Origin of the sequence: Microvirga lenta (assembly GCF_020532555.1) — a bacterium.
In the GTDB taxonomy this organism is placed as follows: Bacteria; Pseudomonadota; Alphaproteobacteria; order Rhizobiales; family Beijerinckiaceae; genus Microvirga; species Microvirga lenta.
Genome location: NZ_JAJBBR010000018.1, coordinates 1 through 41533 on the forward strand (window position 1 = coordinate 1; position 41533 = coordinate 41533).

38 protein-coding genes, 1 tRNA gene, 1 pseudogene and 2 riboswitches are annotated in these 41533 nt (G+C 62.5%); of the genes and pseudogenes, 24 read left to right on the forward strand and 16 right to left on the reverse strand.

Going from position 1 to position 41533, the window contains the following annotated elements; translation table 11 throughout:
• Positions 1-506 precede the first annotated feature (506 nt).
• Positions 507-1745, reverse strand: coding sequence for an MFS transporter (locus tag LGR44_RS20935; protein ID WP_226742662.1), 1239 nt, complete (start codon positions 1743-1745; stop codon positions 507-509).
• A gap of 61 nt (positions 1746-1806) precedes the next feature.
• Positions 1807-3786 (reverse strand): BCCT family transporter, encoded by a 1980-nt coding sequence (locus LGR44_RS20940; protein WP_226742663.1) that lies wholly within the window; start codon positions 3784-3786, stop codon positions 1807-1809.
• Between the two features lie 395 nt (positions 3787-4181).
• Between LGR44_RS20940 and proV the strand changes: the two genes are divergently transcribed.
• The 4 genes from proV (at position 4182) to LGR44_RS20960 (ending at position 9184) form a co-directional block, all read left to right on the forward strand.
• Positions 4182-5423 (forward strand): glycine betaine/L-proline ABC transporter ATP-binding protein ProV, encoded by a 1242-nt coding sequence (gene proV, locus LGR44_RS20945; protein ID WP_226742664.1) that lies wholly within the window; start codon positions 4182-4184, stop codon positions 5421-5423.
• Positions 5424-5449: 26 nt separating this feature from the next.
• Positions 5450-6364, forward strand: coding sequence for an ABC transporter permease (locus LGR44_RS20950; protein WP_319004875.1), 915 nt, complete (start codon positions 5450-5452; stop codon positions 6362-6364).
• A 67-nt stretch (positions 6365-6431) separates the two neighbouring features.
• On the forward strand, positions 6432-7319 hold the full coding sequence (locus LGR44_RS20955) for a glycine betaine ABC transporter substrate-binding protein (RefSeq protein ID WP_226742665.1): 888 nt from the start codon (positions 6432-6434) through the stop codon (positions 7317-7319).
• Positions 7320-7495: 176 nt separating this feature from the next.
• Positions 7496-9184: a mechanosensitive ion channel family protein gene (locus tag LGR44_RS20960; protein ID WP_226742666.1), complete on the forward strand. Its 1689-nt coding sequence runs from the start codon at positions 7496-7498 to the stop codon at positions 9182-9184.
• A gap of 258 nt (positions 9185-9442) precedes the next feature.
• On the opposite strand, the gene LGR44_RS20965 is transcribed toward LGR44_RS20960, so the two are convergent.
• The 6 genes from LGR44_RS20965 to LGR44_RS20990 all read right to left on the reverse strand — a co-directional run bounded on the left by LGR44_RS20965 (position 9443) and on the right by LGR44_RS20990 (position 15677).
• Positions 9443-10618 carry a Gfo/Idh/MocA family protein gene (locus LGR44_RS20965; RefSeq protein ID WP_226742667.1) on the reverse strand — a complete coding sequence of 392 codons (1176 nt, stop codon included), beginning with the start codon at positions 10616-10618 and terminating at the stop codon, positions 9443-9445.
• Between the two features lie 5 nt (positions 10619-10623).
• A complete protein-coding gene (locus LGR44_RS20970; protein WP_226742668.1) occupies positions 10624-11391 on the reverse strand; it encodes a sugar phosphate isomerase/epimerase family protein in 768 nt (255 codons plus the stop codon).
• A 73-nt stretch (positions 11392-11464) separates the two neighbouring features.
• Positions 11465-12544, reverse strand: coding sequence for an ABC transporter ATP-binding protein (locus LGR44_RS20975; protein ID WP_226742669.1), 1080 nt, complete (start codon positions 12542-12544; stop codon positions 11465-11467).
• Positions 12545-12546: 2 nt separating this feature from the next.
• Entirely contained in the window at positions 12547-13431 is an 885-nt protein-coding gene (locus LGR44_RS20980) for a carbohydrate ABC transporter permease (protein WP_226742670.1), read from the reverse strand.
• Positions 13428-14294, reverse strand: coding sequence for a carbohydrate ABC transporter permease (locus LGR44_RS20985; RefSeq protein ID WP_226742694.1), 867 nt, complete (start codon positions 14292-14294; stop codon positions 13428-13430). The genes LGR44_RS20980 and LGR44_RS20985 overlap by 4 nt, the downstream gene beginning before the upstream one ends.
• Positions 14295-14441: 147 nt before the next feature.
• Positions 14442-15677: an ABC transporter substrate-binding protein gene (locus tag LGR44_RS20990; protein ID WP_226742671.1), complete on the reverse strand. Its 1236-nt coding sequence runs from the start codon at positions 15675-15677 to the stop codon at positions 14442-14444.
• 159 nt (positions 15678-15836) lie between these two features.
• Between LGR44_RS20990 and LGR44_RS20995 the strand changes: the two genes are divergently transcribed.
• The 4 genes from LGR44_RS20995 (at position 15837) to LGR44_RS21010 (ending at position 20635) form a co-directional block, all read left to right on the forward strand.
• Positions 15837-16892, forward strand: coding sequence for a LacI family DNA-binding transcriptional regulator (locus LGR44_RS20995; protein WP_226742672.1), 1056 nt, complete (start codon positions 15837-15839; stop codon positions 16890-16892).
• Positions 16893-17033: 141 nt separating this feature from the next.
• Positions 17034-18641, forward strand: a complete 1608-nt coding sequence (locus LGR44_RS21000) for a glycoside hydrolase family 43 protein (RefSeq protein WP_226742673.1) — start codon at positions 17034-17036, stop codon at positions 18639-18641.
• 91 nt (positions 18642-18732) lie between these two features.
• Positions 18733-19731, forward strand: coding sequence for a Gfo/Idh/MocA family protein (locus LGR44_RS21005; RefSeq protein ID WP_226742674.1), 999 nt, complete (start codon positions 18733-18735; stop codon positions 19729-19731).
• Positions 19732-19888: 157 nt separating this feature from the next.
• The gene (locus tag LGR44_RS21010; RefSeq protein ID WP_226742675.1) at positions 19889-20635 is read left to right on the forward strand and encodes a hypothetical protein; all 747 of its coding nucleotides are present in this window, start codon (positions 19889-19891) and stop codon (positions 20633-20635) included.
• A gap of 347 nt (positions 20636-20982) precedes the next feature.
• Here LGR44_RS21010 and LGR44_RS21015 read toward each other — a convergent pair whose 3' ends face one another.
• The 5 genes from LGR44_RS21015 to thiM form a co-directional block, all read right to left on the reverse strand.
• Positions 20983-21687 carry an aspartate/glutamate racemase family protein gene (locus LGR44_RS21015; protein WP_226742676.1) on the reverse strand — a complete coding sequence of 235 codons (705 nt, stop codon included), beginning with the start codon at positions 21685-21687 and terminating at the stop codon, positions 20983-20985.
• Positions 21688-21973: 286 nt separating this feature from the next.
• On the reverse strand, positions 21974-23065 hold the full coding sequence (locus LGR44_RS21020) for a TRAP transporter substrate-binding protein (protein ID WP_226742677.1): 1092 nt from the start codon (positions 23063-23065) through the stop codon (positions 21974-21976).
• Positions 23049-23849 carry a bifunctional hydroxymethylpyrimidine kinase/phosphomethylpyrimidine kinase gene (thiD, locus tag LGR44_RS21025; protein ID WP_226742678.1) on the reverse strand — a complete coding sequence of 267 codons (801 nt, stop codon included), beginning with the start codon at positions 23847-23849 and terminating at the stop codon, positions 23049-23051. The genes LGR44_RS21020 and thiD overlap by 17 nt, the downstream gene beginning before the upstream one ends.
• Positions 23846-24511 (reverse strand): thiamine phosphate synthase, encoded by a 666-nt coding sequence (gene thiE, locus LGR44_RS21030; RefSeq protein ID WP_226742679.1) that lies wholly within the window; start codon positions 24509-24511, stop codon positions 23846-23848. Before thiE ends, thiD begins: the two co-directional genes overlap by 4 nt.
• On the reverse strand, positions 24508-25281 hold the full coding sequence (thiM, locus tag LGR44_RS21035) for a hydroxyethylthiazole kinase (protein WP_226742680.1): 774 nt from the start codon (positions 25279-25281) through the stop codon (positions 24508-24510). The genes thiE and thiM overlap by 4 nt, the downstream gene beginning before the upstream one ends.
• Positions 25272-25375: riboswitch (TPP riboswitch) on the reverse strand. It overlaps the preceding gene by 10 nt.
• 91 nt (positions 25376-25466) lie before the next feature.
• Positions 25467-25574: riboswitch (TPP riboswitch) on the forward strand.
• Between the two features lie 57 nt (positions 25575-25631).
• On the opposite strand from thiM, the gene thiC reads away from it, so the two are divergent.
• Positions 25632-27479 carry a phosphomethylpyrimidine synthase ThiC gene (thiC, locus tag LGR44_RS21040; RefSeq protein ID WP_319004876.1) on the forward strand — a complete coding sequence of 616 codons (1848 nt, stop codon included), beginning with the start codon at positions 25632-25634 and terminating at the stop codon, positions 27477-27479.
• A 1037-nt stretch (positions 27480-28516) separates the two neighbouring features.
• Here thiC and LGR44_RS21045 read toward each other — a convergent pair.
• Positions 28517-28606 (reverse strand) — tRNA-Ser (locus LGR44_RS21045).
• Between the two features lie 261 nt (positions 28607-28867).
• Here LGR44_RS21045 and rplU point away from each other — a divergent pair.
• From rplU to proB, 5 genes are all read left to right on the forward strand, one after another.
• Entirely contained in the window at positions 28868-29266 is a 399-nt protein-coding gene (gene rplU / locus LGR44_RS21050) for a 50S ribosomal protein L21 (RefSeq protein ID WP_114772676.1), read from the forward strand.
• A gap of 38 nt (positions 29267-29304) precedes the next feature.
• Entirely contained in the window at positions 29305-29571 is a 267-nt protein-coding gene (gene rpmA, locus LGR44_RS21055; RefSeq protein ID WP_226742681.1) for a 50S ribosomal protein L27, read from the forward strand.
• A 178-nt stretch (positions 29572-29749) separates the two neighbouring features.
• The gene (locus LGR44_RS21060) at positions 29750-30394 is read left to right on the forward strand and encodes a GNAT family N-acetyltransferase (RefSeq protein WP_226742682.1); all 645 of its coding nucleotides are present in this window, start codon (positions 29750-29752) and stop codon (positions 30392-30394) included.
• 86 nt (positions 30395-30480) lie between these two features.
• Positions 30481-31515 carry a GTPase ObgE gene (obgE, locus tag LGR44_RS21065; protein WP_226742683.1) on the forward strand — a complete coding sequence of 345 codons (1035 nt, stop codon included), beginning with the start codon at positions 30481-30483 and terminating at the stop codon, positions 31513-31515.
• Positions 31512-32657 carry a glutamate 5-kinase gene (gene proB / locus LGR44_RS21070; RefSeq protein WP_226742684.1) on the forward strand — a complete coding sequence of 382 codons (1146 nt, stop codon included), beginning with the start codon at positions 31512-31514 and terminating at the stop codon, positions 32655-32657. Before obgE ends, proB begins: the two co-directional genes overlap by 4 nt.
• Here proB and LGR44_RS21075 read toward each other — a convergent pair.
• Positions 32632-33477 (reverse strand): DUF72 domain-containing protein, encoded by an 846-nt coding sequence (locus tag LGR44_RS21075; RefSeq protein ID WP_226742685.1) that lies wholly within the window; start codon positions 33475-33477, stop codon positions 32632-32634. The genes proB and LGR44_RS21075 overlap by 26 nt on opposite strands.
• Before the next feature lie 94 nt (positions 33478-33571).
• On the opposite strand from LGR44_RS21075, the gene LGR44_RS21080 reads away from it, so the two are divergent.
• The 10 genes from LGR44_RS21080 to LGR44_RS21125 all read left to right on the forward strand — a co-directional run bounded on the left by LGR44_RS21080 (position 33572) and on the right by LGR44_RS21125 (position 40698).
• Positions 33572-34813 (forward strand): glutamate-5-semialdehyde dehydrogenase, encoded by a 1242-nt coding sequence (locus LGR44_RS21080; RefSeq protein ID WP_226742696.1) that lies wholly within the window; start codon positions 33572-33574, stop codon positions 34811-34813.
• Positions 34810-35466, forward strand: coding sequence for a nicotinate-nucleotide adenylyltransferase (locus LGR44_RS21085; protein ID WP_226742686.1), 657 nt, complete (start codon positions 34810-34812; stop codon positions 35464-35466). Before LGR44_RS21080 ends, LGR44_RS21085 begins: the two co-directional genes overlap by 4 nt.
• Before the next feature lie 151 nt (positions 35467-35617).
• The gene (rsfS, locus tag LGR44_RS21090; RefSeq protein WP_319004878.1) at positions 35618-35947 is read left to right on the forward strand and encodes a ribosome silencing factor; all 330 of its coding nucleotides are present in this window, start codon (positions 35618-35620) and stop codon (positions 35945-35947) included.
• 17 nt (positions 35948-35964) lie between these two features.
• Positions 35965-36459, forward strand: a complete 495-nt coding sequence (gene rlmH / locus LGR44_RS21095) for a 23S rRNA (pseudouridine(1915)-N(3))-methyltransferase RlmH (protein ID WP_226742687.1) — start codon at positions 35965-35967, stop codon at positions 36457-36459.
• A 3-nt stretch (positions 36460-36462) separates the two neighbouring features.
• The gene (locus tag LGR44_RS21100) at positions 36463-37815 is read left to right on the forward strand and encodes a murein hydrolase activator EnvC family protein (RefSeq protein ID WP_226742688.1); all 1353 of its coding nucleotides are present in this window, start codon (positions 36463-36465) and stop codon (positions 37813-37815) included.
• On the forward strand, positions 37815-39131 hold the full coding sequence (locus LGR44_RS21105) for a S41 family peptidase (RefSeq protein WP_226742689.1): 1317 nt from the start codon (positions 37815-37817) through the stop codon (positions 39129-39131). Before LGR44_RS21100 ends, LGR44_RS21105 begins: the two co-directional genes overlap by 1 nt.
• Before the next feature lie 219 nt (positions 39132-39350).
• A complete protein-coding gene (locus tag LGR44_RS21110) occupies positions 39351-39893 on the forward strand; it encodes an RNA pyrophosphohydrolase (protein WP_226742690.1) in 543 nt (180 codons plus the stop codon).
• A gap of 58 nt (positions 39894-39951) precedes the next feature.
• Entirely contained in the window at positions 39952-40164 is a 213-nt protein-coding gene (locus LGR44_RS21115) for a sugar phosphorylase (RefSeq protein WP_226742691.1), read from the forward strand.
• A gap of 169 nt (positions 40165-40333) precedes the next feature.
• Positions 40334-40480, forward strand: a complete 147-nt coding sequence (locus LGR44_RS21120) for a hypothetical protein (RefSeq protein ID WP_226742692.1) — start codon at positions 40334-40336, stop codon at positions 40478-40480.
• On the forward strand, positions 40477-40698 hold the full coding sequence (locus LGR44_RS21125) for a hypothetical protein (RefSeq protein WP_226742693.1): 222 nt from the start codon (positions 40477-40479) through the stop codon (positions 40696-40698). The genes LGR44_RS21120 and LGR44_RS21125 overlap by 4 nt, the downstream gene beginning before the upstream one ends.
• 110 nt (positions 40699-40808) lie before the next feature.
• Here the strand turns inward: LGR44_RS21125 and LGR44_RS21130 are convergent.
• Positions 40809-41533 (reverse strand): annotated as a pseudogene (locus LGR44_RS21130) (hypothetical protein); the annotation flags it as partial.

Here is a 41533-nt window from a genome sequence, read left to right on the forward strand (position 1 = left end):
AAACGAACCCGCTTCTGCGCTGAACCTCGTCGAACGGCGCGAAACCTTCGACACCTGTGCGGATTGTCCCCAGAGGAGCCCGTAAAAGCCCAGATCACTCCAGACAATACAGGGCTCATGGATGTGGCCGGACACAAAGAGCTTCACCCTTGGATGACGGGCTCGGACCTAGTTGGGTCTGGAGCGATCCATCTTCTGAAGGTTCAACATCGCTCCTCGGCGAGGGCCTGGGAACTGATGATTGCCGTGTCCGGAAATGGCGCTCGCTTGCTGACGCAGCGGCGCGGGGAAAGCACACATAGTCGATATTCTCGCCATTGCAAGGGTGAACATTGGTGCATTCTGTTTGGGCTATGGAATGCCTCCCGAGGGGCCCCTTGCGTCTGCTATAGATGCGTACGCAGCGCCGGGAGGCGAAAGTTCCAGAGGGCGGCTCGGCTGGAGGAAGCGCTCGACGTTTCTTGCTACTCACAGTCCTGGAGGGCTATGGCGGGCCAAGCTGGACGCTATTCTCCGTCTCCCGGCTCCGACCGTGGATCGAGTGGTGCAATCACGGGCGTCGTTCGGGGCAGCATCTGGTACGGTCCCTGCTGTTCGGCTGGAGGGGAGGGGCGGGCGCGCATCCGCCAAAGGCCGAAAACCAGCGCAAAGCTGCTGACCATAGCCGTGAAGGCGAACAGGCCGGGTGCTCCGGTGAGGGTCATCACGCCAGATGAGAGCAGTGGTCCCAGAGTGGCACCTGCCGAGTACGCGAGGATCAGCCCACCGCTGGCCGAGACCCGTGCGGCTGCGCCGAGATGGTCGTTCATATGCGCCACGCAGAGCGGATATAGAGCGAACGAGGCGCCGCCAAAGACGAGGGCGGCCCAATAGAGAAGGGAGCTGCCGGGATAGGCAGCAGCAGCGGTGCCGACGCTGACCAGAACCATGGCTGTAAGGACGCCAATGATCACGAGACGGCGGTCGAAGACGTCCGACAGTCGTCCTACAGGCAACTGGAGCAAGACGCCGCCGAATATGACGGCGCTCATGAACATACCAGTCTGGGAGAGATCAAGGCCGATTTCGCTCGAGAAGGAGGGGCCCAAACTGTAGAATGACCCCAGCACCAGCCCACTTGAGACGGTGCCGACCATTCCTAGCGGTGAAGCTTCGTAGAGGCGGTAGAAGCTGAGGCCTTCCACATGGGGGAGGATCGGCGGGGCGACCCGTGTCAGGGCGACGGGGATCACGGCGAATGAAATAAGAATGGAAACGAGGGCAAAGAGGAGAAAGCCCGATTCATCCTGCAGGTTCAGCATGAACTGGCCGCCGGCTTGGCCTGCATAGAGGCAGACCATGTAGAAGGCGAGGATCTTACCCCTCGTTTCGCTTGTGGTTCTGTCGTTCAGCCAGCTTTCGACGCAGATGAATAAGCCTGCCATGCAGAAGCCTTCGGATAGACGCAGGAGGCTCCATAGCAGCGGGTCAAGATGTAGCGCATAGACAAGGGATATGCCCGAAAGGGCCGAGGCGAACGCGGTGAAAGCCCGAATGTGTCCATAACCGGTCACGATCCGGTAGGCGAAAAGGGATCCGAGGGTGAGGCCCCCGAAATAGGCCGACATCACAGCTCCAATGATGGCGGGAGCGGTTCCGGCAGCTTCCAGCCGAACGCCGATTATCGTGTTGAGGGGACCGTTTCCAGCCATCAGAAGAAGGATGGCCAGGAGAAGAACAAGGACTGAACGCAGGATGCCGACCATGATCACTGCGCCTCGACGTCCGGATCGTATTCTTGCTCCATTTGGTTCCTGACCCGCATGGTTAGACTTGGCCGGTCTGAACGATCTGCATGTATTCCTCGTATCGTGCCAGGAAGTCGTTGATGACTTGCTCGCGGGTGTAGCCGGTCACTTCATAGTGCTGTGGTCCGTCGGAGAGATAGACCTCGGCTCGATAATGGCGGCGCTCCTTGCCCTCCATAGGGGCCAGTTCCGGAAAGGCGAAGGTCGGGATCCGGTGGCTGCGCATGCAGATGCGATAGCGAAACTCGTTCTTGAGGTGGGGCATCACAGTGATCTGGACCTGATCGGAGGTTGGTTCGACCTGGGCTTCGAGGCCGCGCTGTCGGATCTGTGCGGCGACCTCTTCGAGCGCCGGACGGGCCGTGTCGTTCAAAAATCTGACAACCTCCTCGCGGTCATGAAAGTGCATGATCAGGCTGAGACGCCGCTGCCAGCTGCTGCCGACCGCCTGACGTGCGGGCGAGGGAGGCGCTATGTGCAGCCGTTCCAACGGGTGCATGCGCTCGAGCTGAAGGGCCCTTAGCAAACCGTAGCAAACGAGCACCATGATGACGGAGAAGGGTAGTGCGCTGGCGATGGCTGCAGTCTGTAGAGCCTGCAGTCCACCGGCGACAAGAAGCACGGCCGCAACCACTCCTGCCGATATCGCCCAGAAGATGCGCTGCCAGACAGGCGGCTCTTCCGCGCCTCCGGAAGTGATCATGTCGATTACGAGCGCTCCCGAATCCGCGGAGGTTACGAAGAAGGTGACCACAAGGAGCGTCGCAATAACGGAGGTGATGGTCGAAAGGGGCAGGGCCTCCAAAAGCGCGAAGAGGGCAACGGGCATGTTGTCGGCGACCACCTGCCCGATGGGTGCAATTCCGTTCAGCTGCATCCACAGTGCCGTATTTCCAAACACCGTCATCCAGAGGAAGGTGAACAGGACAGGGACGAACAGGACGCCCAGAACGAATTCGCGGATCGTGCGGCCACGCGATATCCGCGCGATGAACATGCCCACGAAAGGCGACCAGGCAATCCACCAGCCCCAGTAGAAAAGCGTCCAGCTCCCGAGCCACTCGTTCGGTTCATAAGCATACATTCGGAATGTGAGCCGCACGACGTCATCGAGATAGGCTCCAGTGTTCTGCATCAGCGCCTGGAGCAGGAACACCGTTGGCCCAGCGGTCAGTACAAAGCCCAGCAGCAGGACGGCCAGGATGATATTGAGTTCGCTCAGCCGCCGGATGCCTGCATCGAGCCCGAGCATGACAGAGACAGTGGCTAGACCCGTGATGACGGCAATAAGGGCAAGCTGAACGCCCACATTCGCGGGTAGGCCAAACAGGTATTCCAATCCTGCATTGACCTGCAGCACTCCCAGGCCCAACGAAGTCGCGACCCCGAACATGGTGCCGAACACGGCAAAGATATCGGCGGCATGTCCGATAGGGCCGTGAATGCGCGCCCCGATCAGAGGATAAAGAGCGGAGCGGATTGTGAGTGGAAGGCCGCGGCGGAAGGCGAAATAGGCCAGGGCGAGGCCGACCACGATATAAATCGCCCAGGCATGCAGGCCCCAGTGAAAGAAAGTGATGATCATCGCCTGCCGCGCGGCGGCGAGGGTGTTGCCCTCGCCAACAGGCGGATCCGTGTAGTGGTAGATCGGCTCCGCGACGCCGAAGAACATCAGGCCGATGCCCATGCCAGCGCTGAAGAGCATGGCAAACCAGGAGAGGTAGCTGTAATCCGGTTCGGCGTCATCTGGCCCGAGCTTCACGTCCCCATAGCGGCTGAGCATGAGGAAAAATGTGAAGATGAGAAAGCCTGCGACCACGGCAATGTAGAACCAGCCGAAGCCCGCGACGATGGAGCCTTGTACGGCAGAGAAGAAGGTTGCGGCCTGTTCCGTGAAGAGAGCGCCGAGACAGACAAAGGCCAAAATCACCCCCGCAGAGATGAAGAAGACGGGAGCATTTATTTGTGCCTGCGGGCGCCTTGCTCTTGACCGTGACATTGCTCTGCCTCTGCTCATTCGCCCGCCCAAGTTAACAATGCCTTGCAGCCTGAACGGATCCAACAGATGCAGGGCGTTCGGCGTCGGCCGCTCGAAGGGTCCAACCTGTTGTTTCTCAAACTGAAGAAGGTTTCTGCGGTTGTTGACGACAGGGCGTGGGTTCACAGTGAATGCAGCCAATTCATGCCCAAGGGGTTGGCTTTTCGAGCTGAGCGGTCTAAACAACCTGCGCTAACGACAACGATGTGCGTTGAACGCTTTGTCGGACGTGAGCAATTTCGTAGCTTTATGCGTGATATGATATTGCCGCGTCCGATCATATGACTACTGCGCAGATCAACAATTACACATTGGAGGCTGCCCCTAATCTTTAGGACAGGGGAAATGGGGTATCGATGATTATCGAAGACGATGCTGTGCGCTGTGGAGACGCTGTTCGCACGGATGCTAATAAAATTGCGTTGCGTAATGTGTTCAAGATTTTCGGCTCGGATGTCGCACATGCGGTCGATTTGATCCGGGCGGGGCAAGGCAAGGATGCCGTTCAGGCGGAGACCCGCTGCACAATTGGCGTCAACGACGCCAGCTTCGGTATCAGAGAGGGCGAAATCTTTGTGGTGATGGGGCTCTCGGGCTCCGGCAAATCGACCCTGCTGCGCCTACTCAATCGCCTGATCGAGCCGACGCTCGGATCCGTCTCGGTGGACGGTCAGGATGTGACGCGCATGAGCAAGCGCGATCTGATCGAGCTGCGGCGCCGCGACATGAGTATGGTGTTCCAGAGCTTCGCCCTCCTGCCAAACCGCACTGTGCTCGATAATACCGCTTTCGGACTCGAGATCGCAGGCATTTCCGAGGTAGAGCGCAACCGAAAAGCTCTTCGGGCGCTCGAAGCAGTCGGACTCGACCGCTACGCGGCCAGCAGGCCTGATGAGCTCTCCGGCGGAATGAAGCAGCGCGTCGGTCTTGCTCGTGCGCTAGCCAACGAACCTACCATCCTCCTCATGGATGAGGCCTTCTCGGCACTCGATCCGCTGATCCGTACCGAGATGCAGGATGAGCTCCTGCGCCTGCAGGCGGAGCACAGCCGTACGATTGTCTTCGTCAGTCATGATCTGGACGAGGCCATGCGCATCGGCGACAGGATCGCGATCATGCAGGACGGCGTCGTAGTGCAGGTGGGCACGCCTGAAGAAATCGTGATGAGCCCGGCTAACGGCTATGTCCGCTCGTTCTTCCGCAATGTGGATGTCAGCCACGTCTTCCGTGCGGGCGACATCGCGCGCCATAGCCAGGTCACACTGATCGACCGCGCTGGCCATAGCGTCAACGCCGCCCTCGAGCGCATGCGTGCGCATGATCGCGATGTCGCGATCGTCATTGCCCGCGATAAGCGCTACCAAGGGATGATCAGTGCGGATTCCCTCAAGGAAGCGGTCCGTGCTGGTGGAGCTGATCCATACCGACAGGCATTCCTGCCCGATATGAATCCCATCGAGGCCGAAACGCCGCTGGCACAGGTCATGGGGCGTGTTGCGGAGAGCCGCTGGCCTCTGCCTGTGGTGGATGCCCAAGGCCGCTATCTAGGCGCCATCTCCAAGTCATCCCTTCTCATGACCCTCGACCGCGCCGGCTGATCCGCCAGCGTGTGAAGGATACCATCATGGACTTCGATCTCAGCATCGGCGCCGGCGCCAGCGCGGCCGTCGAATACATGCTCGACAACTTTTCTCCGACGCTTGACGCAATAGCCGACGGCATTGGGCTGTTCGCCGACGGCATCAAGGATGCGCTGCTCTGGCTGCCGGCTTGGGCGTTCATCACCGCAGTTGCGCTGTTCGCCTTTTGGCGGATCGGCTGGAGGTTCGCCGTACTTTGCGGCGCGGCGCTGCTACTGATCGTCGGTATGGGGCTGTGGAAGGAGACGGTGGAGACTCTTGCCCTCGTCATCGCGGCGACTGCGATCGCCATCACGATCGGCATCCCTCTCGGCATTCTCATGGCACGCAGCCCGATCACGGCTGCCGGCACGCGCCCACTGCTCGACCTGATGCAGACGATGCCCGCATTCGTTTATCTCATCCCGGCCGCGATGTTCTTCGGTCTTGGAGCAGTGCCCGGCACCATTGCGACCGTGATCTTTTCCATGCCGCCTGTCGTGCGTCTGACAGCCTTGGGCCTGACTCAGGTGAACCGCGAATTCATCGAAGCAGGCCTCGCCTTCGGGTGCACCGACCGGCAGCTTCTGTTCAAGGTCCAGTTTCCCCTGGCACTGCCTTCGATCATGGCAGGCGTGAACCAGACGATCATGCTCGGCCTTTCGATGGTGGTGATTGCCTCGATGATCGGCGCGGGCGGTCTGGGCAATACGGTGTTGACAGGTATTCAGCGCCTCGATGTCGGGCTCGGCTTCGAGGGCGGTCTCGCCGTGGTCATCCTGGCAATCATCCTCGATCGCTTGACCCAGAGTCTCTCACAACCGGCGGCCTTGCGTATCCCGCGTCTGGCGCGTCGGGACAGTCCCATCATGCACGGTGCTGTCGAAATGGAGAGTGCGCCTGCCAAAGCAGGCGTCTAACGCCGGGCATCGGAATGGATACCCGTCCCGATGCTCGACCATACCTACGAGCTGAAAGGAGAACCCTATGCTCAAGACCTTCGCCCGGATCGCCCTCGCGGCGGCCCTGACCACAGGCCTTGCGGGAACGCTGCAGGCACAGGAAGAAAAAAAGCCGGTCAAGATCGGCTGGACTGCCTGGGCCGACGCCGAGTTCGTCACCAAGCTCGCCAAGAAACTGATCGAGGACAATTACTCGCAGAAGGTCGAGCTGCTGCAGACCGATATTGCGCCTCAATACCAGGGGGTCGCGAAAGGTGACATCGATGCCATGATGATGGCATGGCTGCCCGAAACCCATAAGGACTACTGGAGCCGTGTCGGTGACAAGGTCGTCACTCTCGGCGTCCTCTACACTGACGCCAAGCTCGGCTGGGTCGTTCCGAAGTATGTTCCGGAGGACCAGCTCGCGTCCATCGCCGATCTGGCAAAGCCGGAGGTGAAGGAAAAGCTGAATGGAAAGGTTCAGGGGATCGATCCTGGCGCTGGTCTCACCCGCCTGTCGAAGGAAGCCATCAAGACTTACGATCTGAGCGGATATGATCTGACCACCGCCAGCGATGCCGCAATGGTGTCTGCCCTCGACCGGGCCATTCGCAGAAACGAGTGGATCGTGGTGACGGGTTGGAGCCCGCACTGGATGTTCGGCAAGTACGAACTGCGCTATCTCGATGATCCGAAGAATGCGCTTGGCGGCATCGAGCGGGTGTACGCAATTGCGCGGCAGGGATTCCAGAGCGACTACCCGGAGGTCGCTCAGTTCCTGATGCGCATGCACATTCCGCTCGACGAGCTCGAGGCGGCGATGTCCGATGCCAACGAGTCTTCGGTGGACAAGGCCGTTGAGAACTACATCAGCGAGCACCCCGCCCGCGTGAAGTACTGGCTCACCGGCGAGATGGCGACATCTTCCTAAAACCCAGGCAGGCTTTGAGGCTACGAATGCTAATGACAAGCCACTGGGGTGTCCCAGTGGCTTGTCCGATACGGGGAGGTTTGTTTCCTCTCCCAGCCGGGCCTTCATTCCTTCACGACTTTCAGACCTGAGGTCCCGGTCTTCTCCATGAGCTCTGCTTAAGCCAGCGAGAAAAGATGACATTGAGACTGCCTGCACGGATTTTTCTCTCCGCTCTCGCCCTTCTTCTCCTGTTCACCGTAGCGGCCTGGCCTCAGGATGTTCTCAAGCCGGGATCGGCGCCGTCCGGCGGGGATGCCGCGGCAGCACAACGGGATCCGTTCGGCCGCGAAACTCCGCAAGGCTTGGTCTCCGGCTTGATCAGTGCTCTTGCAGATGCGGACTACGAACGGGCTTCGCAGTTTCTTGAGGCGGAGCGGATTTGGGGCCGCTCCGGCAACGTAGTTCTGTCTGGGCCGGAGTTGGCCAAGACATTCCAGCAGGTCCTTGATCGGGCCGGGGCCGTTGTCACTCCGGCAGAGTTGAGTGCCGCACCGACCGGTCGGCTCGACGACGGCCTTCCGGGGGACAAGGAGCGGTTCGGGCTTGTCGAGACCAAGTATCGCGAAGTTCCGCTGCTGGCGAAGCGCGTGGAGCGGGACGGGGTACAGTTATGGCTGGTCTCCGTCGATACCCTGGAGGAAATTCCTTCGCTCGCGCAGGCGATACAGTACAATTCCCCCGGAGCGTCGCTGATCGATCAGTTGCCGAAGGGGCCATCGGTTGGCGGTGTATCATCCTCGCACTGGCTCGCCCTTCTCGTGCTCGCCGGTCTGAGTTCGGGCCTTGTCTGGCTGCTGATGGCCATGCGCGGTCCTGTCCTGCGCCTTCTTCGTCGACGCGGCGAGGAGACGAGCTTGACCCGCTATCTGGAGGCCTGCGCTGGACCCATCGGCGTGTTGGTGGCGGTGCTCGTCTTCAGAGCCGGCATCGAGTCCTTGGGGGTCTCGGTCGTCGCCCGCTACCGGGCCGTATTTCTCGGGCAGATCCTGGGCTTTTGCGCCATGGCGTGGCTCTTGTGGCGGACCGCCGATGCCGCAGGAGAGGTCGTGCTCGGGCGGATGTCGCGTCGTGGCCAGCTAACGGCCTACTCCGCCGTCAGCTTCATGAAGCGGGCTGCCAAGGCGCTCCTCGTGGTCCTGTTCGGGATCACGCTGCTCGGCGCTTTCGGCGTGGACGTGACGACCGGGCTGGCCGCACTCGGCATCGGCGGCCTTGCCATTGCGCTCGGCGCGCAAAAGCTCTTCGAAAACTTGATCGGGAGCTTGACGCTGATCGCGGACCGCCCCGTCAGGATCGGTGATTTCTGCCGGTTCGGCTCCGCTCTGGGAACGGTCGAGGAAATCGGGATCCGGTCCACCAGGATCCGGACGCTGGACCGCACGATCCTGACCGTCCCCAACGGCGAGTTCTCCTCGCTCCAGATCGAGAACTACTCGAAGCGGGACCGCTTCTGGTTTCACCCCATCCTGAATGTCCGGTACGAGACAAGCCGCGACCAAATCCGCTTTCTTCTGCGCGAGCTGCGTTCGATGCTGCTCGCGCATCCGAACGTAAGCCCCGATCCAGCGCGCGTCCGTTTCATCCAGCTGGGGCCTCACTCGCTCGATCTGGAGATTTTCGCCTACGTGCATGCGAGAGATTACGACGAGTTTCTCGAGATCCAGGAGGATTTGCTCCTGCGCTGCATGGAGGTCGTCGAACGGAGCGGAACCAGCTTCGCATTTCCGTCTCATACCCTCTATCTCGGGCGAGATGCAGGTCTTGACGAAGACCGCGCCCGTAAGGCGGAGGATGCCGTGCAAGGATTGCGGGCCGCCGAGTAGCTGAAGGAACCAGTTCAAGCACCTGCAGGGACGCTGGTAACGTCGCTGACATCCGACACTGCCTGATCGGAGATCTGTGGGCTCTGGGCTTCAGTGTCCGAACCCGTGAAGGCGTTAAGTTTGGTCCTGTAAACCCCCATGGTCTTGGAACCACAGCCACTGGGCAGCCGAGCGGAAAGTGAATTGCCAGCCGGCTGGCAATTCATCGTGATGCGCCTCATATCGGCTTATCTCAAGCCGGTAGGCTGAAGACGCCCTTCATGCTGCCGTCGCCGTTTGGGGTGGGCCTTGCCACAGCCCGGCTGCCTCCTCGTCAGATAGAGCCGCCGGACGCTCCAGCATGGTCGTGATCGCCATCGCGCGTCCGGTGGCAGCTCCCTCCAGGATGCTGTGCATCACCTCGAGAACATGAAGCGCCAGCCGGCCCGTGGAGCGGTGATGCGTGCTATTGAGAGCGGCGCTGGCAAGGTCGGCGAGGCCAAGCCCCCGGTAGTTGGCGCGTGACGGCGCATCGGGGGGCCAGTTCGGCGAGCGCCAGTTCGGAGCCCCGAGCGGCATACCGCTCGAGTCCCTGGCCTGCCAATCACCGCCACGCTCGGTCATCTCGACTTGGCCGCCGAAGAAGTTCGGATCCGGCACTCGCAGAGAACCTTCCGCACCGTAGAGCTCGATCGCCGGATGACCGTGCTTCCACACATCCCAGCTCATGCAGAAGGTGACCTGCGCGCCTGAGGCAAACTCCAGAAGTGCCATGACGGTCGTGGGCGTCTCCACGGCGATGCGCTGACCCTTGCGGGGAGATTCCGACGTTACGACCCGTTCGGGGAATCCGATGCTCGACATGGCGAAAACGCGTTGGACGGGACCGATGAGGTTGACGAGGGCGCTGAGATAATACGGCGCCATGTCGAGGATTGGTCCGCCCCCCGGCTTGAAAAAGAATTCCGGATCGGGATGCCAGTGCTCCATGCCGTGGGACATCAGGAAAGCCGACCCCGAGAGGATCCGCCCAACCGCACCGTCGTCGACCAGCTTGCGGGCAAGTCGTCCGCCAGCGCCTAGAAAGGTATCCGGCGCGCAGCCCAGCAGCAGGCCCCGCGCCTCGGCCTCGTCGACGAGCTTGCGACCCTGCTCGAAATCCACGGCAAGGGGTTTTTCCGAGAAGACGTGCTTGCCCGCGCTCAATGCTGCAAGAGATACGCCGAAATGAGCGCTGGGAACCGTGAGGTTGACCACGAGATCGATGTCTTCGCGGGCCAGAAGTTCGTCGACCGCCATCGCCTCAGTGCCGTAGCGGCTGGCTTGGGCTTGCGCGACTTCGGGTCTCATGTCCGCGCAGGCCCGCAGCATCAGCCCTCGATAGGCCGGGATGTTCTGAAGGTAGATACCCGAGATATTGCCGCATCCGATGATGCCGACGTTTAGGGCTTTCATGATGGTTATTCCTCGATACTGCGCAGGAAGTCGAAGCTGACGCGGGCTGTGTGAGCAGGATTCGCAGGCTTGTCGTGTTCCACGACCATCCACTTGGCTCCTGCCTCGCGGCAGGAGCGCCACAGGTTGCGCCATTCCAGCACACCGGAGCCGACATCTGTCCAGCCGTCCTGGTCCTCGTTTTGCCCTGCGGGGGCGATGTCCTTGACGTGGGCAGCCGTGATCCTGCTGCGATGGCGTTTCATCCACTCCCTGGGATCGGCATTGCCTCGCACGAGCCAAGCCACGTCAACTTGCCAGGCGAGAGGACTCCCTTCCGCCTCCTCGAAGATGAGTTCAAGCGCGGTCTTGTTCCCGTCCTTCGACTTCAGTTCCCAGTGGTGATTATGATAGCCAAGACGAATGCCGTCTCTCTTGAAGCGCTCGGCTAACCTGCCGAGTTCCCGTCCGAGCGAGCGCCATCCATCCGCTTCCATGTCGCGCTGCTCCGGCGGAACAGCCGGCATGTAGAGATCCGTGATATCGAGGGTCCGGCAGGCGTCCACGATGGCATCGGGCTTCTCGCGCAATGCCGCCATGCTGACATGACTCGAGGATGCTTTCAGTCCGCGGGAATCCAATTTGGATCTCACGCTCGCAACATCGTCAAGATGAGACCCGACCGTCTCCACATAACGATACCCGGCCTGAGCCACAGTATCGAGAATGCGGTCGAGATCCTCCATCGAGCGCAAGGTGTAAAGCTGAATCGAAAGATAGTCTGTGACGCTCATGGAGTCCCCGAGGTTCGAAGTGACTGCATCCGCCTGGGACGCAAGCGGACGCGAAAGATGCAGTTGCCGTTGGTTACAGACGTTCGCCGCTTTGGGAATCGAAGAGAGAAACCTGTGCGGCATCGATCCCCAATGCGAGCTGTTCACCCAGGGACGTCCTGGTATTCCCGCTTGTGCGGACCTGGAGCGAGCCATCATTGTCGCTGCACCAGATCACGGTATCAGCGCCCATGGGCTCGATGATGTCGACCCGGAAACCCGGCCAGGCGCCCACTTCAACGACCTCAAGATGCTCCGGCCGAACTCCGAGCACTGCTTCCTGTCCGGAGATGGGAGCGCCCGTGAACTCGTAACCGTGGAGAGGAAGGCGACGTTGACCGGACACGAAGATCGGCCCGCTCCCGCTGTTCTCGATCTTGCCCTTGATGAAGTTCATCTGTGGCGAGCCGACGAACCCGGCGACGAACATGTTGGCAGGACGGCGATAAATCTCCGAGGGACTGCCGACCTGCTGGATCCTCTGCTCCTTCATGACCACGATCTTGTCTGCCAGGGTCATGGCTTCGATCTGGTCGTGCGTGACATAGATCATTGTCGTCTTGCCAAGCCTGGCGTGCAATCTCTTGATCTCGACCCGCAATTCGTTCCTGAGCTGGGCATCGAGGTTCGAGAGCGGCTCGTCGAACAGGAAAACCGCCGCATCACGGACCAAGGCCCGGCCGATCGCCACACGCTGACGCTGTCCTCCCGACAACTGATCGGGGCGCCGGTCGAGGAGGTGAGAAATCTGCAGGAGCTCCGCCGCTTGGTTGACGCGGCGTTCGATCTCAGGCTCGGGGGTCTTTGCCATCCTGAGCCCGAACGACATGTTCTCGCGCACGCTCATACGGGGGTAGAGGGCGTAGGATTGGAACACCATGGCGATGCCGCGGTCCTTGGGTTCCTCCCAAGTGACGTTCTGTCCGCCGATCCAGATCTGCCCTTCCGAAATGTCGAGAAGGCCGGCGATGGCGTTGAGCAGTGTGGATTTTCCGCAGCCCGAGGGACCGAGGAGGACGATGAACTCCCCCTCCTCGAAATCCAACGACAGGCCATTGAAGACGCGGACGGCTTCGAAGGCTACGGTGATATCGCGAACGGAAACCGCAGACATGCTTACCCCTTCACAGCACCGGCGGCGATGCCACGGATGAACCAGCGTCCCGACACGAAATAAACCGCGAGAGGGACGAGGGCCGCCAGCATGGTTGCCGCCATATCGACGTTGTAGGCGCGCTCACCTTGGGTCGAGTGAACGATGTTGTTGAGCTGCACCGTCATGGGCAGGTTCTCCCGGCCCGCAAAGGTCAGCCCGAAAATGAAGTCGTTCCAGATGCCGGTGACCTGAAGGATCGCCGCGACCACGATCATCGGCGTCGACATAGGCAGCATCACCCGGAAGAAGATTGTCCAAAAACCGCCGCCATCGATGCGGGCGGCCTTGAACAGTTCGATGGGAAGGCCGGCGTAGTAATTGCGGAACAGCAGGGTCATCGTGGGCAGGCCGAAGATCACGTGAACGATGACGATGCAGAGCAGCGAGTTGTAGATCCCGGTCATGGAGAAGATCCGCACCAGGGGATAGAGGAAGACCTGGTAAGGGATGAACGCTCCGAGGAGAAGGATGCCGAACATCAGGTTGGCACCGCGAACTCGCCAGAGAGATAGGGCGTATCCATTGATGGCGCCTGCGGCGATCGACAGGATTACGGAGGGGATCAGGATGCGAACCGAGTTCCAAAAGCCGACGCTGATGCCATTGCATTCGAGGCCGGTGCAGGCCGAGGACCAAGCCTTGCTCCAGGCATCGAAGGTAAGCATCGAGGGCAGGGCGAGGATATTGCCGAGCCGGATCTCCTCCATCGGCTTGAGCGAGGTCACAACCATGATCCATAGCGGCAGCAGGAAGAACAGGGCGGCCGAGATCAGGAATACATAGATTCCGATACGGCCGATCGTGATGTGCTTCGGGCGGCGCCCCTGCGGTACGACAGCGGTCATGCCGGTCTCCCCTGCGGACGGACGTACTTGGCGTAGACCCAGGGCGCGAGGATCACGACCACGGTGATCAGCATGATCGTCGCTGCGGCGGTTCCGAGGGCGATGTTGTTGCGCTCGAACAGGTGGTCCATGACGAACTTCGCCGGCACTTCGGTCGCAATGCCTGGGCCGCCGAGTGTCATGGCGACGACGAGGTCGTAGAGCTTCACGACGCCGGTCGCGAGCAGAACAGTCGCGGTCACCACCATCGGCCGCAGAAGCGGCAGGACAACGGAGAGATAAACCCGCCAGGTCGGGATCCCGTCGACGCGCGCAGCCTTCCACAGGTCCGCATCCACCCCTCGCAATCCCGCAAGCAGGATTGCCATGGTCAGTCCGGCTCCATGCCATAAGCCTGCTATGACGATAGTGTAGATCGCCATCTCCTGGTTCACGAGCCAATCGAAGGTAAAATTCTCGAAGCCCATGTCCCGCACGAGCTTCTGAAGTCCGAGGCCGGGATTGAGAAACCACTGCCAAGCCACGCCGGTGACGACGAACGACATGGCGTAGGGATAAAGGAAGATCGTGCGGAGGACGCCTTCGGCGCGCACGTTCTGATCGATAAACACGGCGAGCAGGAAGCCGAGGATGAGGCACCCCGAGACGAAAAGGGTGCCGAAGATGAGGATGTTTTCAGCCGAGACCAGAAAGCGGTCGTTCATGAAAAGACGGCTGTACTGAGCAAAGCCGACCCAGTCGAGCTTGGGGAGGAGCGTCGAGCTCGTGAATGACAGCCGCACTGTCCAGAGCATGCAGCCGATATAGACGACCAGGACGATGAGCGCTGTCGGCAGAAGCGCCAGGGCGGCTGGGAGTCGCATTCTCACGCGGCGCCGGCTCTTGAGCGGACGTGCGGAGCTGGCAACGGCAGTCGGGATGGAGACAATAGCCATCGGGCACCCGTTCTGTCGGGAGTGGTAGGATTCGGCGGGCGTAGGGCCTGCCGAATCCACGGAGCTCAACCTGCCTCAGCTGGCGCTCTGCATGGCAGCCGTGACCTTTTCAACGAAAGCGTCTGCCGACATGTTCGGGTTGTTCCAGTACTGCGTGACCGCATCCTGCATGGCGCCAGAGAAGTTCGGCGTGCTCAGGAGCTCCATGGCCTCGACCTGGTTTTCCGGGTTCTTCAGCACCGAAGCAGATTTCTGAGCGCAGATGTCCATGGACGAGACATCGACATCCAGGCGAACCGGGATCGAGCCCTTCTTCTTGTTGAACTCGAGCTGGGTGGCAGGATCGAGCAGAACTTCAGCCAGCTTGTCCTGGGCTGCGAGCTGGTCCTTGTCCTTGGTCGCCGGAAATACGAAGACGTCGCCGCCGATCACGAGCCGGGGGTCCTTGCCGACGATGGTGCAGCCATATTCCTTGCCTGCCGTCTGGCCCGCGGCGGTGAACTCGCCCTTGGCCCAGTCGCCGTTGAAGTGCATGGCCGCCTTGTCGGTGATCACAAGGGCCGCGGCGTCGTTCCAGTTGCGGCCCGGTGAGCCCGGGTCGACGAGGCTGCGCATCTTACCGAACAGCTCGGCCACTTCCTTGAACTCGGCACTCTTGGCGGCTTTCGTGTCTCGCTTTCCATAGACACTACGGAACAGATCGGCTCCGCCGCTGCCAACAAGAACGGCCCGGAACAGGTTGTGCTCCCAGTTGGGCTGGCCGCCAAGGGCAAGTGGAATGACCCCCTTGGCCTTCAGCCTTTCGCCGGTCTCGATGAGCTCAGGGAAGGTCTTCGGGGGCTCGACGCCAGCATCCTTGAGGAGCTTGGTGTTGTAGAAGAGCCAGTTCTGACCGTGAATGTTCACCGGAACCGCATAGAACTTACCGTCGCGGACCGTTGCCTCGACGATGGGTTTGGGCATGATCTCACGCCACTTGCCGGCCTTCGCCGCGGTTTCGACGTCGCGCACAAGATCATTGGTTACGAGTTCGTCGAACTGCTTGCCGGTATTAAACTGCATCATGGTCGGGGGATTGCCGCCGACGATGCGGTTGATACCTGCCGCACGGGCGTTCGCGCCGCCGGCAATGGCGTTGTCGACCCAGGTGCCGCCAGTCTTGGCGTACTGGTCGGCGAAAACTTTGACGGCGGCGGATTCCCCCGCCGAAGTCCACCAATGGAGTACCTCCGCCTTTTGAGCGAAGGCTCCAGAGCTCCAAATGAGGGCAACAGAAAGGGTATACGTGGAAACGCGTGTCTTCAGGCTCATGGCTTCCTCCCAGAAGCGTTTCGGTCGTTTCTGTAATCGATTACATCTTATTTTATATAAGTTGAAATCGACTTCAAGGTAAGTCAAGCATAAAGTATCGCCTCAAGATGGTCGCGATGACTGAGGTGATACTTTGTACGATCATAAGGGGTGGGCAGCATGAGCCGTAGGCGCTGGCGCGCGGTCAAGGAAACGCGCATCGCAGACGTGGCACGGCTCGCCGGCGTTTCGACCGCCACCGTCAGCCGCGTTCTGGCCAACCCGGATCAGGTCCGACCGAAAACACACGACCTTGTGATGGAAGCCGTGCGCCGTAGCGGCTACACGCCCAACAGCACGGCCCGGAATCTACGCACCCGTCGCACCATGACCGTGCTGGTCGTTGCGCCGAGACTCACCAACCCGGTCTTCGCGCAAGTGCTCCGTGGGGTGGACGACGAACTGACGCAGAACGGTTACGGAATCATCGTCGGCAATCTGGACAATCTCATCGAGCGAGAGGCCCGATACGTCGATCTCGTGCTCTCGCGGCAAGTCGATGGCGTTCTTCTGATGAACGGACGCATTCCCGAGAAGGGCAGGCGCAGCATGGGCGAAGCCGGACTCCCGATTGTAGCCCTGTGTTCGGCAATCCCGGATGCCGGGATCCCCAATGTGACGGTCGAGGACCGTGAAGCCTCCCGGAGGGCGGTGGAGTACCTGGCGCAACTCGGACACTCCAAGCTCGGCTATATCTCAGGTACTCCCGGCACATTCATCGAGGTGGAACGCTTCTCCGGTTTTCAGGAGGGAGTCGCTGCCGCTGGACTCTCCCAGGAGGATTTCGTGCGCTGGGAGGGGCCGTTCACATTCGCGACCGGCGTTGCTGCCGCAGAAGCTTTCCTTCGTTTGAAGAAACGCCCTACGGGAGTTTTCGCCACCTGCGACGAGAGTGCGATTGGATTCATCAAGACAGTGAGATCGGCCGGGGTCCGGGTTCCCGATGATGTGTCCGTCGTCGGCTTCGATGGCATCGAGTTCGCCGATTACACCGAGCCGACGCTCACCACCTTCCAGCAGCCGCTGCATGAGCTCGGGCGCACCGGAGCGCGCATTCTCCTAAAGATGATCCAGGGGAAAATGAGTCCGGCGGATTGGGACATTCGGCTGCCTTTGCAACTGCTTGAGCGCGGCACGACAGGGCCCGCGCCGAGAAGAGGCCGGAGTGCAAAGTGATCAGCATGCCCACGGATCGCGACGGCTATATCCCCGAGGGGCGTCGCGGTAGCAATTCCGCTGCTCCTCTCTCAAGCTCTCACCGTGCCGGCAATCTTTCCCGTCCTTCTGTCCATTGAAACACAAATGCCGGAAACGCTCATGACGACCATTCGCAACCCCATTCTGCCTGGGTTCAACCCTGATCCCGCATTCTGCAGGGCCGGCGATGACTATTACATCGCCACATCAACCTTCGAATGGTATCCGGGCGTGCAGATCCATCACTCCCGCGATCTTGTAAACTGGAGGCTGGTCTGTCGTCCCCTTGACCGCCAGTCCCAGCTCGATATGCGCGGCAACCCGGACAGCTGCGGCGTCTGGGCACCTGCTCTGACCTATGCGGACGGCTTGTTCTGGCTGATCTACACGGACGTGAAGCGCCGTCTCGGCAACTTCAAGGACACTCACAACTACCTTGTGACGGCGCCGTCCATCGAGGGGCCTTGGTCCGATCCGATCTTTATGAACTCGTCAGGCTTCGATCCCTCTCTCTTTCACGACGATGACGGGCGAAAGTGGTTCGTCAACATGGTTTGGGACCATCGCCGCCGTCGCAACTCCTTCGACGGCATTCTGCTGCAGGAATATTCGCCCGCCGAGCAGCGGCTTGTTGGTCCGATCAAGAACATCTTCAAGGGAAGCCCACTCGGGCTCGTCGAAGGGCCACATCTCTGGAAGCGCAACGGTTGGTACTATCTGACCGTGGCCGAGGGCGGCACCTCCTACAACCATGCCGTCACGATAGCGCGTTCCAGGAACATCGATGGGCCCTACGAGCTTCATCCGAACACCCACCTCCTGACCAGCAAGGATGCGCCGGATGCTCCGCTCCAGAGGGCAGGCCACGGCTTTTACGTGGAGGCATCCACCGGCGAGGTCTATCACACACATCTCTGTAGCCGCCCGTTGCCTGGAACCCGGCGCTCGCCGCTGGGCCGGGAAACGGCGATCCAGCGGGTGGTATGGAGAGAGGACGACTGGCTCTATCTCGCTCATGGAGGGCAGGTTCCCGCTGTCGAGGTCAAGGGGCCTGATCTCCCGCGGCACCCGTTCCCGCCCGAGCCGGAGCGCCACGATTTCGACGATGGGAGATTGCCCTCAGCCTTTCAGTGGCTGCGCACGCCCGACTGGGGGCGGCTGTTCTCGCTGACGGTCCGGGCGAGCCATCTCCGGCTCTACGGGCGCGAGTCCATCGGAAGCTGGTTCGAGCAGGCGCTTGTCGCCCGCCGCCAGACGGATTGGAGCTATTCGGCCGAGACGGCGCTGGAGTTCGAGCCTGAAACCTATCAGCAGATGGCCGGTCTGATCTGCTACTACGATCGCGCGCGATTTCACTATCTCGCCGTGTCCGCTGACGATGAGGGGAGGCGGGTGCTTCAGGTCATCTCGTGCCTGGGAGATCATCCCGACGCCTTGATGACCTATATGCTCGACAGCGATCTGCCGTTGCCTGAGGATGGCCCCATCCATCTTGGCGTCGATGTCCATTTGGCTGATCTTCAATTCAGATGGTCCATTGACGGAGTGAACTGGAAACCTGTCGGTCCCATCCTCGATGCGAGCATTCTCTCCGATGAGGCGGGGCCGGGAGCTCATGGATCCTTCACGGGCGCCTTCGTCGGGATGGCCGCGCACGACCTGACAGGTCGCGCCCTGCCGGCGGATTTCGATCACTTCTCTTACCGCGCCGATATGCCAAGCGACTAGGTGAGCATGGCCGCGAAGATTGCGCAGTGCAGCATTGCAGGGGTCAAAACGGCGCGTCGCTCAACAGGACGCATAGTTTAAGGAGGATGACATGGAGCCGGTTCGTTGGGGTATCTTGAGCACAGCCAGGATCGGTCGGATGAAGGTCGTTCCGGGAATGATGAAAAGCTCGCTATGCGCCATCACGGCCGTAGCGTCGCGGAGTGCGGCGTCTGCCGAGGCAATGGCCGGGGAGCTTGGAATTCCGAAGGCCTATGACTCCTACGAGGCGCTGCTTGCGGACCCGGATGTCGAGGCCATTTACAATCCGCTTCCCAATCACCTGCACGTTCCGCTGACCCTCAAGGCCGCTGCCGCCGGTAAGCATGTGCTGTGCGAAAAACCTATCGCGATCACGGCTCAGGAGGCAGGACAGCTCGAGGACGCCTCGTCCCAGGTGCTCATCGCCGAGGCGTTCATGGTCCGCCACCATCCGCAGTGGCAGCAAGCCCGAGATCTGATCCGGCAGGGAGGGGTTGGCGAGGTGCGAGCAATCCAGGTGCTGTTCTCGTATTTCAACGCGGACCCGTCCAATATCCGCAACAAGGCGGATATAGGTGGTGGCGGCCTGCTGGACATCGGCTGCTATGCGGTAGTGGCCGGGCGCTATTTCTTCGAGGCCGAGCCGACTCGCGCTGTAGTGCTGACGGATTTCGACCCTGCTATGGCGATTGATCGGACCACGAGCGCTCTCATGGATTTCGGCGCGGGCCGGCAGCTCATCTTTACGGTCTCGACCCAGATGGTCCCTTATCAGCGGGTGCAGATTCTCGGGACGAAGGGGCGCATCGAAATCGAGATCCCCTTCAATGCCCCGCCCGATCAGCCGACCCGCATCCTCGTCGACGATGGAAGTGTACATGGTGGGCGCTCGGCGCGAACCATCGAGTTCCCGGCCTTAGACCAGTACCAGCTTCAGGGCGAGGCGTTCGCCCGTGCTGTCCGTGGCGCCGAGCCCCTGGGCTACGGCATCCAAGATGCGCTCATGAACATGCGCATCTTGGATGCCTTGCGGCGCTCTGCAGAAGCGGCATCCTGGCAGCGGATCTAGAGCGCGGCTGAGTGCGGGATCCAACGTGTCCCGCAGAGGTGCAAGAATAGGGTTAAGCGATGATTAATTCCTGTTCTGCATCTTGCCAGGCCGAGGCAGTCGGTGATGTCGGCGGCTACAAAAACGATGATGAAATGCATAGGGCAGCGGATTTGACATGTCGAACTGGCGAGACGAGCGAAACCAGAAGTCCCGTGCCCGGCTCGAGAAGCGTCTCTCCGAGCACTTCCCCGCGTGCGTCGTGTCCCACGCGCTCAGGCAGCCGTTGATCCCTCCGACGCAGCGTCGTGCAATGGAGTCGTACTGGCGACATCGCCCTCTTCTGGCTGATCGATTGGCACGGGCACTCGCAGCCAAGAGCGGGCAGCCTGCAGCTTGGCATTGGCGTCTCGGATCCGGCAAGGAGGAGGGGCTGCCGATATCGTTCCGCACTCCGCCTTCGCCCTACCGGGAGCCCGCTTTCTCGCGCGGGCCGGGGCATTGCTGCGTCTGTGGACAGCCTGTCTATCGTTTGGGATGGCACCGCGATCTTTGGGGTGATGGAAAGCCCAACAAGAATGCCATCTGGCATGCCGCTTGTGTTGCGGCCTGGCAGTTCTGGACCGCACCTTCCGATCACCTCAGAATGCTGAAGCTTCGCCAGAACCGAAAATGCGCAACGACCGGGCGTCGCCTGCTCAGGACCGCCGAGGTGGACCATCGGGTTCCGCTCTTCGCCGTGTGGTCCCAGTCTCGTACGAAGCCCTGGCCGGAACTGCTGGCCTTCTGGGGAGCGCCTAACCTTCAGGTCATCAACCGAGCCGCTCACGTGGAAAAATGTGCGGAGGAGGCGGCGCAACGGTCAGAACGGCGGAGATCGACACTTTCTGCCGGAGGGGGCACGATGGAGGATTCCTCGCCATGATCCTCGGTGTCGGATAGGGGAAACCACATACCGAAAGCTGCTTGGGGCATATCGAGGGTATTTCATCCTTCACGGGGAACAGAGGAGGCCGCCGCCTCCGGTTTTCCCGATTCGCTTATGGCCTGAATGAGACCTCCGGGAGGTCAAGCCTTCATCACTGATAGTTTTTGCAGATCGCAGGCTTCACGCGGTACGGCGAAGACCCATCGCTCGCCGTGCGTAGATGCGAGAGGCCCAGCCTCCTGTCCGGTGGTTTAACGGTAGCGGGTCCCGCCCTTTCGGCAGCGACGCAGATTAGCTGGTCGGCGACCTGTTGATGGCGCCATCATGCCGAGGGAGCAATGCTCTTAAACGGTTCCGGCTGCGATCGCCTGTTGCACCGCAGCCTGAGCGTGCAGGGTTGTCGTATCGAACAATGGGACTGGGCTGTCCTCGGGCTGCACCAGCAACATGATTTCCGTACAGCCAAGAATAATCGCCTCTGCGCCCTGCTCAATCAGGCGCTGGATGATCTCGCGGTATTTCCTGCGGGAGGCAGACAGAACCTGGCCTGCGATCAGTTCTTGATAAATGATCTGATGCACGACCGCGCGGTCGGCAGGCTCCGGCACCAGAACATCCAGGCCGTATTCTGAGACCAGCCGGCCTTTGTAGAACTCCTGCTCCATCGTGAAGGCCGTGCCGAGAAGGCCAACACGGCTGTAGCCGGCCTCCTTGATCTTTTTTGCCGTCGGATCGGCAATGTGCAGCATGGGGATAGACACGCTCGCGGCAACTTCGCCGGCCATCCGATGCATGGTGTTCGTGCACAGGAGGAAGAAGTCTGCGCCACCGCGCTCGAGGCGTTGGGCGGCCTCGATCATCCTGCTGGTCAGCACTGACCACTGGCCCTCGTGCTGCAGACGTTCGATCTCGCCGAAGTCTACGGAGAACATCAAGCTTTGCGCGGAGTGTGCCCCACCCAACCGCTCCCGCACCTCTTGGTTGATGATGCGATAGTATTGCGCCGAGCTCTCCCAGCTCATGCCCCCGATCAAACCTATCGTCTTCATCGCCGTAGTCCTTAGGGTGCATTCCATCTGCGGCATCACCTAGCCTATTGCGATGGCTTGATAAACAGCCTTCGGGAGAATCGCGCCCGTGCTGCAGTGAAGGGCAGCCCGATCCTGAAAGATCGGATAACGGCACATCCGGAAGTCGGCCAATAGCCCACGGACGGAGATAGACCCACGCTGGCGCTCAGCAACTGCCTGGGACAAGCACGAAGCGACGGAGGTTCCCGAAGGACTGGGATCTCTTGGTACGGCCCGAAGCACCCATGCTAGCTCCCGCCGTCATCTACCGTGCCGCCGAGGATGCGCGCGTGTTGGCTCTGGCCATATCCGCGGCAAGCGTCGACCAGCCTCGAAGGTCGCGTTGGGCGTTCCTGTAGCTCTCCACGATGCGACCGGCGAGAGGGGAGGTGGAGGCGATCTCTGTGAGGAGTTCCGTTGAAGCCGCGTGAGCCGCATCGATGATGGAGCGGGGAAAAGCCTCAAGGTTCACCGGATACGTGCCGAGAATTTCCGTCAGCGCGACAGCATTGGTCTGGTGGGCATCGGCGAGACCCAGGGAATGTTCGGCTCTGCAGGCTTCGGCTACGATATGGCGCAGGTCCGGCGAGAGCCGATCCCATGCCGAAAGCGAGACCTGAAGTTCGCTGGCGCCGTTCGGCTTGTTGAATCCGGGTGCGTAATAGAATGGCGCATACTTCGGCAGACCTGTCTCAAGATCCGTCGCCGGCGCCAGAAACTCCGCCGCGTCGATGGAGCCCTTCTCGAGTGCCGGGAGCAGGTCGCCGGCGGAAACCGCCATGGGTACGGCTCCAAGCTTGGCGTAAATTTCCGCTCCCAGGCCCTGCACACGCAGGCGCATGCCCTTCAGATCCTCAAGGCCATTCAGCCTGCGCCGGAACCATCCGCCCATCGAGGGGCCTGTGTTCCCCGCAAGGAACGCCCGGACGCCGTGGGGATTGTAAAGCTCGTCCCAGAGCGCCTGCCCATCCCGCAACTCGATCCAGGCCTGGTGCTCGATGGGGCCGAGGCCAAAAGGGACACTCGTGAAGAAGCCTGCCGCCGGCATCCTGCCCTGCCAGTAAAGCGCCGCCGTGTGACCCATTTCGACGGTGCCGTTCGAGACCGCATCGAGCACTGCAAACGGCGGCACGATCTCACCGGCTGCAAACAGGTCGATCTGCAGCCGTCCACCGCTCATGGCATTGATGCGCTCGACGATCCGCTGCGCGGAGATGCCGGGGCCGGTGCGACCCTTCGGCCAGGAGGTGACCATGCGCCAGCGCAGGGTCTGGGCGCGAACGACAGTCGGTGCCGCGAGAGACGCGGCGCCGATGCCGAGCGCCATGCGGCGGGAGAGTTTAGGACCAGTGGGCATGGAAGTGATGCACGGGCCCGTGCCCGCGTCCGATCTGGAGTTGGCTGGAGGCGCCAATGGCGGCGCTGATGAAGCTCTTGGCTGCGGCAACGGCCTCCCTCAGCGGGAGGCCCTTGGCGAGCCCAGCGGCGATGGCCGAGGACAAGGTGCAGCCGGTGCCGTGGGTGTTGCGCGTCCCGATGCGGGGGGCCGTGAAGCGATGCATGCCCTGGAAATCCAGAAGGATGTCGGTGCTTTCCGCTCCTGAACCGTGTCCACCCTTCACCAGAACCGTCCTGGGGCCGAGGCGAAGGATCCGCTCGGCCTGCCGGAGCATCGCACGCTCATCGGAGGCCATCGGCTCGTCGAGAAGGGCGGCTGCTTCCGGAAGGTTAGGCGTGACGATGAGCGCCCTGGGAAGCAGGGTGTGGCGTAATGCATCGATGGCCTCCGGGGCAAGCAGACGGTCACCGCTGGCCGCCACCATTACGGGGTCGAGAACGACCTGTGTCGCATGGTGGCGCTTGAGGCCCTCCGCTACGGCTTCGATGATGGCGGGTTGGGACAACATGCCGATCTTCACCGCATCGACCGATATATCGGAGAAAACACTGTCGATCTGTTGCTCGACGAAGGCGGGCGGAACATCGTGTATGCCCTGAACGCCTAGGGTATTTTGCGCGGTCAGTGCCGTAATGACGCTCGCGCCATAAACCCCCAGAGCCGAAAAGGTCTTCAAATCCGCCTGGATCCCGGCTCCACCGCCCGAATCCGAACCTGCGATGGTGACTGCGACGGCTGTCATGCCAGGACGCTCCGCGAGGCCAGCGCTTCATCGACTATCCGCCGCAGCCGGGCTGCCTCGGCTTGTGGATCAGGCGCCATGAAAATCGCCGAGATGACTGCAATTCCGTCAGCGCCTGCAGTGATGACCGGTTCTGCATTCGAGGCATCGATTCCCGCAATGGCGCCGACCGGACCTCGGCTTGCGTTTCTGGCGCGTGCTAGAGTTGCGCGCAGACCGTCGAGTCCGATCGGCGGAGAAGGATTGTTCTTGCTCACGGTTGCGAAGATGCCGCCGATGCAGCCGTAGTCGACCGGCATATGTGCGAGCGCATCGGCGTGCTCCGGCGTCTTGAGCGTCAGACCGATGATTGCGTGCGGGCCCAACAATTTGCGTGCATCCTCGGGATGCAGATCCTCCTGCCCGAGATGGACCCCGTCGGCTCCTGCAGCCAGAACGATATCGACGCGATCATTGATCAGGAGCGGCACGCGGGTCCCTTCAAGAGCCATTTTGAGCGCGCGGGCCAGTTCCACGAGGCGACGGCCCTCCGCATGCTTGTCCCTGTACTGAATGAGCGTCGCACCACCGGCGACAGCCTGTCTGACGAGTTCGACAGGATTTCTGCCGCCAGTCCGTTCCGGGTCGATGATGCCATAGAGCCTGAGATCGACGTGGTTCATAGGATTCTCCCGCAGGCGACGAGGGTTGGCGTATCGAGGTTGAAGAGCGCGTCGAGAAAGGCGGGCTGGAATGTGCCCGGTCCGTTTGCGCCACGGGCTGCAATCTCTCCAGCGACTCCGGTGGCCAGCAAAGCCGAGGCTGCGGCCTCGAGCGCATTGTCGTGCAGGGCCGTGAAGGCTGCTATGAGGGCCGTTCCGGCGCATCCCATGGCGGTCACTCGGGTCATCAAGGGATGACCGTTCTCGATGCGAAGGGTGTGTGCACCGTCCGTGACCACATCCGCAGCACCGGTGACGACCACGACAGTGCCATGGGCGCTTGCGAATGCCTGCACGGCCTCTGGTGCCGCATCATTCCCGGCAAGAGCCATGAACTCGCTCGCATTGCACCGCAGGACACTTGGCCTGCCTGCAAGACAGGCGCGGGCAAGTTCCAGACGGGGCGGAGAGGATTCCACGAACACGGGATCGAGCACCCACGGCTTGACGTGAGCGCAGGCGGTCGCGATGGCTTGGGGGATGGCTGCGCGGCGGTCGCCGTCGAGCGTGCCGAGATTGACGAGCAGTGCGGCGGAGCGGCTGGTAAAGGCCGTGACCTCCTCCGGCGCGACGGTCAGGGACGGTAACCCACCAGCCGCGAGCAGAAGATTGGCCGTGAGGGTCTGCGCTGCCGCATTCGTGATCGCATGCACGCGTGGACGCTCGCTGCGGAGGCGCTCGAGCAGAGTCCCGGCCAATGCTGGAAGAAAGGTGTCTGGCGCCCTCGTCATCTCGCAATCCCTCCGCCGGCATAATCCGGATCAGGTTCGATGGGTTGGTCTCGACGAGACCTCTCAGCCCGGATGGGCACCCCAAGGAGATATCTGCGAGATAGTACCATCGCGCCCGCTTGGCAAGCATCGCGTCGTCCGCTCGCATGCTGGTTGACAGCCAGGAGTGCCTCGCCGAAGATCAGTGCTGTTCCGAGGGGAGCCCTGTGAGGGGCTGAGAGTCGGCTGATCCGCCGTGACCCTTGAACCTGATCCGGGTCATACCGGCGGAGGGACTGGAACTATCGAGCACGACGTTATCCCTCAGCTCGCTTTGCCCGGATCTCCCTTTGTTCAAGAGGAGAGATCCAGTGACCATCTTCATCGATAAGCCCAGGGGTGTCCCCCAATCCGTAACCACCGGCCCGATTCAGGGATCGCGCAAGATCTATGCCGTGCCAGCCGGTCACCCCGATATCCGGGTTCCCTTCCGCGAGATCGTTCTGACGGATCCCAATGAGGCTCCCGTGCGCGTTTACGATCCATCTGGCCCCTACACCCAGGACGAAGCGGCCATCGATCTTGGAAAGGGGCTTCCACTCGTGCGCGAATCCTGGATTGCAGCGCGGAATTTTGCGGCGATCGAGGCCCGGCCGGTGAGGCCCGAGGACAACGGAAATGTCTCGGCTGACGCGCTTGTGGAGCCGTGCCCGGCCGAGCGCATTGTGCGCCGTGCCGCGCTAGGCCAGATGGTCACGCAATACGAGTTCGCACGAGCCGGAATCGTCACCGAGGAGATGATCTTCGTCGCACATCGCGAGAACCTGTGCCGGGAGGCCATGCTGGCGGAGGCCGAGGTGCGGATCGCCGATGGAGAGAGCTTCGGCGCCGCCATTCCGCCATTCATCACCCCGGAATTCGTGCGTCAGGAGGTCGCCCGAGGTCGCGCAGTTATCCCGGCCAACATCAACCATCCGGAACTGGAGCCGATGGTGATCGGGCGCAACTTCCTGGTCAAGATCAACGCCAACATTGGCAATTCCGCCGTAATCTCGACCGCGGCCGACGAAGTGGAAAAACTCGTCTGGGCGATCCGTTGGGGCGCCGACACGGTGATGGACCTCTCCACCGGTCGCAACATCCACAACATCCGGTCCTGGATCATGCGCAACTCGCCGGTGCCTATCGGCACGGTGCCGATCTATCAGGCTCTGGAAAAGGTGGGGGGCGATCCGGTGAAGCTCGATTGGGAGGTGTTCAAAGACACCCTCATCGAACAGGCCGAGCAGGGCGTCGACTACTTCACCATCCATGCGGGCGTTCGCTTGCCGTATGTGCCGCTTACGGCCAATCGCGTCACGGGCATCGTCTCCCGCGGCGGCTCGATCATGGCGCGCTGGTGTCTGGCGCATCATCGCGAGAGCTTCCTCTACACGCATTTCGATGAGATCTGCGACATCATGCGAGCCTATGACGTCTCGTTCTCACTGGGCGACGGGCTGCGCCCCGGTTCCATTGCCGATGCGAACGACGCCGCCCAGTTTGCGGAGCTGGAGACCCTCGGGGAGCTCACGAGGGTGGCCTGGGAGAAGGGCTGTCAGGTGATGATCGAGGGGCCTGGCCATGTCCCGATGCACAAGATCAAGATGAATATGGACAAGCAGCTCCGCGAATGCGGAGAGGCGCCGTTCTACACTCTCGGCCCGCTCACCACCGACATCGCTCCCGGATACGACCACATCACGTCGGGCATCGGTGCTGCCATGATCGGTTGGTTCGGCACGGCGATGCTCTGCTACGTGACACCCAAGGAACATCTCGGCCTGCCAAATCGGGATGACGTCAAGACGGGGGTGATTACGTACAAGATCGCGGCCCATGCGGCGGACCTCGCGAAAGGGCACCCGGCAGCGCAGGTTCGGGACGATGCGTTGTCGCGCGCCCGCTTCGACTTCCGCTGGGAGGATCAGTTCAATCTGTCTCTCGATCCGGATACGGCGCGCGCCTACCACGACGAGACCTTGCCGAAGGACGCGCACAAGGTGGCGCATTTCTGTTCGATGTGCGGACCGAAATTCTGTTCGATGAAGATCACGCAGGATCTACGGGCGGAGGTGGCAGCGATGACCCCTGAGGCTCAGGAGCAGTTGGCCGGTATGCGTGCCAAGAGCCAAGAGTTTCTGGCCGGCGGTGGCAAGCTTTACGTCGACCCACGCTAACACCGCCAATGTGATGGACGCGGATACTGTCTCACGGATTCGCGTCCGTCACGCAAAATGTAGGTTCATAAGGCATTGGGCAAAGCTGCCTGGCCGGATGTCGAAGCTTCATTCGGCAGGCGCAATGGAATAGCCTGAGACGGCTCGGATGGAAAATGCTCCTCCGCGAGCCCGATGGGCGGTCCTGAACAACAGGGGCATCTGGTATGTCCGAGAGGCGTCGTTCCGCAGGAAGCTCCGCACAAGGGCAAAGCTGTGCAGTGCATGATGGAACTGATCCAAAATTGGGCAGTTCATCCGGCAAGTCAATCTATGCTGGTAGAGGCTGCAATGCGATCCCCGAGCCTCCTCACCTCCGCTATGGTCGGAGCCCTCCTCGTCTCGGCGGCATTTTGGGTTGCTGCCTTCACTCAGATCGAGATTTGATCTGTCGCTCCCGGTATGGCTCAGCGGAGGACATCGAACTGCTGCTGCTTGGTGTGTCGGAATTCTGGTCGCTCGGGGTCGCCGGCATCCACTCTTGCGGGAACAGGAGCAAGGCAGATCCTGACCGGGCCTGACACCAGCCCTCACGCGGAGCATCCCATTTCAGCACTGCAGTGCGTTCTCCATCCGGAAGCGTTATCCGGCCTAGGATAACCGTTCCGTCCTTCGGGGCCGTCTCGATAGGTTGCCACCCATCCATTGTGCAGGCTCCTTCCGTCGAATCAGGCAGGGCAGGCTAACTCCGCCAACCTGAATGCTCCCTGCAGATGTGACGGTGGGGTTGCCAGAGGAGAGGCACTAGGTGGAACCCCATAAGGCTGCGCCTGATCGTCCCTAGGCCGCATCCGGCGCCCTTCCGGTCCGTATCTACCCCTGCGACGGGGCTCTGGCCCACGAACGACGGAGCGCTCCGGGGATACCGCGGCGGCAACAGAGATCAGCTTCGGGGATGTTTCCGGGGGCGCCGCAAGCGTCAGTTCGTGCCTCTTGTGGCAGGACGGCAACAGCGCATCCGAGCCGGGCTTCAATGGACAAGATCTTCTAGGGAACGATGGCGGAGAGGGGGAGATTCGAACTCCCGATACGGTTGCCCGTATGCCGCATTTCGAGTGCGGTGCATTCAACCACTCTGCCACCTCTCCGGGGTGCGAAGGCCTTGGGGCCCGCTGGTTGAGGCGGGGTGGATATCACGCGTTCTTCCGCTCTTCAAGCACCTTCCTGCAGGTTTTTGATTGACAGGGGAGGGTTCGTTCCGTAGAGAGAATTTCTCTATGCGTGGACCCCTGTGTCCGCGCATTTTCATGCGGTGGCCCTGGGGCTGCCGTGAACCGAAGCCGGAAACTGCCAAAAAGTCGGCCCTGCGGGTCTCCTGCAGAGAGTCGGGTTTGAACACGAGGATCAAGATGTTCGCAGTGATCAAGACCGGCGGCAAGCAGTATCGCGTTGCCGCTGAAGACGTCATCACCGTTGCCACGCTCGCGGGCGAGCCGGGCTCGACCGTCACGTTCGACCAGGTTCTCATGGTCACGAACGACAACGGCACCCAGGTAGGCGCACCCCTCGTCGAGGGCGTCACCGTGACGGGCGAGGTGGTGGAACACACCCGCGGCGAGAAGGTCATCGCCTTCAAGAAGCGTCGCCGCCAGAATTCGCGCCGCAAGCGCGGGCATCGCCAGGACTACACCGTGGTGCGGATCACCGAGATCCTCGCCGGTGGCGCGAAGCCCAAGAAGGCTGCGGCAAAGAAGACCACCAAGGCTGCGGCGGACGACGCTGCGCCGGCCGAAACCGCTGCTGAGTAAGCGACTTAGGCAACTGACAGGAACACGGGAGTAGACCCATGGCTCACAAAAAAGCAGGCGGCTCGTCTCGCAACGGCCGCGACTCCGCAGGCCGTCGTCTGGGCGTCAAGAAGTTCGGCGATCAACAGGTCGTGTCGGGCAACATCATTATTCGTCAGCGCGGCACGAAGTGGCATGCCGGCGCCAACGTCGGCATGGGCAAAGATCACACCCTCTTTGCCACGGCTGATGGACGCGTCCGATTCCTTACGAAACAGGGCCGAGCTTTCGTATCGGTCGTACCGGCCCAAGAGGCAGCAGAATAACGGCGAGAGCGATACGAAGGAGCTCCCGCCGGCATCACACCGACCCGGCGGATCAGAGCTCCAAGTAGGCCCTCAAGGCCAAGCTCCAGATCCGAGAAAGACAGGGGAGGTGGGATGTCCACCTCCCCTTCGTCATTTCCGGGCCGAAACGAGGGCCCAACCGGATCGGAGCAGGACTATGTTTCCCGACCTCACCCGTGACGATGTGTTCCGCCTTGAAACCCGCCGCCTCTGGCTGCGCTGGCCGCGCCTTGCGGACGTTCAAGCCATCGTACGCCTTGCCGGTGAGAAAGCCGTCGCGGAGATGACGGCCCGAATTCCGCATCCGTACCCGCCGGAAGATGCCGAACGCTTCATCTTCCAGTCCCGGCGCTCAAATGCGGACGGCCAGGGCCTCGTGCTCGCCATCACGCCCAAGGGCAAGCCCAACAGCCTCATCGGCGTCGTGGGGATCGGTCCCGGCCTCGAGACGGGTAAGCCGACCCTGGGCTACTGGCTCGGCACGCCTCATTGGGGGCAGGGCTATGCCACCGAGGCGGCCCGCGCGCTGATCGACGCCTTCTTCGCCTATGGCGAGGAGGACGAGCTCATGGCATCCGCCCGGGTGCTCAATCCCGGGTCACGCCGGGTGCTGGAGAAGTGCGGCTTCGCCTATCAGGGTTCCGGCCTGGCCGAACTCCCTGCGCGGGGCGGATACTACCCGGCCGACCACTTCCGCCTCGACCGGCGGGCCTGGGAAAGCCTGAAGACCTGGGGGCATACGGGCCTCGTGAGGGAACCTGCATCCGTCGATGCGGGGCAGGAGCTCTCCCTCGTTCACTGACGAAAGCGCTCCCGAAGATTTTCGGGAGCGCTTCCACGTGGTCTTTCGTTGCTCCCGTACACCTTGTCCCGTAAAGGATGCGGGTTATGAAATTTCTCGACCAAGCCAAGATCTATATTCGTTCGGGCAACGGCGGCGCAGGCGCCGTGTCGTTCCGCCGTGAAAAATTCATCGAGTTCGGCGGGCCCGACGGCGGCGACGGCGGCCGCGGCGGCGACGTTTGGGCCGAATGCGTGGAGGGGCTCAACACCCTCATCGACTACCGCTACCAGCAGCATTTCAAGGCCAAGACCGGCGGTCACGGCATGGGCAAGAACCGGGCGGGCGCCAAGGGGGCCGACGCGGTTCTGAAGGTTCCGGCCGGCACCGAGATCCTGGATGAGGATGGCGAGACCGTCATCGCCGATATGACCCATGTGGGCCAGAAGGTCCTCCTGGCGAAGGGCGGCAATGGCGGCTTCGGCAACGCCTATTTCACCACCTCGACCAACCGGGCCCCGCGCCGGGCCAATCCGGGGCAGGAGGGGCAGGAGCGTACGATCATCCTGCGCCTCAAGCTCATTGCGGATGCAGGACTCGTGGGTCTCCCGAATGCAGGGAAATCGACCTTCCTGGCCACCGTCACGGCCGCAAAGCCCAAGATCGCCGATTATCCCTTCACGACGCTCCATCCGGGGCTCGGTGTCGTCCGGATCTACAATCGCGAATTCGTGCTGGCGGACATTCCCGGCCTTATCGAGGGAGCCTCCGAAGGCGTCGGCCTCGGCGACCGCTTCCTGAGCCATGTCGAGCGCTGCCGGGTGCTGCTGCACCTGGTGGAGGGCACGAGTGAGGATGCGGGACAGGCCTACGAGACCGTGCGTCACGAGATCGAGGCCTATGGTCACGGTCTGGCGGAAAAGCCCGAGATCGTCGCGCTGTCCAAGGCGGATGCCCTCGACGATGAGACGCTCAAGGAGCAGGTCGCGAAGCTGGAGCAGGCCTGCGGTCAGACACCCCTCGTCATGTCCTCGGCATCGAACCAGGGCGTGCAGGAGGTGCTTCAGGCGCTCCTTGCGGTGATCGACGACACCAAGGCCGAGGAAGAGCCGGCCGAGGCCCAGGAGGAGTGGCGCCCGTGAGCCCGGAGATCGGCCAGTTCCGCCGCATCGTTCTGAAGGTCGGATCGGCCCTTCTGGTCGACCGGGCGCGGGGACGGCTCAATCATGCCTGGCTCGCGGCGCTCGCCGAGGACATTGCAGACCTTCATGCCCGAGGCGCCGATGTGCTCGTCGTCTCGTCGGGGGCCATCGCCATGGGGCGAACGGTCCTGGGACTTCCCGCAGGACCGCTCAAGCTGGAGGAAAGCCAGGCGGCCGCAGCCGTCGGGCAGATCGCGCTGGCGCGGACCTGGTCGGAAGTGCTCGCCCATCACGGGATCACGGCAGGGCAGATCCTCGTCACCCTTTCCGATACGGAGGAGAGGCGGCGCTACCTCAACGCCCGTGCCACGACCTTGAAGCTGCTCGAAATGCGGGCCGTGCCCGTCATCAACGAGAACGATACGGTGGCCACGTCCGAGATCCGCTACGGCGACAACGATCGTCTGGCCGCTCGCGTCGCCACCATGATCGGGGCGGATCTGCTGGTCCTGTTCTCCGATATCGACGGCCTCTATACGGCGCCGCCCGCGTCCGACCCGAACGCGGAGCATCTCCCCATCGTGGAACGCATCACGCCCGCCATCGAGGCGATGGCCGGAGGCGCGGCCTCGGAGATCTCCCGCGGCGGCATGCGCACGAAGGTGGAGGCGGCCAAGATCGCGACCTCGGGCGGCACCCATATGGTCATCGCCGACGGGCGCACCAAGAACCCCCTGAAGCGGGTCGCCGAAGGCGGGCGCTGCACCTGGTTCCTAACCCCCTCCAACCCCGCAACCGCGCGCAAAACCTGGATCGCCGGCGCTTTGGAGCCGCGCGGCACCCTTTATGTGGACGAGGGAGCGGCCCGGGCGCTCCAGAGTGGCGCAAGCCTTCTGCCGGTGGGGGTCCGCCGTGTCGAGGGCAGCTTCGCCCGCGGCGATGCGGTGACGATCCGCGACGACCAGCGCATCCTGGGCCGGGGGCTCGTGGCCTATGACGCCGACGATGCCGCCCGCATCATAGGCCGCCCGAGCCGCGAGATCGAAGCAATCCTCGGCTATCCCGGGCGGACGGAAATGGTCCACCGGGACGATCTGGCGCTCACGGACCGCACCGTCATTCCAGCCTCCCTGTCAGCCTGAGCAATGTGCTGGCGTCGCCCGGTGCGGCGCTTTTGATGTCGTTGTCGAAATAGACGTAAACATCCCGCAGTTCCTCCTGCCAGGTGGCGATCTGCCGGGCCCAGTCCTGCAGGGTCTCCTGGCTGTAGCTCCCCGCATAGCGTCCGTTGGTGCCGTGGGCGCGGACATAGACGAAGTCGGCCGTCGTCACCCATGGAGCGGGAGCGGCCGCGTGATCGGAGATGCAGAGCGCCGCATTGTGGTCGCGCAGCAGGTCGAAAACCCGATCCTCGTACCAGCTCGGATGCCTGAACTCGAACGCGTAGCGGTGCCCGGGCGGTACGAGGCTCAGGCACCGCGCTACACGCTCCAGGGTTTCCTCGTTGGCCTTGAAGGTCGGCGGCAGCTGGAACAGGACCGGCCCGAACTTCTCGGCCAGACCAGCCATTCTACCGAAGACGAGGGCGATGCTGTCCTCGATGTCCTTGAGCCGCTTCATATGCGTGATGAAGCGCGAGACCTTCCAGGCGAAGAGGAAGCCTTCCGGCGTGCTGTCGTGCCATGTCCGGACCGCCTGCTCCGTGGGAAGGCGGTAGAAGGAGTTGTTGATCTCGGCCGTATCGAACCGATCGATGTAGAAAGCCAGAAAATCCTTGATCCTCAGGGTCGAGGGGTAGAAAGGTCCATGCCAGGATTTGTAGTGCCAGCCCGATGTGCCGATCCGGACCTCGGTCGTGTTTCGCAGCTTCGGTTCGGTTGGAGACGAGGACCGGCTTGGCCCTGGGGCCGCCGCGCGTGCTATGGATCTTGGAGGATGGGTTTGCCCCCGGGACTTGGACATGGATGACACTCGCACTTTGAGCGGACTCCCGCTCGCCGAACAGGTCAACGCCGCAGAGGCGGCATCGGTCGCGGGCGCGGACATCCCGGCACTCATGAACGAGATCGGGCGGCGCGCCAGACAGGCCGCCCGCCGCGTCGGGCTTGCGACCGCCGAGGAGAAAAATGCGGCCCTTATGGCCATGGCGGCCCGCATCCGAGGCCGCTCGGGGGCCATTCTGGCTGCGAATGCCGAGGATCTGGCGGAGGCGAGGGCCAAGGGCCAGACCCCCGCTTTCATCGACCGCCTGACCCTCGATCCGAACCGGCTGGAGGAGATTGCTGCGGCCGTCGAGAGCATTGCCCGGCTTCCCGATCCGGTAGGACGGCTTCTCGCGCGCTTCGAACGACCCAACGGGCTGCTGATCGAGCGCGTCTCGACCCCCCTCGGCGTGATCGGGGTCATCTTCGAGAGCCGCCCCAACGTGACGGCGGATGCCGGTGCGCTCTGCCTGAAGGCCGGCAACGCCGCCATCCTGCGCACCGGATCTGAGAGCTTCCGCACCTCCCTGGCCATCGCGGAGGCGATGGGGGAGGGGCTGATGCAGGCGGGCCTGCCGGCGGATGCCATCGTCCTCGTGCCGACCCGCGACCGGGCGGCCGTGGGGGCCATGCTCTCGGGGCTTGGCGGCAACATCGACGTGATCGTTCCCCGGGGCGGCAAGAGCCTCGTCGCAAGGGTGCAGGAGGAGGCCCGTGTGCCGGTCTTCGCGCATCTCGAAGGAATCTGCCATGTCTTCGTTCACGAAAAGGCCGATCTCGACATGGCCAGGCGCATCGTGCTCAACGCCAAGATGCGCCGCACCGGCATCTGCGGCTCGGCCGAGACGCTCCTGGTCGACCGGGCTTGCGCTGCCACGCACCTGAAGCCGCTCATCTCAACGCTTCTGGAGGCCGGCTGTGCCGTGCGTGGCGACGAGGCGGCCCAAGCCGTCGATCCCCGCGTCACCCCTGCCAAGGAGGAGGATTGGCGCACGGAATATCTCGACGCCATCATCTCTGCCCGGGTCGTGGACGGGCTGGAGGGGGCCATCGCCCATATCGAGGCCTTCGGCTCCCATCACACCGATTCCATCGTGACGGACGACGCCGCTGCCGCCGAGCGGTTCATGGCGGAAGTCGACTCGGCGATCGTGCTGCACAATGCCTCGACCCAGTTCGCCGATGGCGGCGAGTTCGGTTTCGGGGCCGAGATCGGCATTGCCACCGGCCGGATGCATGCACGGGGTCCTGTCGGCGTCGAGCAGCTGACCTCGTTCAAATATCGCGTGCTCGGCTCGGGCCAGACCCGCCCGTGAAGCCTTCGCCGTTCCGCTTCCGGCCGGAGCCCTCCGGCCTGGCGCGCTTGCCGCGGATCGCGCCCGGCATGCGGATCGGCCTCTATGGCGGCTCCTTCAACCCGGCCCATGCGGGGCACCGGCACGTGAGTCTCCTGGCCCTCAGACGTCTGAGGCTGGACCGGATCTGGTGGATTGTGACCCCGGGTAATCCCTTGAAGGACCTCAGCGAGTTGGTCCCGCTCCCCCTGCGGGTCGAAGGGGCCCGCGAGACCGCCGATCACCCCCGCATCGACGTGACCACCTTCGAGGAGGAGATCGGGGCCAGCTACACGGTCGAGACCCTGGCGTATCTCAGGCGGCGCTATCCGGGCGTTCGGTTCGTCTGGATCATGGGGGCGGACAGCCTCGCCAGTTTCCACCGCTGGCGCGGTTGGCGCAGGATCGCCCGGACGATGCCTTTTGCCGTGGTGGACCGTCCCGGCTGGACCCTGAAGGCCGTCCGCTCGCGTGGCGCCCAGGCCTTGTCGGCCTGGCGAATCGCCGAGGCTCGGGCGCCTGCCCTGGCCGATATGGCGGCGCCGGCCTGGGTCTTCCTGCACGGCCCACGCTCTCCTTTGTCATCCACTGCGATTCGCCGGATGCGACGAACTTCTCCTTTCGGGGGACGTTGAAATAACGTGCCGTTCGACCTTATCTTAAGGTCACGGCGCAGAGTGTTGCGCTGATTGAAAGGGTCTGAACCTGAACCGACTGAACTCGCTTGAGGCGGAGCATCATCCGCTTCCCCCTCTCTCCGGAGCGGATGCTCCGCACGATGAGGATATCCGGGCCGCAGCCCTGGCCTCCCTCGAGGATATGAAGGCCGAAAATACGGTCGAAATCGACCTGGCCGGCAAAACCTCGCTTGCAGACACCATGATCGTTACGTCGGGCCGCTCCCACCGCCATGTGGGCGCCATCGCCGACCGCCTTATCAAGGACCTCAAGGACAAGGGGTTCGGGAATGCGCGCGTCGAGGGCCTGCCCGCCTGCGATTGGGTGCTGATCGACGCCGGTGACGTGCTCGTTCACATTTTCCGTCCCGAGGTTCGTGGTTTCTACAACCTCGAGAAGATGTGGGGCGCCGACCGTCCGCAGGACCGGGCCAGCTGATCAGAGGCTGACTTAAGTTGCGACTGAGCTTGCTGGCCGTGGGCCGTCTCAAGAGCGGCCCCGAGCGGGAGCTGGTCGAGCGATACAGGCAGCGGATCGAAGGCATGGGCCGTGCCCTCGGCATGGCCGGGCTGGACATCGTCGAGCTGCCGGAAAGCCGGGCCCGTCGGGATGACGACCGCCGTGCGGAAGAGGCGTCTGCCCTTCTGGACAAGGCGGGTGCGTCCGTGCTCGTGGTCTTCGACGAGCGCGGCAAGAGCCCGACGAGCGAGGCTTTCGCGGAGCGGGTCCGGCACTGGCGCGACGAGGGCCGACCCGGTCTCGCCTGCGTCATCGGGGGGCCGGATGGCCTCGATCCGAGAATCCGCCAGCGGGCCGATCTGGTGGTTTCCTTCGGGGCGTTGACGATGCCGCACCAGATCGTGCGCGCTCTCGTGGCCGAACAGGTCTATAGAGCCCTGACAATCATCGCCGGTCACCCTTATCATCGCGCCGGACACGATGATTCCTGACGGATGGCCCGCTTCACCTTTCTGACGACCCGCAAGGTTCTCGGCCTTGCTGCATGGATGGCATCTTTCTCCCTGGGCGTCGCGCACGCCCAGCAAGCGCCTGCGCCTGCGGCTCAAGCCCAGCCCGGCGCCGAGACGGCGGAGCAGAAGGCCCAGCGGGAGCGCGACCTCAGGATCCTCGAAGAGGCCATGGCGGCCAGTGCCGAGGCCCGCAAGCGCCTCGAGGCCGAAATCGCCGAGATCCAGACCGACCGGGCCAAGCTCAACACGGCCCTGATCGAAACCGCGAACCGGACGCGAGCCACGGAGGACCGGATCCGAGCCCTGGAGCAGCGGCTCCAGACCCTCACGGCCAGCGAGGCCGCGATCCGCCGGTCCCTCGAGAGCCGCCGCGGGGTCATCATCGAGGTCTTTGCCGCCCTCCAACGCATGGGGCGCCGCCCGCCGCCGGCGGTTCTGGTCCGTCCGGAGGACATGCTCGAAGCGGTTCGCGCCTCGATCATGCTGGGGGCGGTGCTCCCCGAATTGCGGGCCGAGGCCGAGACCCTCGCGACCGACCTCGCCGAGCTCGTGCGTCTCAAGAACGCCATCGCGACGGACCGCTCTACCCTGGGAAGCGAGCTGGCCGCCCTCACGGGCGAGCAGAACCGTCTCACCGCCCTCATGAAGGCCCGCCAGGGCCGGCTCGCCGAGGTCGAGAAATCGGTGGGCTCGGAGCGGGAAAAGGCTGTGGAACTTGCACGCCAAGCTGGATCTCTCAAAGAATTGATCGAGCGGATGGAGCAGGAAATCGCCGGGGCCCAGAAAGCCGCCGAGGAGGCCCGCAAGGCGGCCGAGGCGCAGGAGCGGGAGGCCAGGGAGCGCTTCGCCCAGGCGGCGTTCCGCGATCCGGCCCGATTGGCCCCGAAAATCCCCTTTTCAGAAGCGCGAGGCATGCTTCCGCAGCCCGTCAGCGGCGAAACCGTCCAGAATTTCGGCGCTTCCGACGGCTATGGCGGAACGACGCGCGGCATTTCGATCAGGACCCGTGCGAATGCAACTGTTGTATCACCCGCGGACGGATGGGTGGCCTTTGCCGGCCCCTTCCGGTCCTATGGCCGACTCTTGATCATCAATGCCGGTGGAGGCTATTATGTTCTTCTGGCCGGTATGGACCAAATCAGCGTCGATGTCGGACAATTTGTTCTCGCTGGAGAACCCGTCGCATCCATGGGAGAGACATCTCTCATGTCTTTGATGGGCGGTGCCATAGAAAAGAACAATCCCGTCCTCTATGTTGAGTTCAGGAAAGACGGCGGTTCGATCGATCCAGGTCCATGGTGGGCGAAATCGCAAAGCGAAAAGGTTCGCGGATAATGCGCAAACTGTCCCTTTTAATTCTTGGTGCGGCCATTGGCGCGGGCGGTGCGACGGTCATGTCGCAGACGAGCCTGTTGTCCAGCACGAGCGCGATTGCCGCCTCGGCCGACACCTATCGGCAGCTCAGCCTCTTCGGAGACGTTTTCGAGAAGGTCCGCACCGATTACGTAGAAAAGCCTGAGGAGGCCAAGCTCGTCGAGGCTGCCATCAACGGCATGCTGACCTCGCTCGATCCCCATTCGAGCTACATGGACGCCAAGAGCTTCCGCGACATGCAGGTGCAGACCCGCGGCGAGTTCGGCGGCCTCGGAATCGAGGTCACCATGGAGGAAGGTCTCGTCAAGGTGGTGACGCCGATCGACGATACCCCGGCCTCCCGCGCCGGCATCATGGCCAACGACGTCATCACCCAGATCGACGGCGAATCCGTTCAGGGCCTCAACCTGAACCAGGCAGTCGACAAGATGCGCGGCCCGGTCAATTCCTCCGTCACCCTCAAGATCCAGCGCAAGGAAGCGAAGGAGCCGATCGAGGTGAAGCTGACCCGCGAGACGATCAAGGTTCGTCCCGTGAGGGCTCGCGTCGAGGGCGACATCGGCGTTCTGCGCATCACGCAGTTCAACGAGCAGACCTTCGAGGGCCTGCGGTCAGGCATCGATAAGCTCACCAGCGAAATCGGTGCGGACAAGCTCGCCGGCTTCGTGATCGACCTGCGCAACAACCCGGGCGGTCTGCTCGACCAGGCCATCATGGTGTCGGATGCGTTCATCGACCGCGGCGAGATCGTCTCGACCCGCAGCCGCAACGCCGAGGACACCCAGCGGTTCAATGCCAAGGCAGGCGATCTGACCAAGGGCAAGCCGCTCGTCGTGCTCGTCAACGGCGGTTCGGCCTCGGCCTCGGAAATCGTGGCCGGCGCCCTGCAGGACCACAAGCGCGCGACGGTGCTCGGAACCCGGTCCTTCGGCAAGGGCTCCGTTCAGACCATCATCCCGCTCGGCGGCAACGGTGCCGTACGTCTGACGACGGCGCGCTACTACACCCCGTCGGGCCGTTCGATCCAGGCCAAGGGCATCGACCCGGATGTGGAGGTCCTGCAGGACATCCCGGAGGAGCTGAAGGGCAAGGACGAAACCAAGGGTGAGGCCGGTCTGCGCGGCCACCTGCAGAACGGCGGCGAAAAGGAAGAGCGCGGCGGTTCCTCCGCCTACGTCCCGCCGGATCCGGCAAACGACAAGCAGCTCATCGCCGCCTACGACCTGCTTCGCGGCGTTCGCAAGGGTGCGAGCAACACCACGGGCGCCCCGAACTAAGGCTCCTGACGCAAGTCATCCCGACAAGAAGAAAGGGCCTGACGGCAACCCGCCGTCAGGCCCTTTCCATTCATGTTCGACAAAACGTACGGAAGAGCTTGTGCCGCGCAGGATGAAGCGGCACTCTCGCAGGTGCTTTGGAACCAGAAGTGAGTTGTCGGCGATGATCATCAGATGTCTGCACGGTGTCACTGCAGCGCGTGAGGGAGGCCATCGCCGATGAGGGGCGCCAAAGCATCTCCGAGCAGGAAAGACCTGCCGTATCGCTCCTGTGTCGGAGTCATGCTTCTCAACAAGGATGGGCTCGTTTTCGTCGGCAGGCGCCGTTCGGAGGCCGGCGGCGAGCACGTGGCCGACGGCTACGCCTGGCAGATGCCGCAGGGCGGCATCGATCCGGGCGAGGATCCCTATCAGGCCGCCCTGCGTGAACTGTACGAGGAAACGAGCGTCCGTTCCGTGCGGCTTCTGGCGGAGGCGCCGGACTGGTACTCCTACGATCTGCCCTCGATGGTGGCCGGTCGCGCCTGGCGGGGGCGCTATCGCGGTCAGACCCAGCGCTGGTTCGCCTTCCGGTTCGAGGGAGACGAAAGCGAAATCGACATTCTTCATCCCGGCGGTGGCCACCATAAGCCCGAATTCGACGAATGGCGCTGGGAAGAAATGCGGCGGCTGCCGGACCTCATCATCCCGTTCAAGCGCCCCGTCTATGAGAACGTGGTTGCCGCTTTCGGTCACCTCGCAGGGCCTGCGGAACGGAGCTGACGCGATCCGGCGGAACTCCAGCTGCGCCGGTTGGTTGGTGCGCAGCAAGGAGGTGCCCATGGCCGAGACTCTTCGTGAATTCCTGAAGAAGGTGGAGAATCTTCCCCCCGAGACCCTGGTTTGCGTGGCGGAGGTGGACGAGGCCTTTGCGGCGAACGTGGCGCAGGTCGAGATCGTCGAGGATGCCAGGACGCAAAGTCGGAAAGCGGACGGCACGGAAACGGTCGAACTCGCCAACGGCAGTGAAAAGGTGGTCGTGATCCGCTGGTGACGGCTCGGTTGGATCGGCTCATCCATGAGCGAGTTTTGCGCTGCCGCGCTTGAAACGAAATCCATCGTTCAAAATTGAACTGTCAGAGGCTCGCTTCCTCGGCAGGGAAGCTGGCTCACGGCCTCGCAGCCGCGACATCACGGGCGTTCGGCCCAGTCAGGATCCAACGATGACAAAGAATATTCCCGGTACCCAGCAGAATCCCGACGGCATCCCTCAGGAAGGCCATGGCGGCTCCAATACCCGCGGGACCCAGCACAAGCAGGGCAAGGACGGCAACGGTGCTCAGAAGCGGGAGCAGGAGAAGAAGTCATGAGCAGCAACGGCAACAGAAGCCAGCCCAACCACGTTCGCGTGCAGGGGCAGCAGGACGAGCACGACAATCGGAGCAACACCAATGACAGCGGTGCGCCCGATGTCGGTCGAAACGGCGGCCTGAGCCATCAGGAAAGCCGCGACCATAATAAGCACAACAATGCCGGCCAAAGCGGACACAAACCGCAGCAGCACAGTCCGGCTCAGGAGAAGCAGTAAGAGGCGAGGCGCGTACAGCCCACCATCGCCCTCGCGCTGCACGCGGATTGGGAGCTCAAACAGCGAAGGGCGCTCCGAAATTTCGAAGCGCCCTTTTTCAGTTACAGTTCTTAGACGACGTAGAAGTCGGCCGCCGTTATCTTGAGGTTCTTGTCGAGCGTGGCGAAGGCGACCGCCGCTCCGCTGCCGGAGCCATCCGCATCATACGAGAGGATGCCCTTCTTGGCGTCGTAGACGATATAGTCGTTGCCGTTCTTGGCCTTGCTGCCGGTGGTGAAGAATGCACCGGCCAGTTTGCCCGGATCGGCCATCGTGCCGTTTCCGATCTTCTTGAAGACCGCATTGTCCAGAAAGATCCGGTCGTCCTTCACGCTGAACTCGACCAGTTTGTCGAGGTTCGTCGACTTGTTCGGCTTGGTGTCGAAGACGAAGGTGTCGCGTCCCGCTCCGCCCTTGAGGACATCATTGCCGAGGCCGCCGTTGAGACGGTCGTTGCCGGTTCCGCCCAGAAGCGTGTCATTCCCCGCACCGCCGAAGATCTTGTCCTTTCCGGCATAGCCATGGGCCCTGTCGTCGCCGACAGTACCGGTGATGGCGTCGTTGGCGGAGGTGCCGACGAAGCTCTTGCCCGCCAATGACGTGGACTCGGGCATCGGAGAGGGCGTCAGGCTCGGCGTCGGGGTAGGAGTGGGGGTGGGCGTCGGCGTGGGTGCCGGGGTTGCGGTGTCGGTGGGGGCACCGTGCTTGGCGGCGGAGGCGGAGGAGCCGTAGGACAGATCCGGCGATTTCACGTTGTAGGCGATGGTCTCTCCGCCGGACGGCGAGGAGCGGTACA

Bases quoted from the DNA above. Each gene is read 5' to 3' on its own strand.
- LGR44_RS20965 (WP_226742667.1), bottom strand. From the start codon at position 10,618: ATGAAAGCCCTAAACGTCGGCATCATCGGATGCGGCAATATCTCGGGT.
- obgE (WP_226742683.1), top strand. From the start codon at position 30,481: ATGAAATTTCTCGACCAAGCCAAGATCTATATTCGTTCGGGCAACGGC.
- LGR44_RS20970 (WP_226742668.1), bottom strand. From the start codon at position 11,391: ATGAGCGTCACAGACTATCTTTCGATTCAGCTTTACACCTTGCGCTCG.
- LGR44_RS21080 (WP_226742696.1), top strand. From the start codon at position 33,572: ATGAACGAGATCGGGCGGCGCGCCAGACAGGCCGCCCGCCGCGTCGGG.
- LGR44_RS20995 (WP_226742672.1), top strand. From the start codon at position 15,837: ATGAGCCGTAGGCGCTGGCGCGCGGTCAAGGAAACGCGCATCGCAGAC.
- LGR44_RS20990 (WP_226742671.1), bottom strand. From the start codon at position 15,677: ATGAGCCTGAAGACACGCGTTTCCACGTATACCCTTTCTGTTGCCCTC.
- proV (WP_226742664.1), top strand. From the start codon at position 4,182: ATGATTATCGAAGACGATGCTGTGCGCTGTGGAGACGCTGTTCGCACG.
- LGR44_RS20960 (WP_226742666.1), top strand. From the start codon at position 7,496: ATGACATTGAGACTGCCTGCACGGATTTTTCTCTCCGCTCTCGCCCTT.
- LGR44_RS21120 (WP_226742692.1), top strand. From the start codon at position 40,334: ATGACAAAGAATATTCCCGGTACCCAGCAGAATCCCGACGGCATCCCT.
- thiE (WP_226742679.1), bottom strand. From the start codon at position 24,511: ATGAACCACGTCGATCTCAGGCTCTATGGCATCATCGACCCGGAACGG.
- LGR44_RS21115 (WP_226742691.1), top strand. From the start codon at position 39,952: ATGGCCGAGACTCTTCGTGAATTCCTGAAGAAGGTGGAGAATCTTCCC.
- LGR44_RS20955 (WP_226742665.1), top strand. From the start codon at position 6,432: ATGCTCAAGACCTTCGCCCGGATCGCCCTCGCGGCGGCCCTGACCACA.
- rplU (WP_114772676.1), top strand. From the start codon at position 28,868: ATGTTCGCAGTGATCAAGACCGGCGGCAAGCAGTATCGCGTTGCCGCT.
- LGR44_RS21000 (WP_226742673.1), top strand. From the start codon at position 17,034: ATGACGACCATTCGCAACCCCATTCTGCCTGGGTTCAACCCTGATCCC.
- LGR44_RS20935 (WP_226742662.1), bottom strand. From the start codon at position 1,745: ATGGTCGGCATCCTGCGTTCAGTCCTTGTTCTTCTCCTGGCCATCCTT.
- LGR44_RS21005 (WP_226742674.1), top strand. From the start codon at position 18,733: ATGGAGCCGGTTCGTTGGGGTATCTTGAGCACAGCCAGGATCGGTCGG.
- rpmA (WP_226742681.1), top strand. From the start codon at position 29,305: ATGGCTCACAAAAAAGCAGGCGGCTCGTCTCGCAACGGCCGCGACTCC.
- LGR44_RS21100 (WP_226742688.1), top strand. From the start codon at position 36,463: ATGGCCCGCTTCACCTTTCTGACGACCCGCAAGGTTCTCGGCCTTGCT.
- LGR44_RS21125 (WP_226742693.1), top strand. From the start codon at position 40,477: ATGAGCAGCAACGGCAACAGAAGCCAGCCCAACCACGTTCGCGTGCAG.
- LGR44_RS20950 (WP_319004875.1), top strand. From the start codon at position 5,450: ATGGACTTCGATCTCAGCATCGGCGCCGGCGCCAGCGCGGCCGTCGAA.
- LGR44_RS20980 (WP_226742670.1), bottom strand. From the start codon at position 13,431: ATGACCGCTGTCGTACCGCAGGGGCGCCGCCCGAAGCACATCACGATC.
- LGR44_RS21015 (WP_226742676.1), bottom strand. From the start codon at position 21,687: ATGAAGACGATAGGTTTGATCGGGGGCATGAGCTGGGAGAGCTCGGCG.
- LGR44_RS20940 (WP_226742663.1), bottom strand. From the start codon at position 3,786: ATGTCACGGTCAAGAGCAAGGCGCCCGCAGGCACAAATAAATGCTCCC.
- LGR44_RS20985 (WP_226742694.1), bottom strand. From the start codon at position 14,294: ATGCGACTCCCAGCCGCCCTGGCGCTTCTGCCGACAGCGCTCATCGTC.
- LGR44_RS21105 (WP_226742689.1), top strand. From the start codon at position 37,815: ATGCGCAAACTGTCCCTTTTAATTCTTGGTGCGGCCATTGGCGCGGGC.
- LGR44_RS21060 (WP_226742682.1), top strand. From the start codon at position 29,750: ATGTTTCCCGACCTCACCCGTGACGATGTGTTCCGCCTTGAAACCCGC.
- LGR44_RS21020 (WP_226742677.1), bottom strand. From the start codon at position 23,065: ATGCCCACTGGTCCTAAACTCTCCCGCCGCATGGCGCTCGGCATCGGC.
- LGR44_RS21010 (WP_226742675.1), top strand. From the start codon at position 19,889: ATGTCGAACTGGCGAGACGAGCGAAACCAGAAGTCCCGTGCCCGGCTC.
- LGR44_RS20975 (WP_226742669.1), bottom strand. From the start codon at position 12,544: ATGTCTGCGGTTTCCGTTCGCGATATCACCGTAGCCTTCGAAGCCGTC.
- thiM (WP_226742680.1), bottom strand. From the start codon at position 25,281: ATGACGAGGGCGCCAGACACCTTTCTTCCAGCATTGGCCGGGACTCTG.
- LGR44_RS21075 (WP_226742685.1), bottom strand. From the start codon at position 33,477: ATGTCCAAGTCCCGGGGGCAAACCCATCCTCCAAGATCCATAGCACGC.
- thiD (WP_226742678.1), bottom strand. From the start codon at position 23,849: ATGACAGCCGTCGCAGTCACCATCGCAGGTTCGGATTCGGGCGGTGGA.
- LGR44_RS21110 (WP_226742690.1), top strand. From the start codon at position 39,351: ATGAGGGGCGCCAAAGCATCTCCGAGCAGGAAAGACCTGCCGTATCGC.